General features: G+C 74.6%; 47 protein-coding genes and 2 pseudogenes (1 of these 49 only partly in view). 22 read left to right on the forward strand and 27 right to left on the reverse strand.

Translation table 11 applies throughout. The annotated features are described in order from the left end of the window. The first annotated feature begins 257 nt into the window (after positions 1-257). Together ACZ6Z8_RS22850 and ACZ6Z8_RS22855 are read left to right on the forward strand one after the other, a co-directional pair. Positions 258-599, forward strand: coding sequence for a hypothetical protein (locus ACZ6Z8_RS22850; protein ID WP_465611905.1), 342 nt, complete (start codon positions 258-260; stop codon positions 597-599). Between the two features lie 206 nt (positions 600-805). Then, complete coding sequence (locus tag ACZ6Z8_RS22855; protein WP_465611906.1) at positions 806-2,296, forward strand: FAD-binding protein; 1,491 nt, start codon at positions 806-808, stop codon at positions 2,294-2,296. A gap of 183 nt (positions 2,297-2,479) precedes the next feature. Here ACZ6Z8_RS22855 and ACZ6Z8_RS22860 read toward each other — a convergent pair whose 3' ends face one another. Both ACZ6Z8_RS22860 and ACZ6Z8_RS22865 read right to left on the reverse strand, forming a co-directional pair. Further along, on the reverse strand, positions 2,480-3,436 hold the full coding sequence (locus tag ACZ6Z8_RS22860; RefSeq protein ID WP_465611907.1) for a helix-turn-helix transcriptional regulator: 957 nt from the start codon (positions 3,434-3,436) through the stop codon (positions 2,480-2,482). A 194-nt stretch (positions 3,437-3,630) separates the two neighbouring features. Next, positions 3,631-4,164 carry a pyridoxamine 5'-phosphate oxidase family protein gene (locus ACZ6Z8_RS22865; protein ID WP_465611908.1) on the reverse strand — a complete coding sequence of 178 codons (534 nt, stop codon included), beginning with the start codon at positions 4,162-4,164 and terminating at the stop codon, positions 3,631-3,633. A 308-nt stretch (positions 4,165-4,472) separates the two neighbouring features. On the opposite strand from ACZ6Z8_RS22865, the gene ACZ6Z8_RS22870 reads away from it, so the two are divergent. Next, positions 4,473-5,600, forward strand: a complete 1,128-nt coding sequence (locus ACZ6Z8_RS22870) for a hypothetical protein (protein WP_465611909.1) — start codon at positions 4,473-4,475, stop codon at positions 5,598-5,600. Between the two features lie 117 nt (positions 5,601-5,717). Here the strand turns inward: ACZ6Z8_RS22870 and ACZ6Z8_RS22875 are convergent, their stop codons facing one another. Then, positions 5,718-6,896 (reverse strand): FAD-dependent oxidoreductase, encoded by a 1,179-nt coding sequence (locus ACZ6Z8_RS22875; protein ID WP_465611910.1) that lies wholly within the window; start codon positions 6,894-6,896, stop codon positions 5,718-5,720. A 135-nt stretch (positions 6,897-7,031) separates the two neighbouring features. On the opposite strand from ACZ6Z8_RS22875, the gene ACZ6Z8_RS22880 reads away from it, so the two are divergent. After that, positions 7,032-7,625 carry a TetR/AcrR family transcriptional regulator gene (locus ACZ6Z8_RS22880; RefSeq protein WP_465611911.1) on the forward strand — a complete coding sequence of 198 codons (594 nt, stop codon included), beginning with the start codon at positions 7,032-7,034 and terminating at the stop codon, positions 7,623-7,625. A gap of 233 nt (positions 7,626-7,858) precedes the next feature. Continuing rightward, positions 7,859-8,206, forward strand: coding sequence for an ArsR/SmtB family transcription factor (locus ACZ6Z8_RS22885; protein ID WP_465611912.1), 348 nt, complete (start codon positions 7,859-7,861; stop codon positions 8,204-8,206). An 82-nt stretch (positions 8,207-8,288) separates the two neighbouring features. Here ACZ6Z8_RS22885 and ACZ6Z8_RS22890 read toward each other — a convergent pair whose 3' ends face one another. After that, a complete protein-coding gene (locus ACZ6Z8_RS22890) occupies positions 8,289-9,284 on the reverse strand; it encodes a zinc-dependent alcohol dehydrogenase family protein (protein WP_465611913.1) in 996 nt (331 codons plus the stop codon). A gap of 214 nt (positions 9,285-9,498) precedes the next feature. Between ACZ6Z8_RS22890 and ACZ6Z8_RS22895 the strand changes: the two genes are divergently transcribed. Then, complete coding sequence (locus tag ACZ6Z8_RS22895) at positions 9,499-10,503, forward strand: phosphotransferase family protein (protein WP_465611914.1); 1,005 nt, start codon at positions 9,499-9,501, stop codon at positions 10,501-10,503. Between the two features lie 71 nt (positions 10,504-10,574). After that, positions 10,575-10,760 (forward strand): annotated as a pseudogene (locus tag ACZ6Z8_RS22900) (histidine phosphatase family protein); the annotation flags it as partial. A gap of 60 nt (positions 10,761-10,820) precedes the next feature. Here ACZ6Z8_RS22900 and ACZ6Z8_RS22905 read toward each other — a convergent pair. After that, the gene (locus ACZ6Z8_RS22905) at positions 10,821-11,216 is read right to left on the reverse strand and encodes a VOC family protein (protein WP_465611915.1); all 396 of its coding nucleotides are present in this window, start codon (positions 11,214-11,216) and stop codon (positions 10,821-10,823) included. Between the two features lie 341 nt (positions 11,217-11,557). Here ACZ6Z8_RS22905 and ACZ6Z8_RS22910 point away from each other — a divergent pair, with 341 nt between their 5' ends. The 3 genes from ACZ6Z8_RS22910 (at position 11,558) to ACZ6Z8_RS22920 (ending at position 13,435) form a co-directional block, all read left to right on the forward strand. Continuing rightward, positions 11,558-12,004 carry an ASCH domain-containing protein gene (locus ACZ6Z8_RS22910; RefSeq protein WP_465611916.1) on the forward strand — a complete coding sequence of 149 codons (447 nt, stop codon included), beginning with the start codon at positions 11,558-11,560 and terminating at the stop codon, positions 12,002-12,004. A gap of 139 nt (positions 12,005-12,143) precedes the next feature. After that, entirely contained in the window at positions 12,144-12,716 is a 573-nt protein-coding gene (locus ACZ6Z8_RS22915) for a GNAT family N-acetyltransferase (protein ID WP_465611917.1), read from the forward strand. Positions 12,717-12,856: 140 nt separating this feature from the next. Continuing rightward, complete coding sequence (locus ACZ6Z8_RS22920) at positions 12,857-13,435, forward strand: suppressor of fused domain protein (RefSeq protein ID WP_465611918.1); 579 nt, start codon at positions 12,857-12,859, stop codon at positions 13,433-13,435. Positions 13,436-13,553: 118 nt separating this feature from the next. On the opposite strand, the gene ACZ6Z8_RS22925 is transcribed toward ACZ6Z8_RS22920, so the two are convergent. Together ACZ6Z8_RS22925 and ACZ6Z8_RS22930 are read right to left on the reverse strand one after the other, a co-directional pair. Continuing rightward, a complete protein-coding gene (locus ACZ6Z8_RS22925) occupies positions 13,554-14,282 on the reverse strand; it encodes a hypothetical protein (RefSeq protein ID WP_465611919.1) in 729 nt (242 codons plus the stop codon). A 226-nt stretch (positions 14,283-14,508) separates the two neighbouring features. Beyond that, a complete protein-coding gene (locus tag ACZ6Z8_RS22930; protein ID WP_465611920.1) occupies positions 14,509-14,904 on the reverse strand; it encodes a cupin domain-containing protein in 396 nt (131 codons plus the stop codon). A 52-nt stretch (positions 14,905-14,956) separates the two neighbouring features. Between ACZ6Z8_RS22930 and ACZ6Z8_RS22935 the strand changes: the two genes are divergently transcribed. Continuing rightward, positions 14,957-15,949 carry a GlxA family transcriptional regulator gene (locus ACZ6Z8_RS22935; RefSeq protein ID WP_465611921.1) on the forward strand — a complete coding sequence of 331 codons (993 nt, stop codon included), beginning with the start codon at positions 14,957-14,959 and terminating at the stop codon, positions 15,947-15,949. Between the two features lie 294 nt (positions 15,950-16,243). Beyond that, positions 16,244-16,744 (forward strand): thiol peroxidase, encoded by a 501-nt coding sequence (gene tpx / locus ACZ6Z8_RS22940; protein WP_465611922.1) that lies wholly within the window; start codon positions 16,244-16,246, stop codon positions 16,742-16,744. A 195-nt stretch (positions 16,745-16,939) separates the two neighbouring features. Here tpx and ACZ6Z8_RS22945 read toward each other — a convergent pair whose 3' ends face one another. Then, entirely contained in the window at positions 16,940-17,947 is a 1,008-nt protein-coding gene (locus ACZ6Z8_RS22945) for an AraC family transcriptional regulator (protein WP_465611923.1), read from the reverse strand. A gap of 183 nt (positions 17,948-18,130) precedes the next feature. On the opposite strand from ACZ6Z8_RS22945, the gene ACZ6Z8_RS22950 reads away from it, so the two are divergent. Further along, positions 18,131-18,598: an anthrone oxygenase family protein gene (locus ACZ6Z8_RS22950; RefSeq protein WP_465611924.1), complete on the forward strand. Its 468-nt coding sequence runs from the start codon at positions 18,131-18,133 to the stop codon at positions 18,596-18,598. 84 nt (positions 18,599-18,682) lie between these two features. On the opposite strand, the gene ACZ6Z8_RS22955 is transcribed toward ACZ6Z8_RS22950, so the two are convergent. After that, entirely contained in the window at positions 18,683-19,375 is a 693-nt protein-coding gene (locus ACZ6Z8_RS22955; RefSeq protein WP_465611925.1) for a polysaccharide deacetylase family protein, read from the reverse strand. A 268-nt stretch (positions 19,376-19,643) separates the two neighbouring features. Here ACZ6Z8_RS22955 and ACZ6Z8_RS22960 point away from each other — a divergent pair, with 268 nt between their 5' ends. Genes ACZ6Z8_RS22960 through ACZ6Z8_RS22970 form a run of 3 tightly spaced genes read left to right on the forward strand, consistent with a single transcriptional unit; the run spans position 19,644 to position 23,817 of the window. After that, on the forward strand, positions 19,644-21,104 hold the full coding sequence (locus tag ACZ6Z8_RS22960) for a hypothetical protein (RefSeq protein ID WP_465611926.1): 1,461 nt from the start codon (positions 19,644-19,646) through the stop codon (positions 21,102-21,104). 56 nt (positions 21,105-21,160) lie between these two features. Next, positions 21,161-22,408 carry an AAA family ATPase gene (locus ACZ6Z8_RS22965; RefSeq protein ID WP_465611927.1) on the forward strand — a complete coding sequence of 416 codons (1,248 nt, stop codon included), beginning with the start codon at positions 21,161-21,163 and terminating at the stop codon, positions 22,406-22,408. After that, on the forward strand, positions 22,405-23,817 hold the full coding sequence (locus ACZ6Z8_RS22970; protein WP_465611928.1) for a vWA domain-containing protein: 1,413 nt from the start codon (positions 22,405-22,407) through the stop codon (positions 23,815-23,817). The genes ACZ6Z8_RS22965 and ACZ6Z8_RS22970 overlap by 4 nt, the downstream gene beginning before the upstream one ends. Before the next feature lie 271 nt (positions 23,818-24,088). Here the strand turns inward: ACZ6Z8_RS22970 and ACZ6Z8_RS22975 are convergent, their stop codons facing one another. The 9 genes from ACZ6Z8_RS22975 to ACZ6Z8_RS23015 all read right to left on the reverse strand — a co-directional run bounded on the left by ACZ6Z8_RS22975 (position 24,089) and on the right by ACZ6Z8_RS23015 (position 40,259). After that, positions 24,089-26,959 carry a condensation domain-containing protein gene (locus ACZ6Z8_RS22975; RefSeq protein WP_465611929.1) on the reverse strand — a complete coding sequence of 957 codons (2,871 nt, stop codon included), beginning with the start codon at positions 26,957-26,959 and terminating at the stop codon, positions 24,089-24,091. After that, complete coding sequence (locus ACZ6Z8_RS22980; RefSeq protein WP_465611930.1) at positions 26,956-28,770, reverse strand: non-ribosomal peptide synthetase; 1,815 nt, start codon at positions 28,768-28,770, stop codon at positions 26,956-26,958. The genes ACZ6Z8_RS22975 and ACZ6Z8_RS22980 overlap by 4 nt, the downstream gene beginning before the upstream one ends. 72 nt (positions 28,771-28,842) lie before the next feature. Beyond that, the gene (locus tag ACZ6Z8_RS22985) at positions 28,843-30,618 is read right to left on the reverse strand and encodes an amino acid adenylation domain-containing protein (protein WP_465611931.1); all 1,776 of its coding nucleotides are present in this window, start codon (positions 30,616-30,618) and stop codon (positions 28,843-28,845) included. A 41-nt stretch (positions 30,619-30,659) separates the two neighbouring features. Next, positions 30,660-31,835 (reverse strand): acyl-CoA dehydrogenase family protein, encoded by a 1,176-nt coding sequence (locus ACZ6Z8_RS22990; protein WP_465611932.1) that lies wholly within the window; start codon positions 31,833-31,835, stop codon positions 30,660-30,662. Beyond that, positions 31,832-34,918 (reverse strand): non-ribosomal peptide synthetase, encoded by a 3,087-nt coding sequence (locus ACZ6Z8_RS22995; RefSeq protein WP_465611933.1) that lies wholly within the window; start codon positions 34,916-34,918, stop codon positions 31,832-31,834. The genes ACZ6Z8_RS22990 and ACZ6Z8_RS22995 overlap by 4 nt, the downstream gene beginning before the upstream one ends. A 258-nt stretch (positions 34,919-35,176) precedes the next feature. Further along, complete coding sequence (locus ACZ6Z8_RS23000; RefSeq protein ID WP_465611934.1) at positions 35,177-36,436, reverse strand: non-ribosomal peptide synthetase; 1,260 nt, start codon at positions 36,434-36,436, stop codon at positions 35,177-35,179. A gap of 41 nt (positions 36,437-36,477) precedes the next feature. Further along, a complete protein-coding gene (locus ACZ6Z8_RS23005; protein ID WP_465611935.1) occupies positions 36,478-37,914 on the reverse strand; it encodes an MFS transporter in 1,437 nt (478 codons plus the stop codon). Positions 37,915-38,299: 385 nt separating this feature from the next. Continuing rightward, positions 38,300-39,445 carry a PP2C family protein-serine/threonine phosphatase gene (locus tag ACZ6Z8_RS23010; RefSeq protein WP_465611936.1) on the reverse strand — a complete coding sequence of 382 codons (1,146 nt, stop codon included), beginning with the start codon at positions 39,443-39,445 and terminating at the stop codon, positions 38,300-38,302. A 166-nt stretch (positions 39,446-39,611) separates the two neighbouring features. Continuing rightward, on the reverse strand, positions 39,612-40,259 hold the full coding sequence (locus tag ACZ6Z8_RS23015; protein ID WP_465611937.1) for a maleylpyruvate isomerase family mycothiol-dependent enzyme: 648 nt from the start codon (positions 40,257-40,259) through the stop codon (positions 39,612-39,614). A 72-nt stretch (positions 40,260-40,331) separates the two neighbouring features. Here ACZ6Z8_RS23015 and ACZ6Z8_RS23020 point away from each other — a divergent pair, with 72 nt between their 5' ends. Continuing rightward, the gene (locus ACZ6Z8_RS23020; RefSeq protein WP_465611938.1) at positions 40,332-41,273 is read left to right on the forward strand and encodes a LysR family transcriptional regulator; all 942 of its coding nucleotides are present in this window, start codon (positions 40,332-40,334) and stop codon (positions 41,271-41,273) included. Here ACZ6Z8_RS23020 and ACZ6Z8_RS23025 read toward each other — a convergent pair. Further along, positions 41,258-42,502 (reverse strand): erythromycin esterase family protein, encoded by a 1,245-nt coding sequence (locus ACZ6Z8_RS23025; RefSeq protein WP_465611939.1) that lies wholly within the window; start codon positions 42,500-42,502, stop codon positions 41,258-41,260. The two genes, ACZ6Z8_RS23020 and ACZ6Z8_RS23025, sit on opposite strands and share 16 nt — an antisense overlap. A 95-nt stretch (positions 42,503-42,597) precedes the next feature. Between ACZ6Z8_RS23025 and ACZ6Z8_RS23030 the strand changes: the two genes are divergently transcribed. Then, positions 42,598-43,431, forward strand: coding sequence for a TioE family transcriptional regulator (locus ACZ6Z8_RS23030; protein ID WP_465611940.1), 834 nt, complete (start codon positions 42,598-42,600; stop codon positions 43,429-43,431). A gap of 60 nt (positions 43,432-43,491) precedes the next feature. Here the strand turns inward: ACZ6Z8_RS23030 and ACZ6Z8_RS23035 are convergent, their stop codons facing one another. From ACZ6Z8_RS23035 to ACZ6Z8_RS23055, 5 genes are read right to left on the reverse strand one after another with little or no spacing between them, the layout of a single operon-like run. Next, on the reverse strand, positions 43,492-46,770 hold the full coding sequence (locus ACZ6Z8_RS23035) for a bpX6 domain-containing protein (protein ID WP_465611941.1): 3,279 nt from the start codon (positions 46,768-46,770) through the stop codon (positions 43,492-43,494). After that, entirely contained in the window at positions 46,770-48,440 is a 1,671-nt protein-coding gene (locus ACZ6Z8_RS23040; RefSeq protein ID WP_465611942.1) for a hypothetical protein, read from the reverse strand. The genes ACZ6Z8_RS23035 and ACZ6Z8_RS23040 overlap by 1 nt, the downstream gene beginning before the upstream one ends. Beyond that, positions 48,437-48,745: a DUF5959 family protein gene (locus ACZ6Z8_RS23045; protein WP_465611943.1), complete on the reverse strand. Its 309-nt coding sequence runs from the start codon at positions 48,743-48,745 to the stop codon at positions 48,437-48,439. The genes ACZ6Z8_RS23040 and ACZ6Z8_RS23045 overlap by 4 nt, the downstream gene beginning before the upstream one ends. After that, entirely contained in the window at positions 48,742-49,230 is a 489-nt protein-coding gene (locus tag ACZ6Z8_RS23050) for a hypothetical protein (RefSeq protein ID WP_465611944.1), read from the reverse strand. The genes ACZ6Z8_RS23045 and ACZ6Z8_RS23050 overlap by 4 nt, the downstream gene beginning before the upstream one ends. After that, positions 49,227-50,423 (reverse strand): AAA family ATPase, encoded by a 1,197-nt coding sequence (locus ACZ6Z8_RS23055; protein WP_465611945.1) that lies wholly within the window; start codon positions 50,421-50,423, stop codon positions 49,227-49,229. Before ACZ6Z8_RS23055 ends, ACZ6Z8_RS23050 begins: the two co-directional genes overlap by 4 nt. 84 nt (positions 50,424-50,507) lie before the next feature. Here ACZ6Z8_RS23055 and ACZ6Z8_RS23060 point away from each other — a divergent pair, with 84 nt between their 5' ends. The 3 genes and pseudogenes from ACZ6Z8_RS23060 to ACZ6Z8_RS23070 form a co-directional block, all read left to right on the forward strand. Continuing rightward, positions 50,508-51,242, forward strand: a complete 735-nt coding sequence (locus ACZ6Z8_RS23060; RefSeq protein WP_465611946.1) for a hypothetical protein — start codon at positions 50,508-50,510, stop codon at positions 51,240-51,242. A 329-nt stretch (positions 51,243-51,571) separates the two neighbouring features. Then, entirely contained in the window at positions 51,572-52,099 is a 528-nt protein-coding gene (locus ACZ6Z8_RS23065) for a GNAT family N-acetyltransferase (protein ID WP_465611947.1), read from the forward strand. A gap of 55 nt (positions 52,100-52,154) precedes the next feature. Beyond that, a pseudogene (locus ACZ6Z8_RS23070) lies at positions 52,155-52,377 on the forward strand (IS701 family transposase); the annotation flags it as partial. 150 nt (positions 52,378-52,527) lie between these two features. Here the strand turns inward: ACZ6Z8_RS23070 and ACZ6Z8_RS23075 are convergent. Together ACZ6Z8_RS23075 and ACZ6Z8_RS23080 are read right to left on the reverse strand one after the other, a co-directional pair. After that, positions 52,528-53,967, reverse strand: a complete 1,440-nt coding sequence (locus tag ACZ6Z8_RS23075; protein ID WP_465611948.1) for an MFS transporter — start codon at positions 53,965-53,967, stop codon at positions 52,528-52,530. Further along, complete coding sequence (locus ACZ6Z8_RS23080) at positions 53,964-54,524, reverse strand: MarR family winged helix-turn-helix transcriptional regulator (RefSeq protein WP_465611949.1); 561 nt, start codon at positions 54,522-54,524, stop codon at positions 53,964-53,966. The genes ACZ6Z8_RS23075 and ACZ6Z8_RS23080 overlap by 4 nt, the downstream gene beginning before the upstream one ends. Positions 54,525-54,635: 111 nt before the next feature. Here ACZ6Z8_RS23080 and ACZ6Z8_RS23085 point away from each other — a divergent pair, with 111 nt between their 5' ends. Then, positions 54,636-55,301, forward strand: a complete 666-nt coding sequence (locus ACZ6Z8_RS23085) for a response regulator transcription factor (protein WP_465611950.1) — start codon at positions 54,636-54,638, stop codon at positions 55,299-55,301. A gap of 191 nt (positions 55,302-55,492) precedes the next feature. On the opposite strand, the gene ACZ6Z8_RS23090 is transcribed toward ACZ6Z8_RS23085, so the two are convergent. After that, positions 55,493-56,089, reverse strand: partial view of a sensor histidine kinase gene (locus ACZ6Z8_RS23090; protein ID WP_465611951.1) — the end only. The gene runs 720 nt beyond the window's last position; only the last 597 of its 1,317 coding nucleotides appear in the window; its start codon lies beyond the right edge, outside the window — the gene reads right to left on this strand; its stop codon occupies positions 55,493-55,495.

Here is a 56,089-nt window from a genome sequence, read left to right on the forward strand (position 1 = left end):
GGCGCCCGGTCGCCGTGAGGGTGCCGACCCCAATCCTGCCAGGCCAGGCAAGGGTTCCGGTAGGACGCAGCCCACCCTTCTTCCGCCTTGCCGCGCCCCGTGCCCACGCCGCACACTCGTGCAACACCCCACTCCCCTTCCCACGGCCCACGCGCCGCCGCCCGCATCCCGGGCACCCGGCGTGCGCTGCGCCGCGCCCCGGCGCGGCAACCCGGGGGGTGGGCGCACAGGAGCAACAACCAAGGGGGAAACGGCAGATGAACGTGAACACCGACCTGGTGCTGAAGGCGCGGGTACGACTGATGAGCCACAACGAGCGGATCCTGACCGGCGAGGAGGGGATGTGGGTCTACCGGACCCTGTTCGCGGTCAGCCCCCGCGCCTACGCCTACAAACTGGCCTACGTCCTGCGGGAACTGGGCGAGACCAGCCCCCGGGTGGCCCGCCTGCCCCAGGCACGGCAGGCGCTGCTGGAAGAGGCGCGGACCGTCAGCGCCCGCATCCCCGCCGACGCCCCCGCCTACCAGCGCCGGATGTGGGACCACTCGGTCGGGGAACTGCGCGAGATCGAACGCCGACTCGGACAGGCAGGCCAGTAACGCGTCCCCGCACGCGAGCGCAGGAGCAGCAGGGACACGCGGCGGCGCCGGACGGGCGCGGTCCGGCAGCCGGTAGGCCGTAGGCGGCAGCCAGTAGCCGGTAGGCGGTAGCGGCAGGCCGTGGCGGTAGGCGGTGGCGGTAGGCGGTGGCGGGATGGTTGCGGTACAACAATCCCTATTTGACGACTGATCGGAGAAAAGCTGATATGAGCAGGTCAGGACTGTCCCGCCGCGCCCTGATCGCCGGTGCTGGCGCCGCCGTCGTCGGCTGGAACACCGCCACCCGCGCCTGGGCCACCGCCCCGCAGGCCGACGTCGCCCAACTGCCCGCAGTGGACGGGACGGTGACACTGCGCGGTGAGGGCCTGGAGCGGTTCTCCACCGACTTCGGCCACCTGGTCAGCGCCGCACCGCGGGCGGTGCTGCGGCCCGCCTCGGTACGCGACGTGCAGCGGGTCGTCGACTTCGCCCGGCGCCACCGCATCCCGGTGGCCGTCAACGGGCAGAGCGGGGACGCGGCCGTGGTCGGGCAGGCGGGGCTGGAGTCGCACTCCAGCTACGGCCAGGCCAACGCGCGCGGCGGCATCGCCGTCGACGCCCGCGGCCTGGACCGGGTGCTGTCGGTGCGCCCCGGCGAGGCCGTGGTGGAGGCCGGCGCGACCTGGGCGCAGCTGACCGAGGCCGCGCTGGCGCAGGGCTGGATGCCGCCGGTGCTGACGGACTACCTGCACCTGTCGGTGGGCGGGACGCTGAGCGTGGGCGGGATCGGCGGGGCGGTGCAGCACCACGGCCTGCAGACGGACACGGTGCGCGAGCTGGAGGTGGTGACCGGTACCGGCGAGCTGGTGACGGCCTCGCGGGAGCGCAACCGGGACCTGTTCGAGGCGGTGCTGGCCGGCGGCGGGCAGGCGGGGATCATCGTACGGGCGACGCTGGCGCTGGTGCCGGCGCGCGAGCGCTCCACCGTGTTCACCCTGGCCTACGACGACCTGGACGCCTACCTCGCCGACCAGCAGAGGGTGCTGGCCGACGGCCGCTTCGACCTGCAGGTCGGCAACGTGGTGCGCAGCGCGGACGGGCAGCGGTGGCGGTACACGGCGGAGCTGGTGGCCTACGGGGACACCGGCCGCCCGGTGGACCGTCAGGCGCTGCTGGCGGGGCTGAACCCGGTGGCGGAGGGCACGTCGGTGGTGGAGCAGGGCTGGCGCGAGTACGCGTTCCGGGTGGACGCGTTCGCGGGCTACCTGCGGGCGGCGGGGTTCTGGGGGCTGCCCAAGCCCTGGCTGAGCCTGTTCCTGCCGGCCTCCACGGCGGGGGTGTTCATGCGGGAGGCGGCCGCGTCGCTGACGGCCGCCGACCTGGGAGCGGGACTGCTGCTCTTCTACCCGTACGCGCGCGAGCGGGTGCGCACCCCGCTGGCGGTGCTGCCGCGGGAACAGGTGGGCTGGCACTTCGACCTGCTGGCCTTCCCCGCGCCGGGCGCGGACATCGCCGCGATGCTGGAACGCAACCGGCGTCTGTACGAGCGGGCGGTGGAACTGGGCGGCAAGCGGTACCTGATCGGGGCGGTACCGGGAATGACCGCCACGGACTGGCAGCGCCACTACGGGGAGCTGTGGCAGCGGGTGCAGGAGGCCAAGCGGCGCTTCGACCCGGCGGGCATCCTCACCCCCGGCCAGGGCATCCACGGCACCTGACCCGCACACTACCGGGGCCGCCCCGGCCGTGTGCGGCCCCGGTAGGCTGCAGCGCGCGGCACCGGCCCGCCGGACGCGCAGCAAGCCCGACCGGCCTGACGGCCGGCCTCGGCCCGCGGAGGAGAAGCTGAGGTGGGCGAACACCTCGCCCCCGGGCCGAGGCCCCCGAAGCGACACGGCCCGTCAGCTGTAGAGCGCGGCGGTGCGGCGGGCCGCCTCGGCGAGGCGGGCGCGGAGTTCGGGTGGGTGGAGGACCTCGGCTTCCGGGCCGAGGCGCAGGAGTTCGACGTAGCCGAGGTCCCAGCTTTCGAGTGGCAGGGTCACGGTGACCCAGCCGTCGGTGTCCGCGGGACCCGCGGTGGCGAGCGCGTCGGCGGCGGCGACCGGTTCCAGCAGGACGGGCAGGTCGCGCACGGCCAGCGGGCTCAGGCGTACGAGGGCGCGTTCGCGCAGCATGGCGCGGGTGAACTCCCGGGCGGCGGTGCTCCAGTAGTCGGCGAGGTCGAAGTCGGGGTCGCGGTCGAAGCGTTCGTCGCCGGCCTCGGCGCTCTCGAAGCGGTCGACGCGGTAGGAGGCGATGCGCCCCGAGGGGCCGCGGGCCGCGACGTACCACCGGCCGGCCTTCAGGACCAGGCCGTACGGTTCCAGACGGCGCAGGCGGGTGGCGCCCCGGGCCGTGTAGCGGGCGTGGAGGACACGGTCCTGCCACACGGCGCGGGAGACCTCGGCGAGTAGCGGCGGCGTCTCGGGGTCGTGGAACCAGGCCGGTGCGTCCAGGTGGAAGCGCCGGGCGGCGCTCGCGGGGGCGTCACCGAGGGCGGCGGCGACCTTCAGCCGGGCGGCGAGGGCGTGTGCGGCCAGACCCATGTCGCGCAGCGGGCCGGGGAGTGCGGCCAGGTGCAGGACTTCGGCTTCGGCGCGTTCGAGACCGGTCAGGCGGGTGCGGTAGCCGTCGACGAGCCGGTAGCCGCCGCCGCGCCCGCGTTCGGTGTACACCGGCACTCCGGCTTCGAGCAGCGCGGCGATGTCGCGCTGCACGGTGCGCTCGGAGACCTCCAGTTCGGCCGCGAGCTGCGCGGCGGTCATGGTGTGCCGGGTCTGCAGGAGCAGCAGCAACGCGATGGTCCGGCTCGCCCGCACCCCGCCCCTCCTCGCTCGCTGTCCGCTACGGCCCTCACGCCATTGTCGCCGCTGCCGCGGCCGCGCCGCGCGTCGGTACCCCGTGCCCCGACGGGGGCGGCGCGCTGCTGGTGTCGAGCGGCGCCGGGAGGTGGTCCCGGTTCGGCAGCGCGCCGGTCGAATCCGTCAGGTCCGGCCACCGGGGACGGCGTCCGTCACGCCCGGTCCGCCGTTGTCCCGAGTTGGGCGGGGTCGGAAGCGAAGGCGGTCATCCAGTGCGGATGCAGCCGGTAGTAGACGACGTCGTTGTCCCAGTCGAAGGCGTCGTGGCCGTAGAAGTCGCGGAAGTAGGCCAGCAGTTCCGGCCAGTCGGCGGCCGCCGGGCCGCCGTGGGGGTTGAGGGTCTCCACGGTGCCGTGGGTGAACACGCCCAGGTCCTCCCCGCGCAGGAGGGCGGCGCTGACGGCGGGCCGGGCGGCGAGGTGGCGGGCCTTGGCGCAGGAACGGGCGGTGCCGAAGTGCCACTTGCCGTGCAGGAAGTGGCCGTCCACGCCGCTGATGCGCGGCTCGCCCTTGGCGGTCACGGTGGACAGGGCGAGGGTGCACATGCCGGTGAGCACGCGGGTGAGCTGCTCGGCGGTGAGGGTGCGTTCGCCGGTGATGATGGAGCGCAGGTGGGCGGTGGAACGGGAGAGCGAGGCGTCCAGGAGGGCCTGGAGGCGGTGGAGCTCGTCGGGTGTCTCGCGCATGGGGGGCTCGGGTCCTTGCCTTGTCGGTGGTCCCGGCCGGCACCGTGGCGGCCCCGGCCGGTGACCCACTGTCCTCCCCCAACCCGACATCTCCTGTCGTGTTTCCCGGTGTGCAGGGTCTTCCGGTGTGCCGGGCTTCCCGGTGTGCCGGGTTTCCCGGTGTGCAGAAGGGCTCGCGACGCCGGGCGCGTCTTCGCGATTGGCAAGTGTGCCGCCGCGTCCTAGCGTTGACGTAGTAGCGCGGAACGTTCCGACGGCCGGAGGCGGCTGGTGGCCGTCCTCCGGTCCGAGAGGATCGGAGGTCTCCCATGGCGCCCTACGACTGGCAGTCACTCCTGCCTGCTGCGCTTCCTCAGCTCCCCTACGTCCAGGACGTGGGCGCGCCCAAGACCCCGGCCACCCCCAGCAGCAAGGACTTCACCTACTGGGTGGGGGCCGACGGTTCGTTGTGGAAGGTCAGGGTTACGGCCGGCCCGGACACGGCCCAGGTCCCTTCCCCGGGGGAATTGAGCCGGGTCGCGGTCTCGCCCAACCTCAGCGTGCACTGCGTCGACCGCTACGGCAAGGCCTGGACGATGTCGGCGGACGGCCGCTGGCTGCACGTCGACGTGCCAGGTGAGTTCCTCGTCGACGTGGATGTCGCGATGGACACCTCCGTCTGGTACGTGGCGAAGAACGGCCGGTACTACGTGTGGCGGGTCGGGGGCGCCCGGCCGGAGTACGTCGGAGTCATGCTGACGGTGCTCTCGGTCACCGGCGTGAAGCAGCCGGATCTCGATGCCGGGTACTACGGAAATGCCTGGGCGATCAGCGACATGGTCGGCACCAGAGCTCTTGTGGGCTGCGACGGGACGTGGCAGCCGGGTGTCGCGACCATCCAGAACCTGGCTGATCTGTCCGTCACCACCGGGACCCTGTGGATGCTGCACACGGACGGGACGATCTGGACGACTGCGGACGGTCAGCTTCAGGAGCGCATGGGCAACCTGGTGGCCACCCGCGTGGCGGCCTGCTACTCCGGGATTGCGTACGCTACGGGGCCCGACGGACGGGCCTGGAAATGGATCGAGCAGCTGACTCCCGAGACCACCGTGCCGCCTCCCCCGGTGCGGCCGCCCGTCGTCACCGGAACGCTGGCACCCACCATCGCCGTGAGCGTGTCGGGTGCCGGAGAGAGCACGGTCTACCGGATGACGGGTTCGGGGTTCCTGGCCAGCAGTCAGGTGCACATCCGCGTCACCAGGCTCGACAACGGGCAGGTGTTCGAGAACTACTGGATCGCATCGTCGGATGCAAGCGGCGCGCTCGACTACAGCTTCGCCCTGCCCTGCGTCTCCGGGCTGGAATTCCACTTCTCCGCCAACGACGGCCGGGTGAACAGCACAGACCATACCTCCACCCTGTGGAGCAACACGGTGACGCTGAGCTGCCCCTGAAGGTGAACAGCGGGCCGTTGCGCGGCGTGGCCTGGGGCGTCGTCACCGCACACGCGCACAGTTCATCGATCCGGACAGGCCGGGCGAGAAGCTTGGACCGCGGCCAAGGGGTCGGGCTCAAGGGGCCGTGGCGGGGACGAGGTGGTCGAGGGCGTGGGCGCTGTGCGTTGCGGCGCGGATGGAGCGCGGGAGCATGAGGTGTTCGTAGGCGCGGACGGCGGTGTCGAGGTCGGGCTCGGTGACCAGGGCGTGGGCGAGGTCGGCGGCGTCGAGCATGGCGAGGTTGGCGCCCAGCCCGACCGGGGGCATCAGGTGGGCGGCGTCGCCGAGCAGGGTCAGGCCGGGGACGTGCCGCCAGGTGTGCGCGGCGGGCAGGACGAACAGGGGCCGGCTGGTGAAGCCGTGGTCGCCGCCGTGCAGGAGGTAGCGAAGGCGCTCGTCCCACCCGTCGAACAGCTCCAGCAGGTGCGCGCGGAGGGCCCGTTGGTCGCCGGGGCCGATGCCGGCGGCCGTGTGCCAGTCCTGGGGCGCTCGTAGCGCGATGTAGGCGCGGATGTGGTTGTCGCTGTTGCGCTGGGCGATCAGGGTGCGGCCGATGCCCTTGGCGAGCATCGAGCCGTGGCCTACGAGGCGGGCGAGGCCTGGGTGGCGGGTGTCGCAGCGATCGAAGCCGGTTTCGAGGAAGGTGACGCCGGTGTAGGCGGGTACGGCCGTGGACAGGGCCGGGCGCACGCGTGACCAGGCGCCGTCGGCGCCGATGACCAGGTCGAAGTCCTCGCTGGTGCCGTCCGCGAAGTGCAGCCGGCAGGTGCCGTCCGGCAGCGGGGTGGCGGCGCTGACGGCGCGGTCCCAGCGCACGGTGCCGGCGGTGAGCGAGTCCAGCAGCAGGCCGCGCAGCTGACCGCGGTCGATCTCCGGCCGGGCGGCGGCACCGGAACCGGCCCCGGACTCGGCGGCGGGATGGGCGTCCGCACCGGCACCGGCCCCGCCACCGGTGTCGGCCGGTGGTCCCTGCTGGGCCAGCGGGCGGGCGGTGGCGGGGTCGAGCACGCGCCACTGGTCGCCTTCGGGGCGGGCGAGGGCGTGGAAGCGTTCCAGGAGTCCCGCCGCGCGCAGGGCGGCCTGGCCGGTGTCGGCGTGCAGGTCCAGGGTGCCGCCCTGGGGGCGCGCGTCGGCGCCCGCCTCGCGTTCCAGGACGGTGGTGCGGCGGCCGTGCCGCTGCAGGATCCGGGCGCAGGTGAGGCCGCCGAGGCCGGCGCCGACGATGGCGATGCGGGGGTTGCGGGCAGGGGTCATGGCAGGCGGGAGTTCCCCTCTGGAGGTGGTGCGGGTCACCGGGAGGTCCGGCTCCTCCAACAAGAAAGCACAGTCGCTCAATAAGTGCAATGACTACACTTTCATAGCGAGTTCACCGCGCGGTAGGGTGGGCGGGTGACCGAAACGACCGGGCGCCGCGAGCGCAAGAAGGCCCAGACCCGCCAGGCCCTGGCCGACGCCGCACTCGAACTCTTCCTCGAACGCGGCTACGACCAGGTCGGCGTCAAGGACGTCGCCGATGCCGCCGACGTCTCGGTGACGACCCTGTTCAAGCACTTCCCCAGCAAGGAGGCCCTGGTCTTCGACCAGGACGACGACCTGGAGGCGGCCCTGGTCGCCGCCGTACGCGAACGCCCCGCAGGCCGCTCCATCCCCCAAGCCCTGCGCGAACACCTCCTGCTCGGACGGACCCGCTTCGCCGTCCACGCCGCGGACCCCCGCTTCGCCGCCTTCCTGCGCATGGTGCAGGACACTCCCGCCCTGCGCGACTACGCCCACCGCATGTGGACCCGCCACGAAGCGGCCCTGGCCGGCGCCATCGCCGACGCCGTCGGCGCACCCCCTGACGACGTCCGCTGCGCCGCCCTGGCCCGCTTCGCCCTGGAGGCCCGCGGCCTCATCCAGCGCCACCCCGACCCGGCCCGCGCCGCCGAGGAGGCCTTCGCCCTCCTCGAACACGGCTGGACGGCCTCCCACCCGGGCACCTGACCGGGCCACCGCGACGCACCGGCCCTCGTGGAGCCGGACGGGCTGCGCAACAGCCGCACGTGAGACCCGCGAGGGTGGACGGGCGGCACGTCATTCGTGTTGCGGAGGTGTTGCGGCGGGCGTGGGCGAGGGCCTTCCCGTAGTAGCGTCGGGCGTGAAGTCGCGCGCGGTGCGCGGCCGTTGGCAAGGATTGCTGCGGGACGGGGGCCGGGCTCGGGAAAGGGGTGGTGGGTGTGGGACGAGCACGCGTGACGGCGCGGGTGATCGTGCACCCTGGTATGGAGGACGTGAACGTCCAGCAGGTGCTGGAGGCCTTGGCCGACCCGGCGAGGCGCTCGGTGGTGCGCACCTTGGCGCACGCGGGCGCCGACCTGAGCTGCGGCTCCTTCGACCTGCCGGTCGGGCGCTCCACCTCCAGTCACCACTTCTCGGTGCTGCGCGCGGCCGGGGTGCTGCGCCAGTACTACGTGGGCACCACGAAGATGAACACGCTGCGCGCCGAGGAGTTGGAGCGGCGCTTCCCGGGCCTGCTGACGGCGGTGGTGGCCGCCGCCGACGCCGAGGCCCGGGACGCCCCCTGACCGTAACCGGCAGCCGAATGCCCAATCGGTCGGCCGGGGGCAGTCGGCCGATGGTCAGTCGGTGACGGTCAGGAAATGACGGTCAGTCGGTGACGGTCACGACGATCTTGCCGACCTGGGCGCCGGCCTCCAGGTAGCGGTGGGCCTCGACGATGCTGTCCAGCCCCTCGAAGACGCGGTCGACAGCGGGGCTGAACGTGCCGTCGGCCAGCCCCGCGGTGATGAACGCGTGGGCGCGGCGCAGTCGTTCGGCGTCGCGGCTGACCTCGTGGACGGTGTAGAAGCGGCTGCTGACGGGGGCGAAGGTGTCCTGGCCCGGCATGGGGGTGTCGCGCGTGTCCAGGCGTCCGTAGACGATCAGGTGCCCGCCGGGAGCGAGGGTGCGGGCGAGCGTGTCGACGCCCGGGCCGGCGACGGCGTCGAATACGGTGCGTACGCCTTCGCCGCCGGTGATCTCCTGGGCGCGGGCGGGCAGGTCCTCCTCTCCGGTGACGATCACATGGGCGGCGCCGGCGTCCAGGAGCCGGTCCGCCTTGGCACGGGTGCGGGTGGTGGCGATGGGCACGGCGCCGATGCGCCGGGCGGTGCGGATCGCGGCCAGGCCCACGCTGGAGGCGGCGGCGGTGAGCAGCACGTGGTCGCCGGGGCGCAGGTGGCCGTCCTCGGCGAGGGCGCCGTAGGCGGTCAGGTAGGGCATCCAGGTGGCGGCGCCCTGGACGGCACTGAGTTGGGCGGGGCGGTGGACGGCGGCGCGGGCGGGCACGAGGGCGTGGGTGGCGTAGACGCCGTAGTCGTTCTGGTCGAAGGCGGGGACGGAGTCGACGGCGTCGCCGATACGGAAGCCGGTGACGCCCTCGCCGACGGCGTCGACGGTGCCGGCGGCCTCGAAGCCGGGGGTGGCGGGCAGGCGCGGCTGTTCCAGGTAGGTACCGGCGCGGTAGAGGGCCTCGGCTCGGTTGAGGCCGAGCGCCTGGACCCTGATGCGCAGTTCGCCCGGGCCGGGCTGGGGAAGCGGAGCCTCGCGGACGGTGAGGACCTCGGGCGCGCCGGTGGCGGTGAAGACGACTTTCCTGGGCATGGCGGACTCTCCCCTTCTTCGGGCGTGGACCGGTGTGCGGTCCGGCTCTTCCACCCAAACCCGGGGCGGGGCCCGCTGTCAAATTTCTATGGATGTCGAATAACGGGCTCCGGGCTTCGGTTGCAAGTGGATTGAGGCTCCGTCACCTGCTGTTCGTAGGGACGGCACGGTACGTCGGAGGCAGGGTCGGGGTTGGGGCGTAGGGTGGTCGTCCGTGATCGATGACAACGGCCGGGGGTGGGCCGGCACGCGCCGGTGGGTCCAGGGCGCGCTCGCGCCCGGTGAGCGGATCGTGGGGGTGCACGAGCTCAAGGGCGGGTGGACCTCGCGGATGCGCCGCCTGGACATCGCCCCCGACGGCGCCGGCGATAGTGACTGCGGAGACGGTGACGGCGGCAACGGGAACGGCGGCGCCGGCTACGCGCTGGTGCTGCGTTCGTTCGTCAAACCGTTCTACCGTCGCCACGCCCCGGGCCTGCTGGCCCGCGAGGCCGGTGTGCTGCGCCTGCTGGAGGCCGGGAGCATCCCGGCGCCCCGGCTGCGGGCGGTGGACGCGGCGGGCGAGCACTGTGAGGACCCGTCGCTGGTGATGACCCACCTGCCCGGCAGCGTGCGGGTGCGCGAGGACGGCGAGGTGGCACGCCGCACCGCGCTGCTGACCCGGCAGCTGGCGGCCGTACACGCCGTAACGGTGCCGGAGCACGAGCGTCCGCGCGCCTGGCAGGCGTGGACCTCGCCCGAGCGTGTGCAGGTGCCCGCCGCCACCGCGCGCCCGCTGCTGTGGGAACGGGCGGTGCAGGTGATCAGCCGTCAGGCGCCCGCACACCGGCCTTGCTTCCTGCACCGCGACTTCCACCCGGGCAACGTGCTGTTCACCGGCGACGGAGGGCAGTTGGCGGTCAGCGGCGTCGTCGACTGGGTGGAGACCTCCTGGGGCCCGGCCGACCTGGACGTCGCCCACTGCTCAACGGCGCTGGCCCTGCTGCACGGTGTGCCGGCGGGCATGGCCTTCGCTCATGCCTACGAACAGGCCGGAGGCGTCCTGGCCACCGGCGAGGACCACCTGTACTGGCGGCTGCTGGACGCCCTGGCGTTCGCCCCCGACGCCGAAAAGGTCGCCGTGCCCTGGCGCGAGCTGGGGCGCACCGACCTGAGCGCGCCGGTGCTGGCCGGGCGTCTGGAGGACTACCTGCAGGCGCTGTTCGAGCGCTACGCGTAGCCGGTGCCGCGCCGGGGCAGCATCCCCTGGTCCGCTCGTACGGCCCGTCACGACCCCTGGGGGGTGCGCGGATGGCGGTGGAGATCGTCTACGAGACACACGCCACGACCACCGACAACGAGGCGGGCATCGCCACCGGCCACCTGCCCGGGCGCCTCGGCCCGCTGGGCCGGCGGCAGGCCGCCGAACTGGGCGCGCGCCGCCGCGGCGAGGCGCCGGCGGCGGTGTTCACCTCCGACCTGCACCGGGCGGTGGCCACCGCCCGCCTGAACCCGCCATCCGCCCGGGCCCGGTCCACGCCCGGACCCGGCTCGGGTTCAGGTGAGGGGCGTCAGCAGGATCCAGACGTGGCCGAAGGGATCGCGCAGCATCGACTGCCGGGCACCGTAGGGCATGTCGGCCGGCGGTGCGAGCAGTTCGGCGCCGGCGGCCACGGCCCGCCCGGTGAGGGCGTCCACGTCCGGAACGTAGACGTGCAGGGCCACACAGGGACCGCCGGCACCCGGCGCAGCGAACGGCGCTCCGGCGTCACCGAGCATGAGGGTGGAGCCGTGGACACTGATCTCGGCGTGCACGATCCGCCCGTCCTCGCCTTCCAGCCGCATGAGCTCCTGGGCTCCGAACGCGGCCACGTAGAAGGCGATCGCCTCGGCCGCGCCATCGACCATCACATGCGGAATGACCGCGTACTTGTAGTGCTCGGGTATCTCCATGCGCATCACAGTACGGCCGAGTCGATCACCCGGGCATCGGACCCAGGACCCGCCCCCGCCTCCGTCCCAGGACCCAGGACCCCAGCGCCAGGAACCAGGAACCAGGAGCGGGGAACCAGGAGCCGGGAGCCGGGAGCGCCCTACGGCCTCCGGTCTCCGACGCGTCCGTCCCCGCCGCGGCCGCAGGCGCCAAACACCCCGCCTCCCCGACAGCCCAGGCCCCGTTCAGCGCGACGCACAGGTCCCCAGGCCGTAGCAGCACCCCGGGAGCACCCCCCTTTCTCGTGCTGGACAGGTGCCGGGTGTTGATCAGCACGGGCCCGACTCCGTACCCTCGCCGGATGGGGCACGACGACCTTCCGACACTCGAACTCGCCTTTCCCGGACCGGAACGCGACCGGGGCGTGGCGGCGATCCTGAGCGGCGACAAGACCGCGCTCACCGGCCTGCTGGAGATCTACGAGCACGCCCGCGAGGAGCTACCGCGGGCCGGCCAGGTGTACGCGGTACTCGACTCCGCAGGCCAGACAGCCGTCACGATCGAACTCCTCCAGGTGCGCGTCGTCCCCATGAAGGACATCGACGACGACTTCGCGCGCGCCGAGGGACGCGGCTACACCGACGCCGCGCAATGGCGCACCGCCCACGAAGAGTTCTTCCGCAGCCAGGGGATCAGCGCCTTCCTCGGCTACACCCCTGCCATCGACAGCGACACCCTCGTCGTCGCCCAACGCTTCCGCGTGACCACGCCCACCATCCCCAACGCTGCCCGAGCTCAAGGCTCCTGACATATCCTCACGCCACAGCCTGTTGCTCCTTCACGGCGACGGCGGCAGGGGTGCCGCCCCACTACACGCCCAGGCCGGTGGGCGGAGCAGCGGGAAATGTGGGTGCGCGGTGCGGTCGGCGGGTGATACGAAGCCGGGCATGGACGCCCTGGTCACCGAACGCCTCATCCTCCGTCCCCTGACCCCGCGCCAGGCCCGGCGCATCCTGGCCGGCCCGCCCGGCCCCGAAGGGCAGTGGGCGCCGGGCTACCCCGCCGACGGGGACCTCGCCGGGGCCCGCCGCTACCTTCAGGTGTGCACGCACCACGGCGATCCGCAGCCCTTCGGCGCCTATGAGATCCGCCTACGCTCTGACGGCCGGGCCATCGGCGGCGCCGGCTTCCACGCCGCCCCCGGCCCCGACGGCACCGCCACCGTCGGCTACGGGCTGATACCCGCCGCCCGGGGCCACGGTTACGCCGCAGAAGCCCTGCGCGCCCTGCTCGAACTGGCCCGCACGCACGGAGCGGCACGCGTGGTCGGCGACACCGACCTGGACAACACCGCCTCCCAACGCGTCATGACCGCCGCCGGCATGCGCCCCGCCGGACGCGACACGCACCTGGCCTACTACGAAATCACCTGGCCCCCCACCCCCGGCGAACCGGACAGGCCGGGAGACGGGCCGCGGACAGCGGCAAGGCCGGGGAGCGGAGCGGGAAACGGTGGCTGAGCCTCAGCCGGGAGGCCGGGGCGGCGGCGGGGGCGGGTGGGCAGCGGCGCCGCCGGCCGCACGCCACTACCTGGGCGGAGTGCCTGCGGCCGCCCCTGGAGCTCAGCCCGGGGGCCGACGGTCTGAGGCATGATGCCCGGATGCCGAACACCGCCGCGCGCTCCGCTCTGCTCGATCATCTCCGCAAAAACCTTCCGGGCCGTGTCATCGACGAGGTCCCAGGGGCCGACGGCCCGATCGAGGACCGTGTGCCCGGATTCCGGGTGTTCCGTGTTCACCCGGCTCACCCAGGCGATTGGTGGCTGTACGTGACGTCCGGGTGCTGGGAATCAACCCAGCACGACGGCCATGGAGTCGAGTTCTTCCTCGCGGCGCCGCGCGACGAATGGCTCCATCTGGAGAGCGTCACGATGAACGCCTACTACCACTGCGGACCGGCCCATCAGCGACTCGATGTCGGACACACCGTGCCGATCGGCAGGCCGTGGCTCGACGACTCGGAGTGTGATCACTACCTGGTCAGTCTGCCCTATCCGTTCGGTCCCGACTTCGAGATCTGCACGTGGAGCGACAGCGCCCAGGTCCGGATCCTGTGGCTGCTGCCGATCACCGAAGCGGAGAAGGACTTCCGTCGGGAGGCCGGGTTGGAGGCGCTGGAGAGCCGATTCGAGGACCTGGAGATCGACCCGGTTGATCCCCGGCGGGCATCGGTGGTCTGAATCGCGGCAGCCGCGGAGGCCGGCTGAACACGCGCTCCCGAACGGTGCCGGATGGTGAGGAGGACCCGTTTGCGGAGCAGATCCACCAGGCACACGCGGTGCCGACCTCCGGGGCAGGTCACGCGGGTGTGGGCACCGCACGGGTGAGTTCCACCCACCGGTTCACCTCGTCGGCGTGGCTGCCTGAGGCTGTTGCCTCCGCGACCGCCGCGGCGGCTTCGAGCGTCGGCTCACCATTGCGGAAGAGCAGGGCGAGCGGCCAGGACGGAGTGCCCGGCTGCCCGCCATCGAACGCGCTCCAGCGCCAGGGAGCGTCGAACCTCCACGCGCGCCCGTCGCGGTCGACGACCTCGTCACCGGTTTCCAGGAACGCGAAAGGGCGGAAGAGCAGTTCGATCCGGAACGGCACGCCGCCGACCGGGTCGATCTCATAACCCTGCTCTTCGAGCCTGGCGTCATAGGACTCGCCCTGCCGCAGGACGTCGAGGTAGGTCGTAGGCCGTGGCAGCCGGCCTGTCTCCAGGGGTGGGTCGAAGTGGTGGACCGCCAGGACGTGCACCACGGTCGCGGGGATCCCCACCAGGCACCTGTCGCCGGCCTTCAGCGTGTCCTCCCCCGGCATCGTCCGGAAGTACTCGCTCTTCCAGTCGTGGTCTGCCGACGTCGGAAGAGCGACGTCGCCGTTCCACTCGATCCCGTTCGCCTCGGTGTCGACCTCCCACCATGGCCAGCGCATCGAGACGTGGGACCGGGAGACCCCAGTGACCGTGACCTCGGTAAACGGGCATTCGATTCTCAACACGTCGCCCGAACGGTAGCCCTCGGCCCCAAAGGTCTGGTTGCTCATGTGTCTCACGGTGTCGTCGGACCTCGGAACCGTCAAGAATTTCCAGCAGGCCCGTCGGCGCTGCTGTCGTGGACGCTCGCGGTGGGGAGAACCGGGGACCGCGGCACCAGGGCCTCCTGGCCGGCTCGTTCGGAATCCGGCGTTCCCGAGCCGGCCAGGAGGCCCGGATTTCACGCCTCGGCCGCGGCGCGGTCACCCGTCGGCGGTTCCGGCCTCGCCCTGCGGCTCAGACGTCGAGGGTGTGTCCGGTCGTCGCGTCCACGTGGGCGGGGACCTCGTCGTGGCGGTCGCCCACGGTCGGTGTCCCGGTCGGCTCGAACATGAGGATCGCGGCACCGGACGGCGCGGACGGCTTGTGCTCGGTGCCTGCGGGAACGGTGAAGACCGCCCCCTGCGGCAGCAGGACCGTGCGCTCGCCCCCGGGCTCGCGCAAGGAGATGTGCAGTTCCCCGTCGAGCACCAGGAAGAACTCGTCGGTGTCGTCGTGGGCGTGCCAGATGTGTTCGCCCTCGACCTTGGCGATCCGGACGTCGTAGTCGTTGACGCGCGAGACGATGCGTGGACTCCACAGTGCGTCGAAGGAGGCCAGGGCCCGCGGAAGGAAGATCGGCTGGTTGCTCATGGACCCATCCTCGGCCTCCTCGCATGGACGGCACGAGTGCTAGGAATTGCACATGTCGAAAGGATCCTCGCACCGAGCCAGAGCGACGGGCGCACACCGGGTGGTCGTGATCGTGGACGAGAACTCGAACCCGTTCGAGCTCGGCTGCGCGACCGAGGTCTTCGGCCTGCGCAGGCCTGAGGTCGGCCGCGAGCTCTACGACTTCCGGCTCTGCTCCCCCGAGCCCTCCACCGCGATGCGGGACGGCTTCTTCACCCTCACCGGGGTCGTCGGCCTGGAAGCGGCCGACACGGCGGACACCTTGATCGTCCCCAACCGCCCCGACGTCGACGTTCCCCGTCGGCCCGCCGTGCTGGACACCATTCGACGGGCCCACGCGCGCGGCGCCCGCCTGATCGGCTTCTGCAGCGGCGCGTTCACCCTCGCCGAGGCCGGCGTCCTCGACGGCCGCCGGGCCACGGCCCACTGGCAGTGGGCGGATTCCTTCCGCGCCCGCTTCCCCGCCGTCCATCTCGAACCGGACGTACTCTTCGTGGACGACGGCGACATCCTCACCGCCGCGGGAAGCGCCGCCGCCCTCGACCTCGGACTGCACGTGGTCCGCCGCGACCACGGCGCCGAGGTCGCCAACTCCGTCAGCCGCAGACTGGTCTTCGCGGCACACCGCGACGGCGGGCAGCGCCAGTTCGTCGAACGCCCCATGCCCGACCTCCCCGACGAGTCCCTGGCACCGCTCCTGGCCTGGGCGCAGGAACGGCTCGACTCGCCCCTGACGACCGCGGACCTCGCGGCACGTGCGGCGGTCAGCCCGGCGACACTGCACCGCCGCTTCCGGGCGCAGCTGGGAACGACTCCCCTGATGTGGCTCACCGGGGAACGGCTCGCCCTGGCCTGCCGGCTGATCGAGCGAGGCGAGTCACGTTTCGAGGCAGTCGCACGGCTGAGCGGGCTGGGCACCGCGACCAACCTGCGTGCCCTGATGCGACGCGAGAGGGGCATCACTCCGTCGGCGTACAAGCGCCGGTTCGGGCCCGAGGCGACCTGACGCCGTCCACGCCGGTCGGCTGGAGGATCACGCGATCGACTCCGCCGGATCCTCGCCGCCACTCACACGCTCCCGGGGGGCCGCGTACGGAGACCGGCCCACCCCGCTCCCGCGAGCGCCGGCGCCGGGCACCGGGCACCGGGCACCGGGCACCGGGCCTCGCAGGCTGGCCTCGAAGGCGGGCGTCGAAGGCGGGTGCGGTGTCCGTTCCTCGGTCACCCCGAGTGGGTGCCGGCGGGCGGGCAGTAGGATCGGGCGCGTTGTCACCCGTACACCGCTGGTAGGAGGCTTTTCATGGCTCAGGTCACCCTGAAGGGAAACCCCGTCGAGGTCGGCGGCTCGCTGCCCGCCGCGGGCACCCAGGCCCCGGCGTTCACGCTGGTCGGCGAGGGCCTCGCGGACACCTCCCTCAAGGACTTCGCCGGACAGCGCAAGGTCCTGAACATCTTCCCGAGCATCGACACCCCGACCTGCGCGACCTCGGTGCGCACCTTCAACACCAAGGCCTCGGCCCTGGAGAACACCGTCGTCCTGTGCATCTCCGCGGACCTGCCGTTCGCCCAGGCCCGCTTCTGCGGCGCTGAGGGCCTGGAGAACGTCAAGACCCTCTCCACTCTGCGCGGCCGCGACTTCCACGACGCCTACGGCGTATCGATCAACACCGGCCCGCTCGCCGGCCTGACCGCCCGCGCCGTCATCGTGCTCGACGAGAACGACACCGTCCTGCACACCGAACTCGTCTCGGAGATCGCCCACGAGCCCAACTACGAGGCCGCTCTCACCAGCCTCAACTAAGTGCGGCCCGGGCCCGCCCCGCACCCACGCGCGGCGGGCCCACACCACAACACACCGCACCGCACCACCCAGCACCACCGCCGGCCTCCCGACTCCTCCGCATCCGCGGCCTCCCGGGGCTCGAACCCGGATCCGATCGTTCGCCGAGCCGAACGGGCCCCGAACTGCGCTGGTGCGAGCAGCGGTTGGCGGCGCTCAGCCGGCCAGGACGACCGTCCGGGCCGGGGCCGAGAAGCCGGTCGGCTGGGCCGGGGCGCCGTTCGCGGCCAGGCGGCGGTGCTCCTGCGGGCTGATGCCGCGCACGCGTTTGAAGGCCGTGGACAGGGCGAAGGCGTTGCTGTATCCGACCTTGCGGGCGGCGGAGGCGACGGTGCATTCGGGCTCGCGCAGCAGGTCGGCGGCGACGGCCAGGCGCCGGCTCGCGAGGTAGGCCATCGGGGGCTCGCCGACCAGGGTGGTGAAGCGGCGGGCGAGACCGGCCCGGGAGACGCCGACCCGCTGGGCGAGGTCGGTGACCGTCCACGGGGCCGCCGGGTCGTCGTGCATCAGCCGCAGAACGGGGCCGACCACCGGGTCGTGCTGGGCGCGGTACCAGGCGGGGGCGTTGGAGCCGGGGGCGGCGAGCCAGGCGCGCAGGACGGTGACCACCAGAAGATCGAGGATGCGGTCCAGGACGAGCTCCTGGCCGGGCTCGTTGCGGCCCATCTCGGCGGCGAGCAGGTGGACCAGGGTGTCGTCGGCGCCCGTTCCGGCCGGGCGGACCAGCAGGGCGGGCAGGCAGTCGAGCAGGCGTCGGCCGATCTCGTGCTCGGCCTGGTACGTCCCGGAGAGCAGCACCGAGCAGGCCTGGTCGCCCTCGCGGCCGTGGCCCCAGGTGCGCACGCCCAGCGACATGGCCTCCGAGACGTCCGCCCCACCCTGGGTGCACACCTGGCCGGGACCGACGATCACGTCGACCGGTGTGTCCGGGTCGTCGGCGACGGTGTACGGCTCCGGGCCCCGCAGGATGGCCACGTCGCCCGGGCGCAGCAGCAGCGGGGTTCCGTGCTCGGGCTGGATCCAGGCCTCGCCTCGGACCGTCGTCACCACGGACAGCGGGGCCCGGTCCTCGATCCGCAGCGACCACGGCGGGGTGAGGATCGACCGCAGCAGGAACGCGCCGCGGGCCTTGGGGCCGTCGAGGAGTCCCGCCAGAGTGTCCATGCCGCCAAGTGTAGTTGCGGCGTAGGTGATGTGAGGCCAAGTCAGTTCCAAGGGATCTGAGCGATCGGGCTGGCCCGAACGGATCGGATGCCGGATGATCGGCGCAGGGGGGAACGAACGGCCACCCCGGCGCAGGCGATCAGAGGGGCAGCGAAGATGGAAACGGCACGCACACTCGTCCTGGTGGCGGCCACTGTCACCTGCGGCCTGAGCGCCGGACTGTTCTACGCCTACGCGTGTTCGGTGATGCCCGCGCTCGCCCGGGTCGAGGACCGGACGTTCATCGAGGTGATGCAGCGCATCAACGTGGCGATCCTGAACGGCTGGTTCGCGCTCGGTTTCGTCGGCGCCCTGCTGACCACGGCGGCCGCGGTCGCCCTGCACCTGCCCTCGGACGGACACCGCGCACTGCCCGCGACGCTGGCCGCCCTGGCGCTGTACGTCGCGGCGATCGTGGTCACCCGCTCGGTCAACATCCCCCTCAACGACGAGCTGGAGAAGGCCGGTTCGCCCCAGCGGATAGCCGACCCGGCGGCGCTGCGCGGCCGCTTCGAGGCACGGTGGGTGCGCTTCAACGTGCTGCGCGCGCTGCTGTGCACGGCCGCGCTGGGGTGCCTGACCTGGGCGCTGGTCCTCAACGGGCAGAGCTGAACGCCGCGTCGAAGGGCCGGAACGGACCTTTCCGGGCCGGCGGGTGTCGGCGTTCCGTCCGGCCGTTCGGCCCCGGCGGCCGGGTCAGCAGAGGGTCTCGAAGCTGTAGCCGCGGGCCTTGAGGGTGGCCAGGATGGCGGGCAGGGCCGCGACGGTCTGGCTGCGGTCGCCGCCGCCGTCGTGCAGCAGGATGACCGAGCCCGGGCTGACGTTCCGCAGCACCCGCGACTGGATCGTCGCCGTGCCCGGCCTGGACCAGTCGGCCGGATCCACCGACCAGAGCACGACCTGCTTGCCGAGGGCCGCGGCCCGGGAGCGCACCGTGCCGTTCACCGCGCCGTACGGCGGGCGCAGGCACTTCGGGGTGCGGCCGGTCTGCGCCCGGATGACCCGATCGGTGTTGCTCACCTGGGAGTTGAAGGAGGAGGCGGAGAGCCGGCTCAGGTCCGGATGCGACCAGGAGTGGTTCTGCACGCTGTGGCCCTGGCGGGCGACCTGCGCGGTGAGCGAGGGGTGGGCGGCGACGTTCTCGCCGATCTCGAAGAAGGTCGCGCGCGCCCCGTAGCGGTCGAGGATCGAGAGGATCCTCGGGGTGTAGGCGGGGCTGGGCCCGTCGTCGAAGGTGAGGTAGACGACCTTGCCGCCCTTGGACCCGGCCGCCTCCGCCGTCTCGGTGGGCACCGCGACCACCGCCCCCGCCACCGCTGCGACGGCGAGGGCGCCGATCGCGGTCCGGATCCTCCCGACTCCCCTGCGTCCAACGGATCGTACGGCCATGTCTGCCCCCTGACGTCGGAACTTCCCTGTGCCACCGGCCAGTCTGCGCCGATGGCCGAGGGAATCGCGACCCGCACGAGGTCGAAAGGGGTGAAATCGGCCAGCTGGCTGACGGGGTGAGGAAGGCCGGACAACGGGAGGTCCGGCGGAGCCACGGCCGCGCCGTAGAAAGATGTGGCGGGGCGGCGACGGCCGGCGCTATGCTCCCCGCGATGAACACTTTCGCCGATTCCGGATCGGAGGTCTCGTTCGCCCAAGGTGAGTGCTGATGCTCACCCACACCGCGAACGGGAACGACTCCCGACTCTCCTTCTGGCGGCGCGTCCGCGAGTACGCCGTGCCGCCCTCCATGATCGAAACTGCCACCGCGCGCCGCCTGTCCGGCGACTGGGCAGGGGCCTGTACCGCCGCCAACGTCGAGATCGACTTCCAGCTGCCACGCGTCGCCCGCGCCCACGGCCGGGAGTTCGCCGACCGGCTGCGGGGCGATCTACGCTGCCTGGCACCGGACTTGCTGCGCTGGCACCTTCCGAGGACCGCACCCGACGGGCTGCTGCGCGCCGGGCTGACCGTGCCGCTGGTCCGTTACCCGGGCGAGCGGCCGGTGCACCTGGTGGTCCGGACACCGCCCGCCTGGGCGGAGTACGGGCAGCGGATCAGCCTGGCGCTCTGGGACGGGTCCCGCACCGGTCGCGCCCCGCATCCGCACCCGCGGCCCAGCCGCCGGTTCCGGCTCGATCTGCACAGGCACCTCTGGGACGCGGACCGCAGTGGGGAGTTGCCACTGCGTGCCGGTCTCGGTGCGCCGACCGACGGGCGTCCGGTCGACGGGCGTCCGATGGACGAGCCCCAGAACGACGGGCCGCAGGACGGGCCCGGCCGGTACGGGCTGCGTCACGCCGTCGACCGCTGGGCCGCCGAGGCCGAGGTCCTGCTGCGTGCCGAGGGGCTCCCGCCCGGACCGGTCACGGTCCGGGTGGAGAACGGCAGGCGGCTGCTCCTCACCCCGAACGAGCCGGACGAGCCGAGCGACCCGAACGCACCCAACGCACCGACCCAGTCGCACGAACCGCCCGAGCAGGCCGTGACCGACCTCCGCGCCCTGCCGCTGCTGCCCGACGCCGCAACCTGGGTGCTGCCCGACATCGACCTGCTGCGCAGCGGGGCGATCGAGCCCGACCGGCTGCATCCGCTGGTGGCGGCCGCACTGTCGCCCGGGCACCGGCCCGCCCGAAGCCCCCAACCACCCGCCGGGCAAAGGCTGGTGGAGTGCCGAGGCGCCCAACACCGGATCGCGGTGGTGAACGGAGTGCTGACCGCGCTCGACCACGAGCCGGCTCAGCTGCGACGCGAGGAGCTGTTGGCCGCGCTGTCCGGCAGCCCGCTGCCGTGCCTTCGCGCGATCGACCAGGCACACCGTGCCCCGGTCGAACTGGCCGGTGTGCGCGAGCGGTTGATCCACGGCGACACCGCCGGGGCGCTCGCCGTGGTGGAGGACCTGCTCGGCCCGCGGGCGGCGCTGCGCGACGGCCCGCTGCGTGAGGAGCTCACCGCGGCGGCGGAACGCCGGGTGGCCTACGGCCTCTACCGGGCCGGTCTGACCGTCGACCAACGAGCCAAGGCCGTACAGAGCGGGGTTTCCTACGCCCTCTACCGGACGCCGAGCCCGGCCCGCCACGGGTTCAACCGCTTTCCTTTCCCCCGGCGCCCCCGCACCGCCACCCGCTGAGCCCGCTGAACCGCCTGCCGAACCCCCTGACTTCCGACTTTCCAAGGTGATCGCCCATGCCCATGCCCATGCCCACGGCCACGCCCACCCACGCCCGGCTCGACGTCGCCCGCCAACTGCTCGACCTGCTCGGCGACACCCGCACCGAACCCCGCCCCGACGACCAGCTGGAGGCCCTCACCCTCGCCGTGGCCGCCGACCTGCCCGTCCTCCTCTGGGGCGAGCCGGGCATCGGCAAGACCGCCGCGCTCAACCAGCTCGCCGACGCCCTGGACCTGCCACTGACCACCGTCATCGCGAGCGTCCACGAGCCGTCGGACTTCTCCGGCCTGCCCGTCGTCGGCGACGATCCGGCGCAGCAGGGCGTCCCACTGGCCCCGCCGGACTGGGCGGTACGGCTGGTCCGGGCCGGTCGCGGGCTGCTGTTCCTGGACGAGTTGTCCACCGCGCCGCCCGCCGTCCAGGCCGCGCTGCTCCGCCTCGTCCTGGAGCGGCGCATCGGCGCACTCCAACTGCCGCCGGGGGTACGGATCGTGGCGGCTGCCAACCCGCGGTCCTCGGCGGCCGACGGGTGGGAGCTGAGCCCGCCGCTGGCCAACCGGTTCGTCCATCTGCAGTGGGTGCACGACCACGAGGTGGTGGTGCGCGGCCTCGGCGGGGTGTGGCCGGTCGCCACCCTTCCGCGGCTCGATCCGGCGGAGCTGTCGTCGGCGGTCGCCTTCGCCCGCCGGGCGGTGTGCGAACTGCTCACCGTCCGGCCGGAGTTGGTGCACCGACTGCCCACCACCGAGACCAAGCGCGGCGGGGCCTGGCCGTCCCCGCGCAGCTGGGACATGACGCTGCGGCTGATCGCCTTCGCCACCGCGGCCGGCTCCTCGCGCGAGGTGCTGTCGCTGCTGGTCCGGGGCACGGTCGGGGACGGCCCGGGGCTGGAGCTGATGGCGAGCCTGGACCGGATGGACCTGCCGGACCCGGAGCAGTTGCTCGCCGATCCTTCGGGCGCGGTGCTGCCGGAGCGCGGGGACCTGCGCCAGGTGGTGCTGGACGGGGTGGTGGCCGCAGTGCGCAACCGGCCGGAGCGGGCGCGCTGGGACGCCGCCTGGGCGGTGCTGGTGCGGGCGATGGAGACCGGCGCGCCGGACGTGCTGGTCGTACCGGCCACCACGCTGGCCTCGCTGCGCCGGGAGGACTGGGAGGTCCCGGAGGCGATCGAGCACCTGGCGTCGACGGTGGCCCTGTCACGGCGGGCCGACCGCGCCGCCGTGCGGGTCGCCGCGCGGACCGGCGTGACGGCCGGCCGATGAGCACGGACACGCTGCCGCCGGGCCCGGGCGGCGCGATTCCGGCGCACGCCGGCCGCACGGCCGGACCCGCCCCCACCCCGCGGGACCTGACCGGAAGGAGCAGGCCCGCCGCCCCCACGCCCCTGGACGTCGGCAGGCGCAGCCGCCCGAGGACCACCGAACCGAACCCCACCGCCGACGCCGCCCCCGGCCTCGGCGGGCTGGACCTCGGCAAGCTCTACGCCGCCCGGCTGCAGGCCGTCCGGGCCCGCCCCTACCTGGCGACGGCACTGTTCGCCCTGCACCTGGTGGAGTCCCGGCAGACGCCGACCATGGCCGTGGACCGCTACTGGCGCTGCTACGCCTCGCCGGCCTTCGTCGACCGCACCCCGGTCGAGGAACTCGCCTCGATCTGGGTGCACGAGGTGTCCCACCTGCTGCGCGACCACCACGGGCGCAGCGACCGCCTGGCGCGCGAGCTCGGGCTGAGCGGCCCGGCGGACCGGCTGCGGATGAACATCGCCGCCGACTGCGAGATCAACGACGACGCGTTCGGCGACGGGCTGGTGACACCGCCGGGCGCGCTGACGCCCGGGTTCCTCGACCTGCCGGACGGCGAGCTGATGGAGGACTACCTCCGCGGTTTCAGCTTCGACCTGCGCAAGCCGGGCCTGGCCTGGCTGGACTGCGGCAGCGGCGCCGACGGCGTGGACCGCGAGTGGGAGCTCGGCCCGGAGGGCGCCCACGGGCTGACCGCCCAGGAGCGGGACGCGGTCCGCTTCCGGGTCGCCGAGGCCATCCGGGGCCGACCCGGGAACGCCCCGGCGGGCTGGCGGCGCTGGGCCGAGGAGGTGTTCCATCCGCCGCAGCCGTGGCGGCAGCTGCTGGGCGCGGCGATGCGCTCGGCGGTCTCCGGGCCGGGCGCGGGCGGGGACTACAGCTACGGCCGCCCGGCCCGGCGCTCGGCCGGGCTGCCCGGCGTGGTGCTGCCGGCCCTGCGGCGGCGCCCGCCCCGGGTCTCGGTGGTGGTCGACACCTCGGGGTCGGTCTCCGACCGGGAGCTCGGCAGCGCGCTGCTGGAGGTGGCGGCGATCGGCCAGGCGGTCGGCGGCCGCCACGACCTGGTCACCGTGGTGTCCTGCGACGCGGCCGCCCGGTCCGTCGGCGCGCTCTGCCGGGCGGCGGGCATCCCGCTGGTCGGTGGCGGGGGAACGGACCTGCGGACGGGCTTCGCTGCGGCGCTGCGGACCCGGCCGCGGCCGGACGTCGTGGTGGTACTGACCGACGGGCAGACGCCCTGGCCGGCGGTGGCGCCGTCGTGCCGTACCGTGGTCGGCCTGTTCGGGCGGCCGAGCCGGTACGACGAGAGCGACGGCGAGTACCGGCCGGACGCGCCGCCGGAGTGGGCGCGCGTGGTCACCATCGGCTGAACGGCCGCCGTGCACGCCAGAAGCACGACGGCTGCACGGCAGCGGTGCGACGACGACCGGACGACCGGACGACCGAGGGAGGAAGGCCCCTGTGAACCCGAACCGGGCCGAGGACACGGAGCCCGACGGGCACCGGCCGGCTGCGTCCCGGCCGGCTCCCCACCGAATCCCGGCGGACTCCGAACCGAGCCCCGGCCGAGCCCCCGGCCGCGACACCTGAAGCAGCCGGGCGGAGGGGCCCGAAGGACCCCTCCGCCCGGTCACGCGCGGCTCAGCGGACCATGGCCGCCAGCACGCTGCGCCAGTCCTCCCCCGGCTCCGGCTGCAGCGCGGCCGCCAGGGTCTCCGACCGGTAGTGCCAGGGCCGCCGCAGCTCCGGGTCGGCGTCGGCGCTCAGCTCCACCGTGCTGTCCGACCCGAGCAGTCGGATCAGCTCGGTGCTGAACTCCGCCCAGGACACGTGCCCGTTGATCGCGTTGACGATCCGGCCCGCGGCGGGGCCGTCGGGCAGGATGCAGGCGGCGAGGGCACGGGCCAGGGCGGCGGAGTGCACCCAGGCGGCGCCGCTCCACTCGTCCTCCCCGTCGCCTCCCCCGGCCGGCAGGACGATCGGCCGACCGGCCAGCGCCGCCTGGTAGAGCTCGCCCGTGGAGCCCCAGCGGAGCTGGTCGCGCAGGCGCTGGTGCGGGCCCCAGACGATCGGGGCGCGCACCACGGTGACCGGGCCGTGTCCGGTGGCCTCGGCGGTCTCGAACAGCATCCGCTCGCAGTCGAGCTTGGCCTGCCCGTACGCGGTGACCGGCGCGCCGCTGGGCCCGCCCTCGGCGACCTCGGTGCCGGCCGGCCGGCCGTAGGCGTCGATGCTGCTGACGAAGACGAACGGGCCGCCGGTCCAGCCGTCCAACAGGGTCCGCATGGCGGCGACGTCGATCTCGTGCTCGGTGAAGGTGCAGGCGGCGTGGATGACGGCGTCCACCCCCTTGACGGCGCGCTGGAGGCTCTCCAGGTCGGCGAGGTCGCCCTCGGCGATCTCGGCGCCGTGGAGGGCGGGCAGGTGCGCGGACTCCGGGCGGACCAGGACGCGTACCGGCCGCCCCTGGGCCATCAGTTCCTGCAGCACCGCGGCGCCGACCCCGCCCGTGGCGCCGGTGAGCAGCACGGTGCCGGTGCGGGGCTCGGCGGTCGTGCGGTCGCCGGCCCGGGCGATGGCCGCGCGGCGCTCCTCCTCGCGGGCGCCGAGCAGGGCGGCGAGGGCGCGCGGGGTGCGGTGCTCCAGGATGTCGAGGCCGGTGAGCGGCAGCCCGACGCGGGTGCGCAGGCGTTCGGCGAGCTGGACGGCGACCAGCGAGTGGCCGCCGAGGGCGAAGAAGTCGCCGTCGGCGGGCGGGACGCTGCCGAGCAGTTCACCGAAGGCGGTGCGGACCAGGTCGAGCGGGCCGGTCCGCTCGACGGCGGGAGCGGCCGCGGGAGCTGCGGCAGGAGCGGCGACGGACGCGGCGGCGGGCCCGGCGGCCTCGGCCCCCGGCAGCCGGTCGCGGTCGACGGCGCCGTCCGCGCCGCGCGGGATCCGGTCCACCAGGGTGACGGCCAGCGGAAGTTCGGCGGCCGCGACCGAGCGCCGGAGCCGGGCGCGCAGGTCGGTGCCGGTGGGCGCCACCGCCCCTCGCACCACCGCGTAGGCGAGCGGCGGCCCGTCGACGGCTTCCACGACGGCCGCGTCGGCCACCCCGGGCTCGGCCAACAGCGCCTCCAGCACCGGGTGTTCGCCGGCGGCCACCAGGAGTTCGCCGGGCAGTTCGGCGAGCGGGAGCTCCGCGTCCTCGACCACCGACCGGAGCAACGCGGCGAAGGCCTCGACCAGTCGGGCGGCCGTGGCCTCGTCCAGCGCGTCCCGGTCGTGCTGGACCAGGCAGCGCGGCCGCGGGCCCTCCTCCAGCACCAGGGTGAGGTCGAACTTGGCGAGTCCCAGGTCGAGTTCGACGTCCTCGGCGTCGAGCCCGGGCAGGGTCAGCGGCGTCGGGGGCTGGACGACGTCGCAGCTGACCGACAGCAGCGGGGTGCCGTCGGCGCCGCGCGCCGCCGCGCCGAGGCGCTCGACCACCAGGTCGAAGGGCACCTGGTGGTGCTGCTGGGCCTCCAGCAGGGCGCCGCGCACCAGGGCGAGGGCGTCGGCGAAGGACTCGCCGCCGGTGAGCTCGGCCCGTACCGCGAGGGTGTTGACGCCCAGGCCCACCGTGCGGCGCAGCTCGGGCCGGGCGCGCTGGCCGCTGGCGCAGCCGAGGGTGAGGTCGTCCTGGCCGGCGGCGGTGCGCAGGGTGGCGAAGGCGGCGGCGAGGACGACGGCGAACAGGGTGGCGCCGTGCCGGGCGCCGAGCTGCCGCAGGCCTTCGACGGTGGCGGCGTCGAGAGGGGCGGCGTGCAGGGCGGCGCGGCGGTCGCGGGCGCCGGGCGGGACGGGCCGCAGCAGCGGCAGCGGGCGGGCCCCGGCCAGGTGGGCGGCGCGGGCTTCGGCCGCGGCGGTGAGTTCGGCGTCGCGGGCGCGCTCCTGGCGGGCGTACTCGGCGTACGGCATTCCCGGCGGCGGGAGTTGGGGCTCGGCGCCGTCCCGGGCGGCGGCGTACAGGGCGGCGAGGTCGGCGGCGAGGGTGGGCAGCGAGCCGCCATCGACGGCGATGTGATGGATCGTCAGGAGCAGGGTGTGGTCCTCTGGCCCGTGCCGCAGCAGCAGGGCGCGCAGCACCGGGCCGGCCGTGAGATCGAACGGCCGGGCGGCCTCTTCCAGGAGTTGCCCGGTGCCCGAGGCGTCCACCACCGGCAGCGGCACCGGCCCGGCGGGCTCGATGTGCTGGTACGGCTGCTCGCCGCGGCGCGGGTAGCGGGTGCGCAGGGCGGCGTGCCGCTCGGTGAGGCCGGTGAGCGCGGTCGCCAGGGCGCCGGTGTCGAGCGGCCCGCGCAGCCGGGTGGCGATCGGGACGTTGTAGAGGGCGCCGCCCTGGCCGAGCTGCTCCATCAGCCACATCCGCTGCTGGGCGTGCGAGAGCGGGGCCGGGCCGCTGTCCTCGGCGGCGGCCGGTCGGGCGGGGCTCAGTGCGGTGCGACGGCTGCGGGCGCGGCGCAGCAGGTCGTTCTGGTCGCTGGTCATCGCTGTGCTGCTCCGGAGGTGTCGTCGGCGGCCCGCAGGGCGCGCTCCAGCAGTTCGGCCTGTGCGGCCACGGTGGGGTGGTCGAGGAAGTCGGCGAGGGAGAGTTCGACGCCGAGGTCCTCGCGCAGGTCGTCGACGACCCACATGGCGAGCAGGGAGTGGCCGCCCTCGGCGAGGAAGTCGGCGGCCGGGTCGGTGATCGGGCGTTCCAGAGCCCGGCTCCAGGCCTCGGCGACGACCTGCTGGATCGGGCCGAGTTCGGTTTCGGCAGCGGCCTTCCCGGCCGCGGAGGGGTCGGGGGCCTCGGCGAGCGCCCGCCGGTCGACCTTGCCGCTGCCGTTGAGCGGGAGTTCGGCGAGGACGGTCCAGGCGGTGGGCACCAGGTGGGCGGGCAGCCGCTCGGCGAGCCGGGCGCGCAGGCTCTCGACGGCCGTTGCGGCACCCTCGGCGGGGACCACGCAGGCGGTGAGCGCGGCGTCGGCCTGCCCGGCCCGGCGGACCACCACGGCCACCTCGGCGACCTCGGGGAACTGCAGCAGCGCCTGCTCGACCTCGCCGGGCTCGATCCGGAAGCCGCGGACCTTGACCTGGTCGTCGGTGCGGCCGTGGAACTCCAGTGTGCCGTCGGGCCGTTGGCGCACCAGGTCGCCGCTGCGGTAGGCGCGTCCGAGGCCCGGGAGCTCGCGGAAGCGCTCGGCGGTCAGCTCGGGCCGGTCCAGGTAGCCGAGGGCGAGCCGCGCGCCGCCGATCCAGAGTTCGCCGACCGTGCCGGCCTCCACCGGTGCGAGCCGCTCGTCCAGGACGGCGGTGGAGGAGCCGCCGAAGGCCCGTCCGATCGGAACGGGGCCGTTCTCGCAGTCGGCCGGGGTGATCCGGTGCGCGGTGGTGAAGGTGGTGGCCTCGGTGGGGCCGTAGACGTTGTAGAGCTCCAGCCACGGGAAGGCGCGCAGGACGGCCCCGGCGTGGTCGGGGGCGAGCGCCTCTCCCCCGACGGCCAGGGTGCGCAGCACGCCGAAGATCCGGGACTGCCTGGCCGCCAGGTGGTGGAAGAGCGCGGTGGTGATGAAGGCGGTGGTGACGCCGAACCGCTCGACGTCGCGGACGAGTTCCTCGGCGCTGGGCCGGTCGGCCGGGGAGATGGCGGTGGCGGCGCCGTGGGCGAGCGGGGCCCACAGTTCGAAGGTGGCGGCGTCGAAGGAGGGGGTGGAGTGGAACAGCACCCGGTCGCGCGGGCCGAGGGCGAGCGCGTCGGGGGCGGTGACCAGGTCGGCGACGGCGCGGTGCGGGACCAGCACGCCCTTGGGGCGGCCGGTGGAGCCGGAGGTGTAGTACAGCAGGGCGGGCGCGTCGGGCTCGGCGGCGTCGGGCACCGCCGCGCCGGTGGCCTCCGCGGCCTCGGTGCCGCGCTCGGTCAGCACGAGGGTGTGCTCGGCGGGCAGTCCGGCCTCGGCGAGCAGCGCCTTGTCGCCGAGGACGAGCCGTACGTCCGCGTCGGCGGTCATCTCGGCGATCCGCGGGCGGGGGTAGGCCGGGTCGAGCGGGACGACGAGGGCGCCGGCCCGCCAGACCGCGAGTTGGGCGACGGCGAACCGGGCCGAGCGGGCGCAGAGCAGGCCGACGGAGCTGCCGGGGCCGATGCCGCGCGCGGCCAGGACGGCGGCCAACCGGTTGGAGGCGTCGAGGAGTTCGCGGTAGGTGAGGTAGGTGTCCCCGTCGGTCACGGCGAGGGCGGCGGGGTGCTGCTCGGCCTGCCGGGCGACCAGGGCGGGAAGCGTGAGGGGCGCGGCGAGCGTGGGGAGGGCGGGCGTCATGGCTGGTTCCCTTCCGGGCGCCCCGGCCGTGGGGCCGGGGCGCCGCTGTTCAGGACAGGAGGTACTGGGGGGTCAGCTGAGCGAGGCGCTGGGCATCCGCTCCTCGACCAGCCGCGCGACCGCCCGCAGGTCGGGCTGGCGCAGCACCAGGGGGGCGCGCAGCCGCACGCCGTACTCCCCTTCCAGGGCCTCCAGCAGTCGGGCGGCGGCGAGCGAATTGCCGCCCGACTCCAGGAAGTTGTCCGCCGGGCCGAGGTCGGCCCGGCCGATCAGCTCCCGGCAGAGCTTCAGCACGGTGCGCTCGACCGGGGTGTCACCGTCCTCGACCTCCGCCACCGGGGCCTGCGGCTCGGCGGCGAGCAGCGCCGCGCGGTCCACCTTGCCGTTGGCGTCCAGCGGGAACGTCCCGACCAGCCGCACGGCGGACGGCACGGCCTGCTCGGGCAGCCAGGGCCGGACGGCGTCCAGCAGGCTCGCCGGGGCGGCGTCCTCCTCGGTCTGGACGAAGGCGAGCAGCCGTACGCCGGTGGCGGCCGTCTCGGCGGCGACCACGGCCCGGCGCACCCGGGGGTCGCGCTCGAAGGCGGCCTCGACCTCGGCCGGTTCGATCCGCACCCCGCTGACCTTGACCTGGTCGTCCAGGCGCCCGTGGAACTCCAGCACGCCGTCGGCGCGCATCACCACCCGGTCGCCGGTGCGGTAGACCCGGTCGGTGCCGTCCACACCGGGCGGCGCCTGGACGAAGCGGCGGGCGGTCAGCTCGGGGTCGAGGTACCCGGCGGCCAGGCCCCGGCCGCCGATCCGCAGTTCGCCGGCCGTCCCTCTGGGCACCGGGTTGCCCTGCTCGTCGGTGACCAGCACGACGGCTCCCGGGACCGGCAGTCCGATCGGCGGCGCGCCGGCGCCGTGGTCGCCGCCGGGGGCCATGCTGTGCACGGTGGTGACGACGGTCGCCTCGGCCGGGCCGTAGCCGTTGTGGACGGTGGCCGTGACCTCCGGTCCGGCGGGGCGGCGCAGCCGGTCGCCGCCGATGAACAGGTGGCGCAGCGCCAGCCCGGTGGGCCAGGGCCGGGCCAGGATCGGCTCGCCCAGCGGGGTGGGCAGCACGCAGGCCGTGATGCCGGCCTCGCGCCACCAGTCGGTGAGCGCGCCCGAGTCCCAGCGGACGGCCTCGGGGGCGACGACCAGCGCGGCGCCGGAGGTGAGGCCGGCCCACAGCTCCAGGACGTGTGGGTCGAAGGACACCCCGATCAGCAGGCTGTGCCGCTCGCCGGGGCCGAGGCCGATCAGCTCGCGGTACCACCGCAGCAGCGCGCCGAGGGCCGGTTCGGTGACGGCGACGGCCTTGGGGGTGCCGGTGGAGCCGGAGGTGAGGACGGCGTAGTGGGTGCCGGCGGGCACCTCGACCTGCTCGCCGGGCGTCAGCGCGGCCAGCACCCCGCCGGCGGGCAGGTCCAGCTCCAGCCGCTCGCCGCCGGCCGGCAGGACGTCGGCCTCGCCGACCAGGCAGGTCGGCCGCAGTTGCTCGGCGACGGCCTGCAGGCGCTTCTCGCCGGGGCGCGGGCCGAGCGGCAGGTGGACGGCGCCGAGCTTGGCTATCGCCAGGGTGACGGCGACCAACTCCACGGAGTGGCCGAGGCAGACGCCGACCAGGTCGCCCTCGCCGACCTTGCCGCGCAGGGCCTCGGCGACGGTGTCGGCGAGGCGGTCGAGCTCGGAGTAGCTGTGGGTGTGCTCGCCGTCGATCAGGGCGGGCGCCTGCGGGGTGCGGTGCGCCCAGCTGGTGAACAGGTCGAGGACCGCGCCGTCCTGGTGCGGACGGCCGTACCCGATGCTCAGGGATTCCATCATCGTCTCCAGACGCGTGCGTAGTACGTGCGAAACAACCGTCAGTTCAGGCCCATGGAGCGGGCGATGATCACTTTCTGGACCTCGGAGGTCCCCTCGATGATCGTGGTCATCCGGACGTAGCGGTACAGGAATTCCAGCGGGTGGCCGCGCACCCATCCGGTGGCACCGTGCACCTGGAGCGAGCGGTCCACGGCGCGGACGGCGGTCTCGGAGGCGGTGAGCTTGGCGAGCGCCGCGTTCTCGGGCGACTCGGTGCCCTCGTCCACGAGGCGGGCGCAGGCGAGGGTGAGCAGCTTGGAGGACTCCACCTCGGCGCGGGTGGTCACCAGGTGCTCCTGGACGTGCTGGTACTCGCCGATCACCTTGCCGAAGGCGCGCCGCTCGCGGGCGTACTCGACGCCGGCCTTCAGCGCGTACTCGGCGATGCCGTTGCACATCGCTGCGACCACCAGGCGGCCGCGGGAGAGGCTGTCCATGGCGAGGGCGGTGGCCGCGCCGATGCCCTCCTCGCCGCCGATGACGGCCTCCGGGCCGACGGTGACCTGGTCGAGCAGCAGCTCGAACAGCGGCTCGCCGGACATCCCCTCGTACCGCTGGCCGATCCGCAGCCCGGGCTGGTCCATCGGCAGCACGAAGGCGGTGGACCCGGCGGTCGGCCCGGCGCCGCCGCCGAGGTCGGTGGCGGCGACCACCAGGGCGATCCCGGCGTGCTCGGCGTTGCTGACGAAGGTCTTGCGCCCGTTCAGCACCCAGGTGTCGCCGGTGCGCACGGCGGTGGTGGTGAGGTGGAACGCGTCCGAGCCGGCCTGCGGCTCGGTGAGCGCCAGACAGCGGGTCTGCTCGCCGCGCACCAGCGGGACGAGGTGGCGCTCGACCTGCTCGGGGGTGCCGTGCCGCAGCAGCGGGCTGGGGCCGTCGGAGCCGGCCAGCGCGTACGGGGCGAGCACGCAGCCGCTGCGCCCGGCGGCGTGGTGCAGCAGCACGACGGCGAGGAACGGCATGTCGGCGCCGCCGAGTTCCTCCGGGTAGTCGCCGGCGTAGAAGCCGAGCGCGGCGGAGCGCTTGCGGACGTAGGCCCGCAGGTCGCCCGGGACCTGGTCGGCGGTCTCGGGCAGCTCGGCGGCGAGCGGTACGAGCTCGCGGCGGATGAAGCTCTCGAAGGCGTCGACGAGTTCGCGGTGGCCGTCCTCGAACACGGCGGAGGGAGAACTCACTTGGTGCCTCCGGTGAGGACGCGGGCCTGGTCGGCCAGCACGGCGTGGCGGAACAGGGTGCGCAGCGGCGGGCGGCTGCCCAGGTGCGGTTCCAGGTGGGCGGCGAGCTGGGCGGCGAGCAGCGAGTGGCCGCCGACCTCGAAGAAGTGCGAGTCCGCGGTGAAGCGGTCGTGGCCGAGCACCTCGCGCCAGGCGGCGGCGATCAGCTCCTGGCCGGGGTCGGCGAAGGTGCTGGGCGCGCTCTCCGGCTCCTCCGGGGCCGCCTCGGCGAGCCGGGCGAGGGCGGCGCGGTCGGGCTTGCCGCCGGGCAGGGTGGGCATCTCGGCGACGGCCGTCCAGCTGGCCGGGACGAGTCCGCCGGGCAGCCGGCGGGCGAGTGCGGTGTGCAGGGCGGCCTGGTCGGGGCGCTCGGCGCCCTCCAGGAAGCCGAGCAGGCGGGGGCCGGTCTGCGGGTCGGTGTGCAGCACCACCGCGCAGGAGCGGCCGCCGAGTTCGGCGGAGGCGGCGGCCTCGATCTCCTCCAGCTCGATCCGGTGGCCGCGCAGCTTGACCTGGTTGTCGGCGCGTCCGAGAAAGCGCAGCCGGCCCTCGGTGTCGCGGTAGCCGCGGTCGCCGGTGCGGTAGACCCGCAGGCCGCCGAGCGCGGGGACGGTGGTGAAGCGGGCCGCGGTGGGCTCCGGCAGGCCGACGTAGCCCTCGGCCAACAGGTCGCCGCTGACGGCGAGTTCGCCGACACAGCCGTACGGGAGCGGGCGCAGCGTCTCGTCCAGGACGTGCAGGCGCACGCCGTCGAGTTCGGTGCCGAGCGGGATCTCGCCGTCCTCGGCGACGTCGGCCGCGGTGACCTGGTGGACGGTGGAGGTGACGGTGGCCTCGGTGACGCCGTACGCGTTGAGCACGGTGGTGGCCTCGGTCAGCCCGGCCAGCGCCCGGGCGGGCAGGCGTTCGCCGCCGAGGACGAGCAGCCGGGGCGACCAGCGGCCGTCGCGCAGCGCCTCGCGCAGGTCCTCGCGGACGGCGAGCAGGTAGCTGGTGGGCAGGTTGGCGACGGTGACGCCGCGGGCGGCGAGCACGGCGACCAGCTCCGGGCCGGTGGGCACCTCGCGCTGCGGCACGACCAGGGCGGCGCCGGCCGCGAGGGCGGGCAGCACCTCCTCCAGGGCCACGTCGAAGGACGGCCGGGCGAACAGCAGGACCCGGTCGGCGGGGCTGAGCTCGTAGCGGGCGGCGATCGCGGCGACGTACCCGGCGAGGGCCTCGCGGCCGACCAGGACGGGCTTGGGCACGCCGGTGGAGCCGGAGGTGTGGATGATGTACGCGGCACCCTCCAGGACGGCGGCGGGCTCGGCCTCGGGGAAGGCGGGACCGTCCAGCAGCGCCGGGGTGACGCCCTCGGCGGGCAGGGCGAGCGCACTCTGCCGGGTGGCGAGGACGAGCGCGGGGGCGAGCCGCTCCAGCAGCAGGCCGAGCCGGGCGGCCGGGTCCTCGGTGGACAGCGGCGCGTAGACGGCGCCGAGGCGCAGGCAGGCCAGCAGGGTGACCACGCTGTCGGTGCCGCGCGGCAGTACGGCGGCCACCGGCTGACCGGGGGTGACCCCGGCGGCGCGCATCCGGTCGACCAACTCGCCGACACGACGGTCGAGTTCGCCGTAGCTGATCCGCTCGGTGCCGGCCAGCAGGGCGAGCGCGGTCGGGTCGTGGGCGGCGGCCGGGTCGAGGTCGGCCCGGCTGACCGGGGCGGCCGGCTCGGCCTGCGGCGCGGGGGCCAGCTCGGCGATCACCGTCTCCGGGCTGTCCAGGTAGCAGCGCAGCAGCTCCAGCAGGCGCTCGGAGAGCAGCACGGCCCTGGCCTCGCCGAACAGGTCGGCGTCGTAGTCCCAGATCAGGGTCATCCCGGCGGCGCCGTGCTTCTCGCCGACCACCCGGCGGTCGTCGGGCAGCAGCACCAGGTCGAGGTCGAAGCGGGTGGTGCCGGTGTTGAAGCCCTCGTACAGCGAGACGTCGAGGCCGGGAGCCTGGACGTCGGGCAGCGCGGCGTCGTGGGCGCTGAACATCACGTTGAACAGCGGGTTGTCGGCGCCGCCGGTGTGCAGCCCGAGCCGGCGGGTCAGCTCCTGCACCGGCAGGTCCTGGTACGGCAGGGCGCGCATCAGGACGTCGGTGACCTCGTCCACGGCGTCGGTGCCGGAGGCGGCCGGGTCGAGCCGCAGGCGCAGCGGCACGGTGTTGACGAACATGCCGACGGTGCCCTCGTAGCCCTCCGGGCGGTTGCCGACGGCGGTGCCGACGGTCACCTCGCGGTGGCCGCTGTGCCGGCGCAGCAGCTCGGCGAACAGGGCGAGCAGGGTGCTGAACGGGGTGTGGCCGTCGGCCTTGCTGCGCTCGCGCAGCCGCTCGGCGAGGTCGGCGCCGATCGACTGGCGCAGCTGCCCGCCGCGGTGACGGCGCTCGACGCCGGGCCGGGCCAGCCCGGGCAGGGTGACCTCGCGCGGCGCGTCGGCCAGCTCCCTGGTCCAGAAGGCGAGGGCGCGCTCGCGGGCCTTCGGGTCGGCCTCGGTGCGGGCGTGCTGCTCGTAGGAGGGGGCGGTGGCCAACTCGTAGGGCTGGTCGAGGACGCGGGCGCGGTAGACGGTGAACAGGTCGCGCAGGAAGATCGCGAAAGAGTGGCCGTCGTGGACGAGGTGGTGCTCGACGTGGATCAGCCGGTGGTGGTCCTCGGCGAGGCGGACCAGGTGCCAGCGCAGCAGCGGGGCCCGCTCGGTGTCCAGCGGCTCCTCGGCCTCGGCGGCGAGCAGCCGGCGGAAGACGGCCTCCGGGTCCGCCTCGGCGGTGAAGTCGCTGTGCCGCAGCACGGGTTGGCAGTCCTCGGCGACCCGCTGGCCGGGGAGGCCCTCCGACCGGGGCACCAACTCCAGCCGCAGGCCCGGGTGCTGGGCCAGGACGGCGGCGAGCCCGGTGTGCAGGGCGTCCCGGTCGAGGGTGCCCCACAGGTCGAGGACGCCGGTGAAGTTGTAGGCGCGGCTGCCCGGCTGCATCTGCTCGTGCAGCCAGACGATCTCCTGCGAGGGAGAGAGTGCGAACATGGATGATTCCCTTGTGTGGTGGGTGTCGGCACTGCGGTGGCCGGGCGCGGGAGTGGGGTGGTCCCGGCCGCGGCCGGTGGGAGCCGGGCCGCACCGGGGTGGGGGTGCGACCCGGGGTTCCTCGGGGAATTGCGGTCTGAGGGGCCGGGGTGCCGGCGGGCTCCGGGAGGGGCCGGAGCCCGGGGCGGGCCGAGGTGGTGAGCGGGCCGGGTCCGGGGCGGGCCGGGGTCCGTGGCGGGCCCGGCTCCGGCGCGGGTCCTAGGCGAGGTGGCGGCGCAGCACTCCGAGCAGGTCGCCGAGGGCGGCCTCGGCCTCGGCGGCCGGGAAGCGCTCGCTGTCCCAGGCCAGGTGCACCGTCAGGTCCTCGCCGTGGGAGGCGGAGACGGCCAGCGGCGCGGCGAGCGGGCGGCCGGAGAGGTGGATCTCCCGGCCGGGTACGCCGCCGAGCACCAGGGGCGGGCGGCGCTGGAGGTCCTCGAAGGTGAGCATCGCGTCCAGCGCGCCCGACCAGGGGGATCCGGCGGCCCGGGCGGCCCGGACCACCTCGTCGAAGGGGGTGCCGGCGTGGTCGAGGTCGTCCCACCAGTCGTCGCAGAGCGCTTCCAGGTCGGCGGCCGGACGCGGCGGGACGGCGTGCACCAGGGTGTTGAGGAAGCAGCCGAGCACGGCGGACGAGCCGGGCGGGCGGCCGCCCCACGGGTAGCCGAGGGCGAGCGGGCCCTCCGTACGGTGCAGCCGCCTGGCGGCGGCGCCGACGGCCTCCAGCAGGGCGGGGAACAGGGCGCTGCGGGCGCCGCCCTCGACGGCGGGCAGCCGCTCGGTGAGCAGGCCGGCGGCCGTCGCGGCGCCGCCGCCCGCCCCGGTCAGGCCGCCGAGCCGGCGCCCCCAGTGGGCGCGCGCGGCGGGCCCGGCGGCGGCCTCCTCGGCGGCCAGCTGGAGTTCCACGGCCTCCCGGAAGGCGGCGACGGCCTGCGGGCCGGGGCCGGCCGCGGGCGGCTCGTCCCGCCGGTAGGCCTCGGTGAGCTCGCCGACGAGCGCCCCGATCGACTGCTCGTCGCAGGCCGCGTGGTCCAGCGCGAGGGAGAGCAACTCCTCGCCCCCGTCGGGTTCCCGGGCCACCAGCAGGCGCAGCGCGGGCCCGTCCAGGGGCCAGTCCAGCAGCGCTTCGCGCAGCGCGCCCTCGGCGCTGCCGCCGGGTGCCACGGCGATCCGGGCGACCTCGACCGAGGGGCCGCCGGTGCGCAGCACGGGTGTGCCGCGGACGGTCACGAAGGCGCCGCAGAGCGCCGGGTGGCCGGCCGCGACGGCGGCGCCGGCCCGGCCCAGCCGGTCGAGGTCGAGGGTGCCCCCGGGGAAGGCGAAGAACAGCGGGGCGAGGTCGGAGCGGGTCTGCGGCGCGAGTCGGCGGGTGATCAGGAACCGTCGCTGGGCGCCGGTCAGCGGGAGCAGCTCCACCGGGGATTCGGCGGCGGCGGCGCGGTACCGGGCGAGGTAGGCGGCGGTGATGCTGGCGTGCACGGAACGGTCTCCGGTTTCCGGTCTCGGCTCGGGTCAGGGGGTCAGGGGGTGGTGGGGCTCGCGACGGGGTGCTCGGCGGGGCTCTTCGCGGCGTGCTCGGCGGCCCCGGTATTCTCGGCGGCCTGGGTGTTCTCGGCGGCCTGGGTGGTGTCCCGGGCGGTCTGGGCGGCCTGCTGCACGCCCGGGGCGGCGCCCTGGCCCTCCGCCGCGTCCACGGCCGGGGCCTCCTGCGGTGCCCCGGGCAGATCGCGCATCCCCCGCAGCGGCGAGAGCAGCAGCGGCACCGGCACCAGCAGGAAGCCCGCCGCGCACAGCCACAGGGCGGCCCGCGGGCCGGCCCAGTCGGCGACGAGTCCGCCGCCGAGCGCGCCGATCGGCATGGTGCCCCACACCAGGAAGCGCATGGTGGCGTTCATCCGGCCGAGCAGCTCGGGCGGGCAGACGCTCTGCCGGAAGCTCACCTGGGCGACGTTGTAGGCCACCGCGCCGAACAGCACCACGCCCGAGGCGAGGCCGAACAGCAGGGCGCCCGCGGCGCCGCCGGACAGCGGCCACAGCAGCGCGAAGGGTGCGGTCACCACGGTGGCCAGCCAGATCAGCCGGGCCTGCCCGACCCAGCGGGACAGCTGCCCCGCGCAGAGCGCGCCCGCCAGCCCGCCGACGGCGGAGGCCGACAGCAGGGCGCCGATGGCCCCGGGCGACAGGTCGAGCACCCGGACCCAGAACACCGTCTGGACGGCCATCAGCACGGCGGCGAACAGATTGGACGTGGCGGTGGCGGTGGCGATGGCCCGCAGCAGCGGGTGGCCGAGCACGAAGCGCACGCCCTCGGCCACCTCGGCGCGCAGCGAGCGTCCGGGAGCCGGTTCCGGCCGCGGCTCCTCCACCCGGATCCGGGTGAGCAGCAGGGCCGAGGCGAGGTAGCCGCAGGCGTCGGCCACGATGGCGACCGGCGCGCCGAGCAGCTGGACCAGCCCGCCGCCCAGCCCCGGCCCGGCGATCTGGGCCGAGGAGCGCACCGTCTCCAGCGCACCGTTGCCGGCCACCAGCTGGTCGCGCGGCAGGACGGCGGGCAGGAAGGACTGGTGGGCCACGTCGAAGAAGACCGTGGCCACCCCGGTGACCAGCGCGACCAGGTAGAGCTGGGGCATGGTCAGCACCCCGAGCGCCGCCGCCGGCGGGATCGACCCCACCGCGAGGCAGCGCACCACGTCGGCGCGGATCAGCACCGGGAGCTTGCGCATCCGGTCCAGCCAGGCGCCGGCCGGCAGGCCGACCAGCAGGAACGCGGCGGTCTCGGCGGCGGTGAGCAGACCGACCTCGAACGGGGTGGCGTCGAGCACCACCACCGCCACCAGGGGCAGGGCGACCAGGGTGACCTGACTGCCCGTCTGGGCCGCCGCGGCTCCGGTGAGCAGGAGCGGGAAGTCGCGGTGGCCGAACAGACGGGCCCGGCGGGGGTGAGGCTTCTCGTTCATCGATGCGACTCTCGGTCACACATTCGACACCGGGCAAGCACCAGGGCCGTTTCCGGACGAAGCGTGGGTCGGCCGGATCCCGCCACTGCCGCGACCGCCCCTTGCGCCTCCCTTACGCGCCCCCGTGCTCCGGCTACCATCCGGCCCGCGACCGTCACCGCCCGTGGGGCAAGGCATCCCGGTCCGTCGGCGCGTCCGGGTGGTCATGGGAGCAAGGAGTCCATTTCATCGTCCGCTATCCGGACACCCGCTTTCCGGCCATCGGAGTTCGGCGCTCAATTTGGCCGGAATCCATGGAGCAGGCACCTTCCGTAACCTCACCGTGATACCGGCGTGACCGTCCAGAGCCGTAACCGGCCGCCCCGGAGCACGCCACCCATCGGTTTCAGCCGCCCGCGGCCCCTGTCCGGACCGCTCGTCCCGCCGCTGCTCCGGCCCCGGCCGCGTCCCCGCGCCGGGTCACCGCGAGCACGGCCATGTCGTCGTCGCGCGGCCCGCCCGTCCACCGGGCCACGTCGGCCACCAACGCGTCCACCGCCTGCCGCGCCCCGGCGAACGGCCCGAGCGGGGCCAGCCCGAGCACCGGGTCGTAGAACTCCCCCGCCGCGTCCCGCGCCTCGGTCACGCCGTCCGTCACCAGCAGCAGCGTGCACCCCGGCGGGAAGGCCCGGGTCTCCACCTCCGGACGGGCCACCCCCAGCACGCCCATCCCCAGCGGCAGCCCCGGATCGGCCGCGTCCCACCGGCTCACCGTCGGCCCGCCGTCGCCCAGCAGGTACGGCCCCGGGTGGCCGCAGTCCAGGGTCCGCGCGACGGCCTCCCCCGGCGGGAACTCCACCAGCAGCGCCGTGATGAACCCCTCCAGCCGCAGTTCCTCGCCCAGTGCGACGCTCTCCCGGACCAGCGTGCGCTCCAGCGCGTCCGCGAGTGCGGCGAGGTCCGGCTCCCGGTGCGCGTCCTCCCGGAACGCCCCGAGCAGCACCGACACCGCCCCCACCGCGTGCAGCCCCTTGCCCCGCACGTCCGCGATCAGCACCCGCACGCCGTACGGAGTGGCCTGCAGCGCGTACGCGTCCCCGCCGATCAGCGCCTCGTCCTGGGCCGCCCGGTAGCAGGCCGCGACTTCCAGCCCCGCCACCCGCCCCGGCGGCTCCGGCAGCACCGCCCGCTGCGCCGCCTCCGCCACCGACCGCACCCGCGCCAGCCTGCGACCGTGCCGGGCCACCACCCGGTTCACCCCGACCCCGAGCAGGGCGGCGAAGGCGGTGTTGACCAGTTCCAGGTAGCCGTCCTGGGTCCCGATCGACCCGTCCCGCAGGGACAGCACCAGGATCCCGGCCACGTTCGCGACCCCGACGGCGACCGTGTCGCGCAGCGCCAGCAGCGCCCCGGACAGCACGGCGGCCGCCGCGAGCAGCGGATCGCCCCAGTAGTCGGACGGATCCAGCGAGTTCCACACCAGCCCGCCGACGATCAGCAACCACGGCGCGACCCGCACGTACGGCGGCCACTGCACGGATTTCTCGGCCATCGGTTACCTGGCTTCCGTCTCACTGCACCCAGCAGGGAGGTCCTTCCGATCGTAGGCACGGGCGGCGGCGGGGCGCAGGACGGTGGGCGGGACTGCCGCCTCCCCGCTTCCCCTCCCCGCTTCCCCTCCCCGGCGCGACGGACCGGTGGGGCCCGGAGGGCCCGCGTCAGCGCGTGAAGCGCTCCGCCCCGGCTCCGGACAGCAGCCCCGCCGGCACCCGCCGTCCGTACGTCACCAGCAGCAGGTGCTCGGCCCGCCCCTCCACCGGCAGCGGCCCCTGCCCGTACGACCAGTCCAGATCCGTGGCCCGCAGCCGGACGTCCTCCAACCGCGCGCCGAAGAAGCGCAGACTGCGGGCCGAGACCGAGCCCAGCAGGGCGGCGGTCCGGGGCAGCGGGAGGCGCGCGGGCAGGCCGAGGGCGACGGTGACGTCGAGGCCGTGGACGGCGTCGTGGGCGAGGGCGGCGATCCGGCCGCCGACGGGTGGCCGCCAGGGGTACTCGGCGTGCTCGGCCAGGGCGGCGGCGAGTCGGGCTCCGGTGAGGGCGGCGGCGTCGCGGCGTGCCATCCGGTCGGCCATCCGGTGGACGTTGCCGCCGGAGCGGACGAGCTCCCCAAGCGTCCGGACCGTGGAGTGCCGGAAGCCGGTGCCCATGTGCGCGACCACCTCACGGACCCGCCATCCCTCGCACAGCGAGGGCGAGTTCCACTGCTCCGCGGTGAGGCCGGCGAACACCTCGGCGAGCTCCCGTCGTTCCGCCGCGATCTGCTCGCGGATCCACCCGATGCCATGCTCCTGCTGCGCGCTGTTCATGCCCACCAGCCTGCGGCCGGGTGCTGCCGCCCGTCCAAGACCGGGTGGTTCTGGCACCTATGATCAACAGTTATGGAACTCCGGCAGCTCCAGTACTTCGTCACCGTCGCCCAGCACGGCAGCTTCACCCGGGCTGCTGAGCTGCTGCACCTGAGCCAGCCCGGAGTGAGCACCCAGATCCGTCGGCTGGAGCGGGAGTTGGGCCACCAGCTGCTCGACCGTTCCGGCCGGTCGGTGCGACTGACCACGGTCGGCGAGGCGGTGCTGCCGCACGCGCGGGCCGCGCTCGCCGCGGCGACGGCCGCCCGGCGGACGGCCCAGGAGTTCGACGGCGTGCGGCGCGGGCGCGTGCGGCTCGGCATGGTCGCGGGCGCCGCCCTCACCCCGCCGGCGGCCCTGGGCACCTTCCCCGGGCTGGCCACCACCCTCGCGGCCTTCCGCCAGGAGCACCCCGGCATCGACTTCTCGCTGGCCGAGGACACCACCGCCCGGATGCTCGACTGCCTGCGCGAGGGGCGGCTGGACCTCGCCGTGATAGGCCTGCCGACCGCCGCGAGCGGGAGGGAGGAGGACGACGGCTGGACGGCCCTGTCCGGACTCGGCCTGCACCCGGTGCTGGAGGTCCCGCTGGTCGCGCTCTGCCCGGTCGGCCATCCGCTCGCCGCCGCCGAGGGCCCGCTGCCGGTCGCCGCGCTCGCCGGGCACGCACTCGTGAGCACACCTCTCGGCACCGGTATGCGGACGGCACTGGAACGTGCCCTCGCGGAGGCGGGGGCGGCCCCGACCGTGGCCGTCGAGGCCGCCGCGCCACCGCAGTTGGCGGAACTCGCCGCGCACGGGCTGGGCGTGGCGGTGCTGCCGGACCCGGGGCCCGCCGCCGGACTGCCGGTCAGGCCGCTGACCGGCCCCGTCCCCCGGGTGCGGGTCGCGCTGGCCTGGCCGACCGGGCGGCCGCCGGCACTCCCGACCGCCGCCCTGCTGGCCCATCTGCGCGCCGCCTACCCGGGGCCGTGACAAGCCCCGCTGCCGGGCGGCTGTCCGGCTGCCGCCGCGCCGTCAGCGATGTGCAGCACCGCGGACGCCCCGTCGAAGCTCGCCCGGTCGAAGGAGTACCCGTGCTGCGGTGCCGGGTCCGTACGGGCCCGGCCCTCGCCGGGCGCCGGCGGCTCCACCAGCGCCCAGGCGGCGTCCGCCCCCCGCCCCAGCAGCGCCTCGTACGTCCCCGCCGCCGGATCGGCCAGCCCCATCACCTCGCTGCGCCCGAGGCTGCCGGCGACGAACACGTACCGCTCCCCCCGCAGCGCACCGACGATACGGCCCGCGCCGTTCCAGCGGCAGTCCAGTTCACCGCCGGCCCAGGCGCTCCGGGCCTGCTGGAGGTGCAGGTTGTGGGAGAACACCAGGGTCGGCCCGCGGCCGGCCTCGACCTCCCGGATGTCCAGCAGGTTCTGCGCCATCAGCGCGTCCCGCAGCCCGAGCAGGCCGGACACCCGGTCGCTCGGCCCGAGGCCCTGGACCGCCGCCTGCGCGTGGTAGCGCAGCAGTCCCAGCCCGGCCTGCAGCTGGGTACGGGCCCGGAGCCACTCGGCGCGCGAGGTCACTTCGATCAACTCCGGTGCCCGGAGGTGGAGTCGGGTCAGCAGGTCGTCGGCGATCCGGCGCAGTCGGACGGCCTCCGGGGTCTCGCCGGGAGAGCTCGCCGCGTCCAGCACCGCCTGCTCCCGGCTCCAGCGCTCGTCCTCACCGGCCAACTCGGCGATGTCGAACCCGAGGTCGGCGCCGGGAACAGTGCAGGGGGCGGTGCCACGGCCGAGGTCGGTGCCGGGATCGAGCCGGAGGTAGTCACGGGCGTGTTCGAGGTAGCCGCGAGGGCTGGGGGCCGTGGTGTTCTCGGTCGGGATGTCGAAGCCGTGGAAGACCAGCCGGTCGTCCGGCTCCCGGTCGCGGTTGAAGTCCCGCATCCAGGCGATGAGTTCTCGGTTGCCCGGCTGAGCACCGAAGCCATGGGTGAAGCCCTCGTCGAGTACCGCGTCGAGGCTGCCCACGCCGTGCCGGACGTAGTCGTCCACGGCGAACGCGGCCACCCGGTCGGTCTCCAGCGCGATCGAGCGGAAGCCCCGCTCCACCAGTTGGGCGAACAGCCGGTTGCGGACCCGACCGAAGGCCGGCTCCTGGTGCGTCGGCTCACCGAGCGCCAGCAGTTCGCAGGAGGGGATGAGGAAATCTCGAATGTCCTGACTCATGGACCTCAAGCGTATCCTTGAAGGATCGGTTGAGACTTTCGCCTTTGATCCCCGGTGATTGCCGACAAAACCCTAAAACAGGAGGACACGCCGCCGTGCGCCCCGCCGACCTCGCCCGCGAGCACGGCATCTCCACCCAGGCCGTGCGCAACTACGAGCGCGACGGCTTCCTCCCGCCCGCCGAGCGCACTTCCAGCGGCTACCGGATCTACACCCCGCTGCACGCCGCCGCCCTGCGGGCCTTCCTCGCCCTCGTGCCCGCGTACGGGCACGCGATCGCGGGCCTGATCATGACCGCCCTGCACGCAGACCGCCCGGACGAGGCGCTGACCGCCATCGACCAGGGCCACGCCCAGCTGCTGCGCGACCGGGAGACGCTCACCGCCGTCCGCCGGGCCGTCGACCACCTCTCCGCCGAGCGGGCCGAACCCGTCGACAACCGTGGCGCGCGCCCCGGCCCGTTCTGCGGCCCGCACCAGGACCGGCTGCCCCACAACCGGCTCCCAGGCCGGCTCCGAGGCCGGCTACAGGAACCGCCCCAAGTCCCGCTCAGCATCGGCGAACTCGCCCACCGCCTCGGCCTCACCCCCGCCACCCTGCGCACCTGGGAGAGCGCCGGCATCCTGACCCCGTCCCGCGACCGCGCCACCGGCCACCGCTTCTACGACCCCGACGACACCCGCGATGCCGAACTCGCCCACCTGCTCCGCCGCGGCGGCTACCCGCTGCCGCACATCGCCACCGTGGTCCAGCAGATCCGCACGGCGGGCGGCACGGCCGGCCTAGCCGAGGCCCTCGACGGCTGGCAGCACCGCCTCACCGCCCGCGGCCGGGCGATGCTCACCGCCGCCGCGCGCCTCGACGCCTATCTGTCGCTGTCCGCCGAACCGTCCGGCGGCGTGGTGCCCGGGACGCGACGCCGGTCCTGACGGATGCGGTCACGGACGGTCAGGATACCGGCCCACCCGCCCGGTATCCCCGACACCCCCTCAGCCGGTCGTGACCCGGAGGTTGGCCAGCAGCTCCGACCCGTCCGCCTGTACGGCGAACACCCGTCCGCTGCGGTGCCAGGCGGTGACCACCCCGGCGTGCGCGCGCAGGTGCACCGGCGGATCGGTCACGCCGGGCACGACGGCCGTGAAGGCCGCCCCGGCCTCCGCCCCGACGGTGGTCCGCAGGCCGGTCCCGGACCGCTCGGTGAACGCCCAGTGCGCACCGTCGGCGCTGAGCTTGACCGGCGGGCCGGTGACGGTCTGCTCCGCGTTGCCGCGCACCGTCCAGCGCAGCAGGCTCGTCCCGGGGGCGGGCCCGGGCCCGGCCAGCAGCAACCGCCCGTCCGCGAGCGTCACCCGCTCGCCCGTGCCGCCCGTACGCCGGTCCGCGTCGCCCGTGCCGCCCGTGTCCTCGGCGTCGCCCGCGTCGTCGGTCACGCCGACCGGCGTACGGGCGCGCAGCTCCCAGCCCGGCTGGTCCCAGCGCCACAGTTCGGTCAGCTCGGCGAGGTGGCCCCCACCCCGGGTGTGCACGACGGCCGCGCAGCCGGTGGGCGTGCGGGCGATCCGGCCCAGGATCCGCTGGTCGCCGCCGAGTTCGCGGTGGACGACGGTCGGGCGGGCGGCGCAGGTGTCGAGCACGGCGAGGCCGTCCTGGTCGACGGTGATCAGGTGGCGGCCGTCGTAGGAGGGGACGATCCCGCGCACGCGCAGGGCCGTCCAGCGCTCGACCCTGCGGGTGGCCAGGTCGAGCCGGTGCAGCTCGCGCACCTGCCCGTAGCGGGCGGTCAGCAGGACGGTGCCGCCGTGGTCGGCGACCACCAGCTGGTCGGCGGGCACGTCCCAGCGGGTGCGGGTCCGGCCGTCCGGGCCGAGCAGCCGCACGCCCGCCTGCCCGCAGGCGACCAGCACCGCACCGGAGTCCAGGTACGCCGCGTCCAGGACGGGCAGGGTGCCGGGGCGGTCGGCGGCGGTGACGCTGATCGGGGCGCGGCGGCCGGGCTCGGCGCGCCGGGGCTTGGGCAGGTCGGCGGCGGCCAGTGGGTCCGCCCGCTTCAACAGCCGGGCGTGGAGGGAGTTCCGGGAGCGTCCGTTGGCGTGTCCGGCGGGCCCGCCGCTGCGGACCAGGGCACGTACGGCCGTGGTGGCGAGCTCGCGGTCGACGGCCGGATCGGCGCACCGCAGCTCGGCGAGGGCCGCCACGGCGGCCGCACCCTCGGCGCCCGCCGCCTTGGTGCCCGCCGCCTCGGTGCCCGGTGCCTCGACGGCGAGCAGCGCCCGCACGGGTTCCACGACGTCCTCGCCGAGGGCCAGCAGGTGGACCAGCGCCCGTCCGCGGGCCGCGCCGCCGAGTTCGGCGGCCTCGCGCAGGTCGGGCAGCACGCCCGGGCGCAGGGTCTCGTCCGGCCAGGCGGCCTCGACCGCGCCCAGCCGGTCGCCCGCCCGGCGGAGGTGTTCCACCCAGGCGGTACGCAGCTCGCGAGCGGCCGCCGGGTCGGCCTCGGTCAGCCGTTCGACGGCGGTGGCGAAGGCGCCCCGCCGGTGGGCGATCCGCACCGCGCGGTCCCGGTTCCCGGCCCGCCAGTGGAGCCGGACCACCAGCTCGGCCGCCAGCCGGCGCCCCTCGGCGAGTTCGGCGGCCTGGGCGGTGCGGCCGTGCCGGTCCAGCAGGGCGACGGCCTCGACGGGCGCCTCCAGCAGGTCGGCGAGCACGTACGCGGCCTCGTCGATCCGTCCGTCGTGTTCCAGGGCCTTGGCGGCGTCCCGGTAGAGATCGGTCAGGTGCTGGTGGACGGTCGGCCCGCTCAGCGGCAGCGCCAGCGGCGTGCCGCCGCGCTCCTGCGGGCTGGGCCGCAGGGAGCCCGCGAAGCGGCCGGGCATGCGCAGGGTCAGCAGGCCCTGCCCGGGGCGGCCCTCGGCGCCGCCGGAGAGCCGGATGGCGTCGCGCAGGGCGTCGTCCCAGTCGCGCCGCCGGAAGGAGCGGTCGAGCTTCCGCAGGTAGCGGGCGTGGCGCTGCTGGAACAGCGGACCCGCCGGGCTGCGCAGGGCCAGGCGGACCAGCCACTGGCCGCGCGGGCGCCGGGGCGGGCGCTTCCGGGCGGCACCGGCCGGGGCGGCGCTTCCGCCGGCCCGCGTGGCTCCGGCGGCTCCGGCGGCTCCTGACCGGGCCGTTCCGGCGGTCTTCGCCTTCGCTCCCTGGGCGGCGCGGACGCGCTCGGCAACGGCGGGGATCCTCGGCAGCACGGCCAGGGCGATCCCGCACACACCGATGAGCGCCAGCACGAACCCGCGGATGTCGAAGTCGTCCACCAGCCCGGCGATGCCGCCCAGCAGGCAGAGGAGCGACGGGAGGAAGAGGGACCACCACTCCCGCCGCCCGACGGGCTGCTGCGCCGACCCGGCCCCGGCGCTCGCCGGTCGGGCCCGTCGGGTCTCTCCCGCCTCGGGGACCCTCCGGGCCTCCTTGGCCGTCCCGTTCCGACGGATCCGCACCGGACGGCTCCGAGCCGTCCACGCCGTCCACGCCGTCCGAGCCGTTCGAGCCGTTCGAGCCGTTCGAGCCGTCGCGAGCCGCGCTGTCCGCGATGTGCGCGCAATCCGCGTCCTGGCGTACGGCGCGAACGACAGCCCGACGCTCACGCCGATGATCACCGGCAGGATCACCGGCACCCGGCCGAAGCCCTCCAGGGAGGCCAGCGGGAGGTACAGGGCCAAGAACACCAACGCCCCGATGACCAGGAGCAACCACGCCGGGCGTGCCCTTCCGGCGTCCCGGCGGCGGTGTTCGCCCAGCAGCCGTCCGGCCCGTCGGCTGCGCGTGGGGATCCCGGCCGCGGCCCGCAGGTCCACGACGGGCGGGCGTGGGAGGTCCGTCTCCACCGGCTCGGCCACGACAGGGGTTCCGACCGGCCCCAGCCGGTGGAGGGTGAGCCCGCTCAGGTCCAGCCACTCCGACGGCTCCACCGTTCGCAGGTCTGGCACGACATGACGCTGCGTCAGACCGTTGACCACGACGACGAGTTCACCGGCCTCACCGGCCGCTCGCCCCGAGCCCGCCACCAGCGCCCCGCCGACGGCGCGCAGCGGCTCGCCGGGGGCCCGGTCGGCGCGGGTGCGCACCATCTCGGGAAGGCTCAACAGCCAACGCCCGTCCGGCAGTTCGGACAGCCGCGCACCGTCCTGCCAGTGCGCGAGGGCGCGTCCGGCCGCCTCGGCGGCGCCGATCAGCGGTACGTCGAGCAGGAATCCGGCCGCCTCGACGAGAGGGCTGTTCATCAGTCGGTGCTCCTGATCACGGCGTGCGAGCGTCCGCTGACCGCGTCCGCGATCAGCACGCGACCCGGACGCGGTTCGGCGGCGAGCAGCGGCAGCCGCGGGTGGACGGCGGGGGCGTTCTTCCCGCCGGAGAGTGCGGTGAGCGTCCGGACGCCGTCGGCCCACACGGCCCGCACCAGTCCGGCGGCCGGGGTACAGGTGATCAGTACGGGTTCGCCGCCGTGCTCCACCAGCCCGATCACCTCCGCCTCGCCATCCCCCAGATCGATCCTGCGCCGGCCGCCCCGGGGCGAACTCACCTCCCAGTTCCGCCCGTCGGCGGACCAGCCGACGAACTCGACGCCGTGCACCAGGTGCTTCGCCCCGGCCGCCTCGGCCGGCAGCGCGGTGGCCGAGAGCCTCGGCTCGCTCGACCGCCGGAACGGTCGACCACCCTCGGTGGAGACCACCGGCCCGTCGGTGCTCACCCGGCCACCGGGCTGGATCCTCCGCCACTGCCCGGCGAGCGGCAGCACCAGGTCGTCGCCCTCGCGCAGCAGCGGCAGCACGGGCCGGGCCATCAGCTCGGCGAACTCGGCGGAGCCGAGCGCGGGCAGCCCGACGTCCGCCCCCGCGACCCGGTAGGCCTTCGGGCCGCCCAGCGGGCGGCCGCTCACGTGCAGCATCAGCCGTTCGTCCCTCGCGTACAGCACCAGCAGCCGCCCGCTCTGGCGCCCTGCCGCGACGGCCGGACCGGGCAGTTCGTGACGGCGCGGCCGGGCAGCACCGTCGACCGAGCCCCCGCCCGACACTCCGAGGGCGATCAGCACGGAGGCATCCCGACCGCGGGTGAGCAGGGTGGCGGCTTCGGTGGTGAAGGCGGGCAGCGCCCCCCCGACGGCGGGCAGCGGGGCGTCCAGCTGCGCCGAGTTGCCGAACCCGCCGCCCCGCAGGGCGCGGACGGCGATCGGCGCCGGGGGCAGCGGCAGTTCGACGGCCGGCGCACCGTCCACCCGGACCGTGACCCGCGCGACGCCCGCCGCGCTCCAGCCGGCCTCCTCGCTCGCCACCGTCCGCCGCCGGGAGCGCAGTTGGGCGGCCAGCCGGGGTGAAGTGAGCAGCCAGCAGTGCGCGCCCGGGTCAAGCGCCCGTTCCGCGTACCGGACGTTCTCGGGGGTGGGGTCGGTGTGCCGACGGGCCTTGAGCCAGCGCGGCAGCAGATCGGCGAGATCGCCGCCGATCAGCTGCCCGGGCGGGTCCCCCAGTACCCCGACCAGCAGCTCGCTGCCCCGGGCCGCCGCCCGGCGGTGCAGGACCAGCAGCGCGGCCAGCTGGACCAGCCGCGCCGCCCCCGCCTGCGCGGGACCGGCGTCCACCAGGGCGACCACCTGGCCGCGGCTGCCGCTGTCCCGCAACTCGGTCTCCAGCTCCAGCAGTTCACCCTCGCTCCAGCGGCGCAGGAACTCCTCCGGGAACTCCTCGGCGAGCAGCCACTCGGACGGCAGCAGACGCTCCGGTCGTCGACCGCGGGCGAGACCGCCGTACCCGTCCGGCTCTCCCTCCGCTCCGGTGACGGGCTCATGTTCGCCGATCAGCGCGTCCAGGCGGCGCAGCAACGGGCCGAGCGCGGTGGCGAGTTCGGGGGTGAGCACGGACAGTGTCCCGGCCCAGGGCGCGAGTGCGGCGGTCACCGCAGCGCCCTTCCGTCGGCCGCGGCGCCGCCCGGGGCCGTCGTCATCTCCGTGTCCAGAACCCGTTCCAGCCGCTCGCGCTGCTCCTCGACCCAGCCGTCCGCCGAGTCCACCGGTACGGTCATCGCCGTCCCGGTGCCGCCCCGCACGTCCTCCACGTCCTCGACGTCATCCACGGCCTCCTCGGCCTCTATCGCCTTTACGGCGACCTGCGGCACCGTGAACCGGGGGCCGAACTCCATGCCGGTCTCCGGGTTGCGCCGGAGCGGCTCCAGCGCCGCGGCGCCTGCCTCCCTGCCGTTCATGTCCGGCCGCCCTCCACCGTCGCACCGTCCGCTGCCAGGAACCGGTCGAGGTCCGCCGGACCGCATCCCGGCGCCGGCCGGTCCCCGACGAGGGCGTGACCGGGGACGAGCACGCACAACTGCCCGTCCGCCGCGCCCAGCGCCGCCCGCCACAGCGACGCCCCGGGCCGGGGGCGGGCCGTGGTCGGCACCAGCACCCCGCCGTCGGTGCCCAGGTAGCGGGCTCCGTCGGCCCACGGCAGGTCCCGCGCCTCGCCGAGGACCAGCAAGGCCGGCCCATCGGCGGCCGACCCGTCGGTGGCCGACCCGTCGGTGGCCAGCCCGTCGGTGGCCGACCCGTCCACGGCCACCGCGAGGCGGCACCCGCTCTCCAACCGGGAGCGCGTCGCGGCCACCAGGGCCGGAACGACGCTGCCGAGGGCCAGGACGGCGACCGCCTCCAGCGGTGGTTCACGGCGCTCCCAGCTGAGCGCGACCCCGGTCACGAGGGCGCGACCACCGCGACCAGGCCCGCCCGGACCCCGGCCAGCGGCGCCGGCAGGTCGGTCGGGTCGAAGCCCGCGTCGATCTCCCGCAGTACGGCCTCCAGACGCAGCCGGGAGTCCTGACCGTCCGGCAGGCCGCCGTGCTCGGCGAGCACCGCGGCACCGGTGCGCAGCAGGCGCTCGGCGCGGGCGGCGGTGCTGCGGGAGAGTTCCTCCGCCGTGTGCGCGAGGCTGCGGTTGGCGGCCTGGTCGATCAGGTCGGCGAGGGTCTCGCGAGCGAGCGCTTGGCTGTCGGCGGTGGGGGCGATCAGCGGGAGCACCCACAGGTCGCGGACGGAGGCGGCGGTGCGGCCGTCCAGAACGGCGGCCGCGGCGACGAGGTTCTGGGAACGGACGGCCCGTCGGTCGCTGACCGGGACGCCCGCGGCGCGCAGTCGGCGCAGCGCGGTGGCCAGCAGCGGGGTCACCGCGTCGAGGTCACAGCCGCGGGCGGCGGCGGTCAGCCGGTCGAGGGCACCGAGCAGGTCTCCGGTGGCCGCGGGAGCGGCCTGGCGGCGACCGGACTCCAGGAGTTCCTCCAGGCGGGCGTCGGCGACCGGTTCGACGAAGACCCGGGCGAGGAACCGGTCGGCGAAGGCGGCCAGCGCCGGGTCCTCGGGCAGGTGGTTAGCGGCGCCGACGCAGATCCGCAGCGGGCTGGCGAGTTCGGTGCGACCGCGCCGGAAGACCCGTTCGTTGAGCAGGCCGAGCAGCGTGTTCAGGACGGCGGTCGACCCGAGGAAGATCTCGTCCAGGAAGGCGATCTCGGCCTCGGGCAGCATCCCCGCGGTCTCGAACTCGACCCGGCCCTCACGGAGCCGACGCAGGTCGACCGGCCCGAACAGTTCGTTGGGCTCGGTGAAACGGCCGAGCAGGTACTCGAAGTACCGCCCACCGAGCTGCGCCGCCACCCGCCGGACGGCCTCCGACTTGGCCGTACCGGGCGCCCCGACCACCAGCAGATGCTCACCGGCGACGGCACACAACGTCACCACCTCGGCCACCGTCTCACGGCCGACCATCCCCCGGCCGGCAGCCGCGACGGCGGCAGCGACGCGCTCCGCGTCAGCGGCGAGCTCTGCGTCAGCGGCGCGCTGTGCGGGCTGCCCGGCGGCGGGGCCGGGTATCTGGGCGGCGATGGTCGTCTCGGTCACGAGCACGGGAGTCTACGGCGGCCCCGGCGCCGCCCACCAACGCGTTTCCCCTTCCGGCCCGGGAGCCGTGATGGCATCACTCCAGTGGGCGTGCTGTGCGACCACGTACTGCCGTATGCGGGCCTTGCCTTGGCCCCGCTCAATGCCGGTTCTCGGATGCTCATATCCGCCGCGGCCGGAGAGGGCGACAGCCTGGCCGTCGCGGTGGAGCTGCGCAAGTCCGGTCACCTCATCGCCGAGTTCAACCTGAACCGGCTGAAGTCACCAGTGAGCGACGCCGCAGTAGGGCAGGAGCCCTGCCGACTGCATCTCCGGCCCTGCTGCAGTGAGCCTCTCGGCGACGGCGGTGCTGGACGGCCAGCCCGTCGCCGTCACCGCCTCCACCCAGGAGGTGTGTCGGTCATGGGTTGGTCGACCTTGTCGATGAATGCAAGCATGACCAGGCATGGCGGCCCACTCGACGGAGGAGCCGCCGTCCGCAACGAAATCGGGAGCTGGTTCTCGTTGAAGAAGCCCTACTGGCAGCCGTACTGGTGGCGACTGCTGTTCCGTGCGGACGGTGAGCCCGGATTTACGGTGATGGGCCCCGACCCCGTCAGCCAGGTTCCGAACGATGCACTGAAGCACGCGTCCCTCGAAGTGTGGGCCAACGCCCTGCTGGCGGAATCGCCCGACGAGCTCGACGACCTCCGGGGCGATCTGCTTCTTGAGTGCTACACAGAGCCCGCTCCCGCAGAAGGCACCCCGCCGGTGTATTCACGCCAGGTACGGCTGCCGGGATACGGCCTGCCCCCGTACCCCAAGAGGCCACACCCCTGAACACCACCGCCGAGTCCGCCCTCAGGACGGACCGGGGATCCCCATCCCGCTCAGCGACCAGGTCGGGATCACCGAACTCGTCACAGAGCGTCGCAACTCCCTCCGTGATCACCGGGACCTGTGCCCTCCTTGTTGCCAGGGCTCCCGATGCCGCCTGTCTGCGCGCGCTCTGAGCCACCGGAGCCGGCCGGGAGGTACTGCGGCCGGCGTTCGAGCGGCACGGATTGGTACACCAGTCGCAGCTCGCTCTGCGCCTTGGGCTTGGGTCTGTCTGCCGCTGGTGAGAAAACTCAGGTGGCCACGGCGCGCTACCTGGGTAAGGTCGGGCAATGCCCGAGCTGAAGCGGCTGCATGCCGGCCATGCCCCGGCGGTCCTGGCCTTCGAGCTGGCGAACCGCGACTACTTCGCTGCCTCGGTCCCCGACCGCGGCGACGACTTCTTCGACCAGTTCACCGACCGGTACAACGCCCTGCTGGCTGAGCAGGAGGCTGGCATCTGCGCCTTCCACGTGCTCGTCGCCGAGGACGGCTCGGTACTCGGCAGGTTCAATCTGGTCGACATCGAAAACCACACTGCGGAACTCGGCTACCGGGTCGCGCAGCACGTTGCCGGCCGTGGCGTGGCGACCGCGACCGTCCGGGAGCTGTGCCGGCTGGCGGCTGCCCGGCACGGGCTGCGCACGCTGCGCGCGGCCACTTCCCGTCGGAATGCAGCGTCCCAGAAGGTGTTGACCAAAGCCGGGTTCGTCCCTGTCGGCCCGGCAGACCCGGCCCATCTCTGCGGTGAGCCAGGCACCTGGTACCAACGCGACCTGGTGCTCCAACCGGACAGCGCGATCGTGCCGGGGACCGGCTGAGGGATCGGGACGGCCACCGCTGATCATCGGTCGTGTGAAGACCGGAGATCATGCGATGGCCGCAGGTCGCAGCGTAGACCCTGCCCACTGGCAGGAGGGTTCGAGGTCCTGATGTCCCCGGATAGCAGGCCGGTTCGTACGGGTTGAACACCGGCTCCGGGTGAGGGACTTGATGCTGCCCGGGGCTGCCGTCGGACCTGCCGCGCAAGACCTGCTGGAGCATCGCGGAGTGGGCCGGGGAGGCCACTCCGGACGGCATGCAGCACCTGCTCGCCCGGATCGCCCAACCGGGCTGCGAGGATGGGGATTCGCCGCTGTCCGTGGTCCGGCAGTCGAGCCCCGCGAGCCGTTCGAAGTCCCGCAGGTCGACCGGGCCGCCTTCGATGTTGAGCACATTGCCGCCGGACGAGGGCCCGGGAGCACGCGCGCTATTTCGCGGCAGAGGCATTGGCACTGCCAGTGGATCCCATCCGGGCGAGTGAGCGGTCCGGGACGGTGAGGAGGAGGAGCAGGGCCGCGCCGCCGAGCATGAACAGCGCGAGGTGGTGCAGCCCGTCCGTGGTGGCGCCGTGCGGGAAGAAGGCGGCGTTCGCGGCCGAGGCCGCCATCGCTCCGAGGTACATGAAGGTCCGCAACAGCCCGGCCGAGGAGGCGATGGCGGCCGGGTCGGCCTGGTGGAACAGCGCGGTCTGGTTGCCGAGCCCGATCAGCCCCTGCGGCATGCCCGCCAGCACTCCGACCGCGACCAGCAGGGCCAGCGGGCTCGCGGGCCCTGCCGGCAACAGAGCGGCACAGGCGGCCATTTGGAGCGCCGCCCCGACGACCAGCTTGCCGCGCACTGCCGGGCTGCGACCGGTCAGGCTGGAGACCGTGAGCGCACTGAGCGAGAGCGGGAGCAGCACCAGCCCGGCGGAGGCGGCGCTCAGCCCGCGCCCCTCCTCCAGCCATTGGGTGTAGCCGTAGAGGAAGGCGTAGCCGGCGGTGTAGCCGAGCCCCTGGCGCAGATAGGTGGCGACCAGCGGACGGTTGCGGGCGAACGCCCGCAGGTCGATGAACGGGCTGCGGGCCCTGAACTCCCGCACCGCGAAGCCGAGGCCGGCCAGAAGGGCGAGCACCGGCAGGTACCAGTGGGCGGAACCCGGCTTCATCACGAACAGCATCGACGCCAGCAGGAGGGCGGCGAACAACACGATCCCGGCGTGGTCGAGCCGCTCCCCGCTGTCTCGGCGCGGCGGCGTGACCGGCAGCCGGAGGGCCCCGAGCGTCAGGCAGGCCAGCGCCAGCGGGACGTTGACGGCGAAGATCGTCCGCCAGCCGCCCAGCCCGATCAGCAGCCCGCCGAGTGTCGGCCCGACCACGGCGATGGTCTGGTTGGCGACGGCGAGCACCGTCAGCACCCCGGTGGGGCTGCTCCGACCGGTGCGCTCGGCCTCGCTGCGAGTGAGGTGCATCGCGGCGGGGTAGGCGGCGGAGGTGCCGATTCCGAGCAGCACCCGAGCCGCGATCAGCAGGCCGAAGGAGGGCGCGAGCGCACCGACCAGTCCGGCGAGGCCGACCAGTGCCGTGCCCGCCAGGTAGAGCCGGCGCGGCCCGTAGCCGTCCACCAGCCGTCCGATCACCGGCTGGCCGACGGCGGTGGCCAGGTAGAGCGCGGTCACCAGCCAGGCGGTCTCGGCGGGCGGCGCACCGAAGGCGGTGCCGACGGGCACCAGGGCCACCGCGATCATCGAGGAGTTGATCGGGTTGAGCACCGAGCCCAGCACCATCGGGGCGAGCAGCCGGCGGTTGAACCCACCGTCGTCAGCCGGCTTCCGGTACTCCTGACGGCGCGACCGGAGTCGCGCCAGCAGTATCGACGGGCCGGTCATCGCCGGTTCAGCCGATCCATCAGGGGCAAGGCCGCCAGCACGGTGGCGCGTTCGGCCTCGGTGAAGTCCTCCTCGAACGCCCGGGCCAGCCACTCCTCGCGCGCCCTACGGCTGTCCGCGATCCACACCAGCCCGGTGTCGCTCAGGCCGACCAGCTGGCGGCGACCGTCCTCGGGGTCGGGACGGCGAACGACCAGCCCGAGCCCCTCCAGCACGGCCAACGTGGCCGCCATCGACTGCGGGCGGACCCGCTCCGCGGCGGCCAGCGCACTCGCGGAGGCCGGTCCGTCCGTGATCAGGCGGCTGAGTACGGCGGTCTGGGAAGGGGTGAGGCCGCTGGCGCCCTGCCCCTTCTCCTGGAGGGTCCGGCGCAGCCGGCTGAAGACGGCACGGAGCTCCCGGGCTGCCAGCGAGGCGGAGTCCGCGCGGTCAGCCGTACCGGGGCGCCCGGCGGGATGGGCCGGATCGGCGGGACCGGCGATGTCGGCCGGATCGGCGATGTCGGCGGGATCGGCCGGGGCTTCAGGGACCGCTGGGGCGGTTCGTTTCTCGGTCACCCTTCCACGCTAATTTCATCAGTCCAAACTGTCCAGCCTTGCTGTACATATTTTCGGCCGACTCCGTCACCCCCAGGCCCGCCGATCATCAGGCCCCCGGATAATGGCGTCATGATCGACAAGCAGCTCCGCATCGTCCTCGCCGAGGACTCGGTGATCCTCCGGGAAGGGATGGTCGAGCTCCTGACCGCCCGCGGCTGCGAGGTGGTCGCCACCGCCGGAACCGCCCCCGAACTGGTCGCCGCGGTCACCGAACACCGGCCCGACGTGGCCGTGGTGGACATCCGGATGCCGCCCACCCACACCGACGAGGGCATCCGGGCCGCGGTCGAGATCCGCGCCACCATGCCCGAGGTCGGGATCCTGGTCTTCTCCCAGCACGTGGAGACCGCCTGGGCCGCCCGGCTGCTGGCCGGCGGCGCGGCCGGCATCGGCTACCTGCTCAAGGAACGGGTCGCCCGCACCTCCGAACTCGTCGACGCGCTGCACCGGGTGGCCACGGGCGGCACGGCGCTCGACCCTGAGATCGTCAACGGGCTGATGCACGGCGGACGGCGCAGCCTGGTCGAGTCGCTCACCGCCCGCGAGCGCGAGGTGCTGGAACTGATGGCCCAGGGCCACTCCAACCGCTCGATCGCCGGATTGCTGGTGGTGTCCGAGCGCGCGGTGGAGAAGCACGTGGCGGCCGTGTTCACCAAGTTCGACCTGCCCGCGACGGAGGCCGACAACCGGCGGGTCAAGGCCGTCCTGGCCTACCTCGCGGAGACCGGAGCCTGAGGCTCTGATCCTGACGTCCGGAGCGTGAGGTCCGGAACCTGACGTCCGGAACCTGACGTCCGGAACCTGAGGTCCGGAACCTGAGGCTCGGAGCCCCGACGGCCCCGACCCACCGCCGTACCCCGGGCGCTGCCCCGTCCGGGGCCGCCCGCCCTGCCCGGGGCACCGCGCCACCGTCCGGCGGAATGCGGTCACAGTCTGCTCGGCAGCTCCGCGGTGACGACCGTCGGCCCGCCGGGCGGGCTGTCCACCCGCAGCACCCCGTCCACCGCCGCCAGCCGTTCGGCCAGCCCCGCCAGCCCGGTGCCCGTGCCCTGTCCGATCGCGGCGCCGCCGCGCCCGTCGTCGCGAACCGTCAACCGGACCCGCCCGTCGACCGTGCTCGCGCTCAACTCTCCCGTCCGCGCGCCGCTGTGCTTGGCGAGGTTGGTGAGCAGTTCGGCCGCGCAGAAGTAGACCGCCCGCTCGATCACCTCCTCCGGCCGCTCCCGTAGGTCCAGCCGGACCGTCACCGGCACCGGTGAGGTGGCCGTCAGCCCGGGCAGGGCCTCGGCCAACCCGGCTTCCAGCGCCACCGGATGGATGCCCCTGGTCAGCCGGCGCAGCTCGGCGATGGTGTCGTCGGTCTGCCCGCGCGCCCGGTCGACCAGAGCGCGCAGCCGCCCGAGGTCGGGGCCGGGCGCGTACCCGGCCCCGGGCCCGGAGGCGCCGGTACGGCCGGGCGCCGCGCCGCCGTCGGGTCCGGACGAGTCCAGCTCGCCGAGGGCGTCGTCGGCCAGCGAGAGGGT

The sequence above is a fragment of the Kitasatospora sp. NPDC101108 genome (genome assembly GCF_055584725.1).

Excerpts from the sequence above, each read along its gene's own strand:
- ACZ6Z8_RS22850 (WP_465611905.1), top strand. The coding sequence starts at position 258 with ATGAACGTGAACACCGACCTGGTGCTGAAGGCGCGGGTACGACTGATG.
- ACZ6Z8_RS22855 (WP_465611906.1), top strand. The coding sequence starts at position 806 with ATGAGCAGGTCAGGACTGTCCCGCCGCGCCCTGATCGCCGGTGCTGGC.
- ACZ6Z8_RS22865 (WP_465611908.1), bottom strand. The coding sequence starts at position 4,164 with ATGCGCGAGACACCCGACGAGCTCCACCGCCTCCAGGCCCTCCTGGAC.
- ACZ6Z8_RS22870 (WP_465611909.1), top strand. The coding sequence starts at position 4,473 with ATGGCGCCCTACGACTGGCAGTCACTCCTGCCTGCTGCGCTTCCTCAG.
- ACZ6Z8_RS22875 (WP_465611910.1), bottom strand. The coding sequence starts at position 6,896 with ATGACCCCTGCCCGCAACCCCCGCATCGCCATCGTCGGCGCCGGCCTC.
- ACZ6Z8_RS22890 (WP_465611913.1), bottom strand. The coding sequence starts at position 9,284 with ATGCCCAGGAAAGTCGTCTTCACCGCCACCGGCGCGCCCGAGGTCCTC.
- ACZ6Z8_RS22905 (WP_465611915.1), bottom strand. The coding sequence starts at position 11,216 with ATGGAGATACCCGAGCACTACAAGTACGCGGTCATTCCGCATGTGATG.
- ACZ6Z8_RS22910 (WP_465611916.1), top strand. The coding sequence starts at position 11,558 with ATGGGGCACGACGACCTTCCGACACTCGAACTCGCCTTTCCCGGACCG.
- ACZ6Z8_RS22915 (WP_465611917.1), top strand. The coding sequence starts at position 12,144 with ATGGACGCCCTGGTCACCGAACGCCTCATCCTCCGTCCCCTGACCCCG.
- ACZ6Z8_RS22920 (WP_465611918.1), top strand. The coding sequence starts at position 12,857 with ATGCCGAACACCGCCGCGCGCTCCGCTCTGCTCGATCATCTCCGCAAA.
- ACZ6Z8_RS22925 (WP_465611919.1), bottom strand. The coding sequence starts at position 14,282 with ATGAGCAACCAGACCTTTGGGGCCGAGGGCTACCGTTCGGGCGACGTG.
- ACZ6Z8_RS22930 (WP_465611920.1), bottom strand. The coding sequence starts at position 14,904 with ATGAGCAACCAGCCGATCTTCCTTCCGCGGGCCCTGGCCTCCTTCGAC.
- ACZ6Z8_RS22935 (WP_465611921.1), top strand. The coding sequence starts at position 14,957 with ATGTCGAAAGGATCCTCGCACCGAGCCAGAGCGACGGGCGCACACCGG.
- tpx (WP_465611922.1), top strand. The coding sequence starts at position 16,244 with ATGGCTCAGGTCACCCTGAAGGGAAACCCCGTCGAGGTCGGCGGCTCG.
- ACZ6Z8_RS22945 (WP_465611923.1), bottom strand. The coding sequence starts at position 17,947 with ATGGACACTCTGGCGGGACTCCTCGACGGCCCCAAGGCCCGCGGCGCG.
- ACZ6Z8_RS22955 (WP_465611925.1), bottom strand. The coding sequence starts at position 19,375 with ATGGCCGTACGATCCGTTGGACGCAGGGGAGTCGGGAGGATCCGGACC.
- ACZ6Z8_RS22960 (WP_465611926.1), top strand. The coding sequence starts at position 19,644 with ATGCTCACCCACACCGCGAACGGGAACGACTCCCGACTCTCCTTCTGG.
- ACZ6Z8_RS22965 (WP_465611927.1), top strand. The coding sequence starts at position 21,161 with ATGCCCATGCCCATGCCCACGGCCACGCCCACCCACGCCCGGCTCGAC.
- ACZ6Z8_RS22970 (WP_465611928.1), top strand. The coding sequence starts at position 22,405 with ATGAGCACGGACACGCTGCCGCCGGGCCCGGGCGGCGCGATTCCGGCG.
- ACZ6Z8_RS22975 (WP_465611929.1), bottom strand. The coding sequence starts at position 26,959 with ATGACCAGCGACCAGAACGACCTGCTGCGCCGCGCCCGCAGCCGTCGC.
- ACZ6Z8_RS22980 (WP_465611930.1), bottom strand. The coding sequence starts at position 28,770 with ATGACGCCCGCCCTCCCCACGCTCGCCGCGCCCCTCACGCTTCCCGCC.
- ACZ6Z8_RS22985 (WP_465611931.1), bottom strand. The coding sequence starts at position 30,618 with ATGGAATCCCTGAGCATCGGGTACGGCCGTCCGCACCAGGACGGCGCG.
- ACZ6Z8_RS22995 (WP_465611933.1), bottom strand. The coding sequence starts at position 34,918 with ATGTTCGCACTCTCTCCCTCGCAGGAGATCGTCTGGCTGCACGAGCAG.
- ACZ6Z8_RS23005 (WP_465611935.1), bottom strand. The coding sequence starts at position 37,914 with ATGAACGAGAAGCCTCACCCCCGCCGGGCCCGTCTGTTCGGCCACCGC.
- ACZ6Z8_RS23010 (WP_465611936.1), bottom strand. The coding sequence starts at position 39,445 with ATGGCCGAGAAATCCGTGCAGTGGCCGCCGTACGTGCGGGTCGCGCCG.
- ACZ6Z8_RS23015 (WP_465611937.1), bottom strand. The coding sequence starts at position 40,259 with ATGAACAGCGCGCAGCAGGAGCATGGCATCGGGTGGATCCGCGAGCAG.
- ACZ6Z8_RS23020 (WP_465611938.1), top strand. The coding sequence starts at position 40,332 with ATGGAACTCCGGCAGCTCCAGTACTTCGTCACCGTCGCCCAGCACGGC.
- ACZ6Z8_RS23025 (WP_465611939.1), bottom strand. The coding sequence starts at position 42,502 with ATGAGTCAGGACATTCGAGATTTCCTCATCCCCTCCTGCGAACTGCTG.
- ACZ6Z8_RS23035 (WP_465611941.1), bottom strand. The coding sequence starts at position 46,770 with ATGAACAGCCCTCTCGTCGAGGCGGCCGGATTCCTGCTCGACGTACCG.
- ACZ6Z8_RS23045 (WP_465611943.1), bottom strand. The coding sequence starts at position 48,745 with ATGAACGGCAGGGAGGCAGGCGCCGCGGCGCTGGAGCCGCTCCGGCGC.
- ACZ6Z8_RS23065 (WP_465611947.1), top strand. The coding sequence starts at position 51,572 with ATGCCCGAGCTGAAGCGGCTGCATGCCGGCCATGCCCCGGCGGTCCTG.
- ACZ6Z8_RS23075 (WP_465611948.1), bottom strand. The coding sequence starts at position 53,967 with ATGACCGGCCCGTCGATACTGCTGGCGCGACTCCGGTCGCGCCGTCAG.
- ACZ6Z8_RS23085 (WP_465611950.1), top strand. The coding sequence starts at position 54,636 with ATGATCGACAAGCAGCTCCGCATCGTCCTCGCCGAGGACTCGGTGATC.